At 26.1% G+C, this 43,869-nt stretch carries 40 protein-coding genes and 1 pseudogene; 38 read left to right on the top strand and 3 right to left on the bottom strand.

Annotated elements, in window-relative coordinates; genetic code table 11:
* Positions 1–321: 321 nt before the first annotated feature.
* The 4 genes from I2E98_RS11295 to phnE (I2E98_RS11280) all read left to right on the top strand — a co-directional run bounded on the left by I2E98_RS11295 (position 322) and on the right by phnE (I2E98_RS11280) (position 3,857).
* A complete protein-coding gene (locus tag I2E98_RS11295) occupies positions 322–1,332 on the top strand; it encodes a PhnD/SsuA/transferrin family substrate-binding protein (RefSeq protein ID WP_195469018.1) in 1,011 nt (336 codons plus the stop codon).
* 134 nt (positions 1,333–1,466) lie between these two features.
* Positions 1,467–2,231 (top strand): phosphonate ABC transporter ATP-binding protein, encoded by a 765-nt coding sequence (gene phnC, locus I2E98_RS11290; RefSeq protein ID WP_195469017.1) that lies wholly within the window; start codon positions 1,467–1,469, stop codon positions 2,229–2,231.
* A gap of 2 nt (positions 2,232–2,233) precedes the next feature.
* A complete protein-coding gene (gene phnE / locus I2E98_RS11285) occupies positions 2,234–3,058 on the top strand; it encodes a phosphonate ABC transporter, permease protein PhnE (protein ID WP_195469016.1) in 825 nt (274 codons plus the stop codon).
* Between the two features lies 1 nt (position 3,059).
* The gene (gene phnE, locus I2E98_RS11280; RefSeq protein WP_195469015.1) at positions 3,060–3,857 is read left to right on the top strand and encodes a phosphonate ABC transporter, permease protein PhnE; all 798 of its coding nucleotides are present in this window, start codon (positions 3,060–3,062) and stop codon (positions 3,855–3,857) included.
* 73 nt (positions 3,858–3,930) lie between these two features.
* On the opposite strand, the gene I2E98_RS11275 is transcribed toward phnE (I2E98_RS11280), so the two are convergent.
* Positions 3,931–5,445, bottom strand: coding sequence for a bifunctional UDP-sugar hydrolase/5'-nucleotidase (locus I2E98_RS11275; RefSeq protein WP_195469014.1), 1,515 nt, complete (start codon positions 5,443–5,445; stop codon positions 3,931–3,933).
* Between the two features lie 223 nt (positions 5,446–5,668).
* Between I2E98_RS11275 and I2E98_RS11270 the strand changes: the two genes are divergently transcribed.
* The 16 genes and pseudogenes from I2E98_RS11270 to I2E98_RS11195 all read left to right on the top strand — a co-directional run bounded on the left by I2E98_RS11270 (position 5,669) and on the right by I2E98_RS11195 (position 21,413).
* Positions 5,669–6,499 (top strand): ParA family protein, encoded by an 831-nt coding sequence (locus I2E98_RS11270; protein WP_195469013.1) that lies wholly within the window; start codon positions 5,669–5,671, stop codon positions 6,497–6,499.
* Between the two features lie 78 nt (positions 6,500–6,577).
* Positions 6,578–8,473: an FAD-dependent oxidoreductase gene (locus I2E98_RS11265; RefSeq protein ID WP_279324983.1), complete on the top strand. Its 1,896-nt coding sequence runs from the start codon at positions 6,578–6,580 to the stop codon at positions 8,471–8,473.
* Between the two features lie 10 nt (positions 8,474–8,483).
* Positions 8,484–9,413, top strand: a complete 930-nt coding sequence (locus I2E98_RS11260) for an ABC transporter ATP-binding protein (RefSeq protein ID WP_195469011.1) — start codon at positions 8,484–8,486, stop codon at positions 9,411–9,413.
* A gap of 17 nt (positions 9,414–9,430) precedes the next feature.
* On the top strand, positions 9,431–10,579 hold the full coding sequence (locus tag I2E98_RS11255; RefSeq protein WP_195469010.1) for an ABC transporter permease: 1,149 nt from the start codon (positions 9,431–9,433) through the stop codon (positions 10,577–10,579).
* A complete protein-coding gene (locus I2E98_RS11250) occupies positions 10,563–11,678 on the top strand; it encodes an ABC transporter permease (RefSeq protein ID WP_195469009.1) in 1,116 nt (371 codons plus the stop codon). Before I2E98_RS11255 ends, I2E98_RS11250 begins: the two co-directional genes overlap by 17 nt.
* A gap of 78 nt (positions 11,679–11,756) precedes the next feature.
* A complete protein-coding gene (locus I2E98_RS11245) occupies positions 11,757–11,948 on the top strand; it encodes a hypothetical protein (protein WP_195469008.1) in 192 nt (63 codons plus the stop codon).
* Positions 11,949–12,061: 113 nt separating this feature from the next.
* Positions 12,062–12,775 carry a hypothetical protein gene (locus I2E98_RS11240; protein WP_195469007.1) on the top strand — a complete coding sequence of 238 codons (714 nt, stop codon included), beginning with the start codon at positions 12,062–12,064 and terminating at the stop codon, positions 12,773–12,775.
* A gap of 248 nt (positions 12,776–13,023) precedes the next feature.
* The gene (locus I2E98_RS11235; RefSeq protein ID WP_195469006.1) at positions 13,024–14,085 is read left to right on the top strand and encodes an AEC family transporter; all 1,062 of its coding nucleotides are present in this window, start codon (positions 13,024–13,026) and stop codon (positions 14,083–14,085) included.
* 125 nt (positions 14,086–14,210) lie between these two features.
* Positions 14,211–15,209, top strand: a complete 999-nt coding sequence (locus I2E98_RS11230) for a 2-hydroxyacid dehydrogenase (protein WP_195469005.1) — start codon at positions 14,211–14,213, stop codon at positions 15,207–15,209.
* Between the two features lie 87 nt (positions 15,210–15,296).
* Positions 15,297–16,850 (top strand): ATP-binding protein, encoded by a 1,554-nt coding sequence (locus I2E98_RS11225; RefSeq protein ID WP_195469004.1) that lies wholly within the window; start codon positions 15,297–15,299, stop codon positions 16,848–16,850.
* Complete coding sequence (locus I2E98_RS11220; RefSeq protein ID WP_195469003.1) at positions 16,850–17,521, top strand: response regulator; 672 nt, start codon at positions 16,850–16,852, stop codon at positions 17,519–17,521. The genes I2E98_RS11225 and I2E98_RS11220 overlap by 1 nt, the downstream gene beginning before the upstream one ends.
* A 69-nt stretch (positions 17,522–17,590) precedes the next feature.
* The gene (locus tag I2E98_RS11215; protein ID WP_195469002.1) at positions 17,591–17,764 is read left to right on the top strand and encodes a DUF3796 domain-containing protein; all 174 of its coding nucleotides are present in this window, start codon (positions 17,591–17,593) and stop codon (positions 17,762–17,764) included.
* Positions 17,765–18,003: 239 nt separating this feature from the next.
* Positions 18,004–18,163, top strand: a pseudogene (locus I2E98_RS11210) (manganese catalase family protein); the annotation flags it as partial.
* 209 nt (positions 18,164–18,372) lie between these two features.
* Positions 18,373–19,557, top strand: a complete 1,185-nt coding sequence (locus I2E98_RS11205; protein WP_195469001.1) for a biotin/lipoyl-binding protein — start codon at positions 18,373–18,375, stop codon at positions 19,555–19,557.
* Positions 19,550–20,245 (top strand): ABC transporter ATP-binding protein, encoded by a 696-nt coding sequence (locus tag I2E98_RS11200; RefSeq protein ID WP_195469000.1) that lies wholly within the window; start codon positions 19,550–19,552, stop codon positions 20,243–20,245. The genes I2E98_RS11205 and I2E98_RS11200 overlap by 8 nt, the downstream gene beginning before the upstream one ends.
* Positions 20,232–21,413 (top strand): ABC transporter permease, encoded by a 1,182-nt coding sequence (locus I2E98_RS11195; RefSeq protein ID WP_195468999.1) that lies wholly within the window; start codon positions 20,232–20,234, stop codon positions 21,411–21,413. Before I2E98_RS11200 ends, I2E98_RS11195 begins: the two co-directional genes overlap by 14 nt.
* A gap of 50 nt (positions 21,414–21,463) precedes the next feature.
* On the opposite strand, the gene I2E98_RS11190 is transcribed toward I2E98_RS11195, so the two are convergent.
* Positions 21,464–21,886 carry a hypothetical protein gene (locus tag I2E98_RS11190; protein ID WP_195468998.1) on the bottom strand — a complete coding sequence of 141 codons (423 nt, stop codon included), beginning with the start codon at positions 21,884–21,886 and terminating at the stop codon, positions 21,464–21,466.
* A 258-nt stretch (positions 21,887–22,144) separates the two neighbouring features.
* Here I2E98_RS11190 and I2E98_RS11185 point away from each other — a divergent pair, with 258 nt between their 5' ends.
* The 7 genes from I2E98_RS11185 to I2E98_RS11155 all read left to right on the top strand — a co-directional run bounded on the left by I2E98_RS11185 (position 22,145) and on the right by I2E98_RS11155 (position 29,507).
* Complete coding sequence (locus I2E98_RS11185) at positions 22,145–22,441, top strand: HNH endonuclease (RefSeq protein ID WP_291655780.1); 297 nt, start codon at positions 22,145–22,147, stop codon at positions 22,439–22,441.
* A gap of 139 nt (positions 22,442–22,580) precedes the next feature.
* Entirely contained in the window at positions 22,581–22,886 is a 306-nt protein-coding gene (gene trxA, locus I2E98_RS11180; RefSeq protein ID WP_195468997.1) for a thioredoxin, read from the top strand.
* 249 nt (positions 22,887–23,135) lie between these two features.
* Entirely contained in the window at positions 23,136–25,691 is a 2,556-nt protein-coding gene (locus tag I2E98_RS11175; protein ID WP_195468996.1) for a Helicase associated domain protein, read from the top strand.
* Between the two features lie 82 nt (positions 25,692–25,773).
* A complete protein-coding gene (locus I2E98_RS11170) occupies positions 25,774–26,604 on the top strand; it encodes an aldo/keto reductase (RefSeq protein WP_243251092.1) in 831 nt (276 codons plus the stop codon).
* A gap of 128 nt (positions 26,605–26,732) precedes the next feature.
* Positions 26,733–27,191, top strand: a complete 459-nt coding sequence (locus tag I2E98_RS11165) for a hypothetical protein (protein ID WP_195468994.1) — start codon at positions 26,733–26,735, stop codon at positions 27,189–27,191.
* 146 nt (positions 27,192–27,337) lie between these two features.
* Positions 27,338–28,006, top strand: coding sequence for a response regulator transcription factor (locus I2E98_RS11160; RefSeq protein ID WP_195468993.1), 669 nt, complete (start codon positions 27,338–27,340; stop codon positions 28,004–28,006).
* Positions 27,990–29,507, top strand: a complete 1,518-nt coding sequence (locus I2E98_RS11155) for a HAMP domain-containing sensor histidine kinase (protein ID WP_195468992.1) — start codon at positions 27,990–27,992, stop codon at positions 29,505–29,507. The genes I2E98_RS11160 and I2E98_RS11155 overlap by 17 nt, the downstream gene beginning before the upstream one ends.
* 34 nt (positions 29,508–29,541) lie before the next feature.
* Here I2E98_RS11155 and I2E98_RS11150 read toward each other — a convergent pair whose 3' ends face one another.
* Entirely contained in the window at positions 29,542–30,690 is a 1,149-nt protein-coding gene (locus tag I2E98_RS11150; RefSeq protein WP_195468991.1) for a DEAD/DEAH box helicase, read from the bottom strand.
* Between the two features lie 367 nt (positions 30,691–31,057).
* Between I2E98_RS11150 and I2E98_RS11145 the strand changes: the two genes are divergently transcribed.
* From I2E98_RS11145 to I2E98_RS11095, 11 genes are all read left to right on the top strand, one after another.
* Positions 31,058–33,205 (top strand): YhgE/Pip domain-containing protein, encoded by a 2,148-nt coding sequence (locus I2E98_RS11145; RefSeq protein ID WP_195468990.1) that lies wholly within the window; start codon positions 31,058–31,060, stop codon positions 33,203–33,205.
* Positions 33,206–33,432: 227 nt separating this feature from the next.
* On the top strand, positions 33,433–34,335 hold the full coding sequence (locus I2E98_RS11140) for a 3'-5' exoribonuclease YhaM family protein (protein WP_195469019.1): 903 nt from the start codon (positions 33,433–33,435) through the stop codon (positions 34,333–34,335).
* Positions 34,336–34,347: 12 nt separating this feature from the next.
* Positions 34,348–35,268, top strand: a complete 921-nt coding sequence (locus I2E98_RS11135; protein ID WP_195468989.1) for a M15 family metallopeptidase — start codon at positions 34,348–34,350, stop codon at positions 35,266–35,268.
* Positions 35,269–35,278: 10 nt separating this feature from the next.
* Positions 35,279–35,455, top strand: a complete 177-nt coding sequence (locus tag I2E98_RS11130; protein ID WP_195468988.1) for a hypothetical protein — start codon at positions 35,279–35,281, stop codon at positions 35,453–35,455.
* Positions 35,456–35,611: 156 nt separating this feature from the next.
* Positions 35,612–35,875: a hypothetical protein gene (locus I2E98_RS11125; protein WP_195468987.1), complete on the top strand. Its 264-nt coding sequence runs from the start codon at positions 35,612–35,614 to the stop codon at positions 35,873–35,875.
* Positions 35,876–36,076: 201 nt separating this feature from the next.
* On the top strand, positions 36,077–36,214 hold the full coding sequence (scfA, locus tag I2E98_RS11120; protein ID WP_003371542.1) for a six-cysteine ranthipeptide SCIFF: 138 nt from the start codon (positions 36,077–36,079) through the stop codon (positions 36,212–36,214).
* 139 nt (positions 36,215–36,353) lie between these two features.
* A complete protein-coding gene (gene scfB, locus I2E98_RS11115; RefSeq protein WP_195468986.1) occupies positions 36,354–37,706 on the top strand; it encodes a thioether cross-link-forming SCIFF peptide maturase in 1,353 nt (450 codons plus the stop codon).
* Positions 37,707–37,899: 193 nt separating this feature from the next.
* Entirely contained in the window at positions 37,900–38,829 is a 930-nt protein-coding gene (locus I2E98_RS11110) for an IS1 family transposase (RefSeq protein WP_195468985.1), read from the top strand.
* Between the two features lie 356 nt (positions 38,830–39,185).
* Positions 39,186–40,403: a pitrilysin family protein gene (locus I2E98_RS11105; RefSeq protein ID WP_195468984.1), complete on the top strand. Its 1,218-nt coding sequence runs from the start codon at positions 39,186–39,188 to the stop codon at positions 40,401–40,403.
* A gap of 62 nt (positions 40,404–40,465) precedes the next feature.
* Positions 40,466–41,875 (top strand): aminotransferase class I/II-fold pyridoxal phosphate-dependent enzyme, encoded by a 1,410-nt coding sequence (locus tag I2E98_RS11100; RefSeq protein ID WP_195468983.1) that lies wholly within the window; start codon positions 40,466–40,468, stop codon positions 41,873–41,875.
* A 345-nt stretch (positions 41,876–42,220) separates the two neighbouring features.
* Positions 42,221–43,869 (top strand): N-acetylmuramoyl-L-alanine amidase (locus I2E98_RS11095; RefSeq protein WP_195468982.1); only part of this gene is annotated, 1,649 nt, incomplete at its 3' end.

Genomic DNA, 43,869 nt, shown 5'->3' with positions numbered 1-43,869 from the left:
CTACTATTAGCTCTATGCTTTTTGGCATACTATAAATTAAATTCCCGAAGGGAGCGTGGCGAAAGCCACTTTTTTTATATATAATTTATAAAGTTTTAATTTTCCTATAATTTATAATAGTTGTACAAAAATTAAAATTTATGGTAAAAAATAAAAAAAGCTTCAAGCAGATGTATGGGAAAAAAATATAATATATACAATTAAATAAAAAGTATACACAAATATGAAAAAAATCAAAAAAATATATACAAAAATGTCGAATATTATGTTATAATACATAAGTGAAAAATAGGATAAAACATTTAAGGATGGAGAGGACAAATGAAAAAATTTTTAGCATTACTTTCAGTTTTAGTACTAAGTATGTCAATGTTAGTTGGATGCGGTTCAAAGTCAGCATCTAATGATGAGTTAGTTGTATACTTCGTACCATCAAGAGATCCAGCAGAGATCTTAGAAGCAACAGAGCCATTATCAGAAATGTTAAAGGCTGAATTATCAAAATTAGGATATGATTTTGAGAAGGTAAAAATTGAAGTTGGTACAAGCTTCGAAGCAGTTGGTGAAGCATTATCTTCAGGAACAGCTCAAGTTGGATTTATTCCAGGAGGAACTTACGTATTATATGATGATGGTGTAGATGTTGCATTAACAGCAACTAGATTTGGATTAAGCCATGATTCAGAAAATCCTGCAGATTGGAATACAGCACCAACAGAAAATACAGATAATCAAGTTAAATACTACAGATCATTAGTAATTGCTGGTCCAAGTGAAAAGGGACAAGAGTTAGCAGCAAAGATTAACAATGGAGAAAAGTTAACTTTAGATGATGTTCAAAGCGCTACATGGGGAGTTTCATCAAACACAACTTCACCAGCAGGATATATTTATCCAAGCCTTTGGTTAAAAGAAAACTTTGGAATATCAATAACAGATCTTAAAAATAAAGTAGCTTTAGATAACTATGCAACATCGTTATCTCAATTAGCAAGTGGTCAAATCGATGTAATGGTAACTTATGCTGATGCACGTTTAGACTATGCTGATCAATGGACTTCTAGTTTTGGAAGAACAGCTTCTATATGGGATGAAACAAATGTTATTGGTGTAACAGAAGGTATTTATAATGACACAATATCTGTTACTAAGGATTCATCAATGACTCCAGAATTAAAGGAAGCTATACAACAAGCTTTCATTAACATAGGTAATACAGAAGAAGGTCAAGAAATTATTTCAATATACAGCCACAAAGGTTATGAAATTGGAAATAACTCTGACTACGATGCAGAAAGAGAAGCACAAGAATTAATTAAGTCTATGCAATAATTTTAAAATAAAATATATTTTAATTTAGTAACTATAAAAATGAGTTCATGTTTGACATGAACTCCTTTTGTATATAAAGGCGGATTATACAAAATATTCATAAAAAAGATAATGTTAGAATGTGAGGGAAACTCGTGATTAAATTTGATAAGGTAAATAAGGTTTATCCAAATGGATTACATGCATTAAAAAATATATCACTTGAAATAAATCAAGGTGAGTTTGTAGCGATAATAGGTTTATCAGGAGCTGGTAAATCTACATTATTAAGAACTATTAATAGAATGCACGATATTAGCGAAGGATCATTAACTGTAAATGGACAAGAAGTAAATAATTTAGCAGGAAAAGATTTAAGAAAGTTTAGACGTAAAGTAGGAATGGTATTCCAATCTTTTAATTTAGTAACTAGAACTACAGTAATAAACAATGTATTAACTTCAAGAGTGCCGGATATGCCATTATGGAAATCTATAATAGGGTTATATTCTAAAGAAGATAAAGTTATAGCATTAGAAGCATTAGATAAAGTAGGGATATTAGATAAGGCTTATGTTAGAGCTGATCAACTTTCTGGAGGACAACAACAAAGAGTTGCTTTAGCAAGAACATTAGCACAAAAGCCAGAAATAATTCTTGCCGATGAGCCAGTTGCAGCACTTGACCCAATAACTGCAAAGCAAGTTATGGATGACTTTAAAAAGATTAATAAAGAATTAAATATGTCAGTATTAATTAATATTCACCATGTAGATTTAGCATTAAAATATGCTGATAGAGTTATTGGAATAAAGGCAGGAGAAATAGTATATGATGGACCATCTGCAAAAGTAGATAGTGAAGTATTAAAGCAAATATATGGCCGTGAATTAGCTGCTGATGAAGTAATGGGGGCTTAATTATGTTAGGAAAAATAAAAAATATATTTAAGCCTGAAAAGATAGTTTTAAGTAATGGTAAAGAAATTCAGCCTAAAGCTTCAGTTGCACCTTTTGTAATAATTGGATTACTTTTAGCTTTAATAGTTGCAGGAAATGTAACAGGATTTAATTTTGAAACAATAATGAAAAGAGGAAATCAGTTCTTTGTAATATTAAAAGATATGTTTCCACCTGATTTTAGTTATATAAAGACAGTTATTCCACCACTTGTAGAAACTATAAAAATATCTGTTTTAGGTTCTTTAATTGGAAGTTTTATAGCAATTCCTTTTGCTATGTTATGTTCTGTTAATATTAATAAATCTAAGATTGTTTTAAATTTAGTTAGAGTTGTAATGAGTATTACAAGAACATTACCAACATTAATTATTGCTTTAATATCAACTTATATATTTGGATTAGGTACTTTTGCAGGTACTGTTGCAATATCAATATTTACTTTTGGTATAGTAACTAAAATGTTATATGAAAAGATTGAAACTGTTGATATGGGACCTTTTGAGGCTATGGAAGCTGTTGGAGCTACAAGAGTAAAAGCCTTTGTTGGATCAATAATGCCACAAATAATGCCTTCATATTTATCAATTTGTCTTTATAGCTTAGAGATAAATGTAAGAGCAGCAGCAATACTTGGATATGTAGGAGCTGGTGGTATAGGTCTTATATTAAATGAAAAGATTGGTTGGAGAGAATATGATAGGGTTGGTATGATTCTTGTTATGTTATTCATCACAGTCTTAATTATAGAAAATGGAAGTAAATATATAAGAGAAAGGTTAGGGTAGTATGGAATTATCAGTAAAAAAACAATTAGAAAAACAACCAAATACATGGATAAGTAAAGCCCTAACTGCATTATTTGTAGTACTTTTAATAGTATGGGCTTCAAAAGGAATTAACTTTAGTGGAATTAAATCAAATGGAGTTGATATTGCTAAAAATGTATTATCAGGAATTATACATCCTGATGTAGAAATGCTATTAACTGAAGTTCCAGCATTATTATTAGAAACTATTTGTATAGCTTTAATTGGTACTTTAATTGGAGCAATATTAGCAGTACCATTAGCTTTTATATCTTCTACTAATATAATGCCTAAATGGGTAAGTGCTATAGGATTATTTATTATAGCAGCACTTAGAACATTCCCAGCATTCGTTTATGGATTAATGTTTATTCGTGTAACTGGACCAGGTGCTTTTGCAGGGGTTCTTACAGTATCAGTAATATCTATAGGTATGATAGCTAAATTATTTATTGAATCAATAGAAGATTTAGATACTAGAATATTAGAGTCTTTAGATGCTGCAGGATGTAATACTTTTGAAAAAATAAGATATGGAATATTACCACAATTATTTACAGATTTCGTTTCTACAGTTATATATAGATTTGAAATAAATATAAAGGATGCATCTGTATTAGGATTAGTTGGTGCAGGGGGAATAGGAGCACCATTAATATTTGCAATGAATGCATTTAATTGGGATGAAGTTGGTGCTATTCTTTGTGGATTAATAGTTCTAGTATTAGTAGTAGAAATAGTTTCAACTAAGATAAGAACTAAGCTTGCTAGAGGGTAAATAATACTTTAATATAATAAAAACTAAAAGAGCTCATCTTATAGATGAACTCTTTTAGTTTTTTTGTTTTTTATTATAGTAAAATACTATAATATCTAGATGTATCTACAACTACTTTTGGATTGTTTTTAAAATAGTTTATAATTAGTTCCGGCATCTCAATTAAAATTTCATTAACAACAGTACAGTTTTCATAACATTCATAACCACCAGCACCACTAGCTCTATAGTTATTCATGACTAAAGTTAAAGTTTGATTATCGCATAATTCCTCACCTTTATATTTAATAGAAGTAACTCTATTTCCAACTTCTTTATTTAAATCAAAAGTATAATTAATATTTGTAAAATAATCATAATTATAGTGCTCAACTTTAGGTTTTAAGAATCTTTCAGATATAGTCACATTACCATTATTATTTTCAAAATAACTAGCAGCTCTTTCTAAAGCTAACTTTAATATTTCTCTATTAACTTCAAGAACAACTAAAGTATTTGGGTATGGATAAGTAGATAAAATATCTCTTACAGTAACATTTTTACCAAAACCTTTTATTACATTTGCAAAAGCAGTACATGATATATCAGCATTAGTACTTTCAAGTTGGATTTGATTTATAAAGTTAGCTAAATTTGATCCATTTAAAGCCATATCTAAATGAGTTGTAGGTTGAAGTTCAGTATCTAAAACACCAACTGGAGTATCTAACCATTCTTGAACCTTATCTTCTAATGGTAAGAATTTATCGTACATTTCTTTATTAGGATTTAATTCTATATTTTGTAATGATGAATTAATTTTCATTAAGCCATTATCATCTATAGTAAGTTTTAATTCTAAGAATTTACTACCATTATGCGGAGTTTGAGCTATATGAGTTCCATGAAGCTCTTTATCAGCAATAGGTAAATGTTGATGTCCAGTAAGAAGTATATCAAAATCAAATTCCTTACATATCTTATAAGCTATATTTTCTTTTGTAGTACTTAATTGTTTATGAGACTCTAAATCATATTCAAATCCACCATGATAAACACCTATAATTACATCACATTGTTCTTTTACAGTGTGGTAATGTTTTTTTATTGAATCAAAAGTATCAATAATATCGATATTTTCTATATTTTCAGGACGTTCCCATCTGTTAATAAAATCAGTAGTAAATCCAATTACTCCTACTTTTAATCCATTTTCCATTGTTTTTATTTTATATGGAAGGATTGGTAATTCATTAGTTTTATCTATAACATTAGTGCAAAGACAAGTAGCATTTAAGTTATCTAAATATTTCTTTAAATATTTTTTTCCATAATTAAAGTCATGATTACCAAGAGTAATAAAGTCATATCCACCAGCATTCATAACAGTTGATATTGGATGTATATCAAACTCTGAATTGCTTAAGTAGTTTGTAAAAGGTGAACCTTGAATAGTATCTCCACCATCAATTATTAATGTGTTTCCGTCTTTATTGAAATGATTAATTATATTAAGTAAACCAATATTTTTTTCATTTCTTTCTACGTAATCTGTTGGATAAACATATCCATGAAGGTCTGATGTAAAATAAATTTTTAGTTCTTTCATTAAATAATACCTCTTCGTTAGTTAAATTTATATAAATAATATTGATTATATCATATTTGCTTTTAAATAAGGTAAAATTTATTACAGAAACAAATATGTAAAAATATTACAATTATTGTTAAAATGTATTATAATATAATTAATATATAGTTAATTCACTAAAAGATTGCAGATTAGGGAACTATAATAAGAAAAATGGTATGAGAGTTAGGGGAGAAAGAGGATGAAGGTTATTAGTGTATGTAATCATAAAGGGGGATGTGCTAAAACTACAACAGTAGTAAATATAGCAGCAGAATTAGTTAATTCAGGTTACAGAGTTTTGATAATAGACAATGATTATCAAGCTAACTTAACAACTAGCATAGGGTTTAAGCCAGATAAAGAGTCACTAGTTAATTGTCTTAGAGGAAAAAAATCTTTAAGAAAAACAATAAAGAAATGTGCAACCTTAGATGGATTAGATATTATCCCAAATAATTCAGAAGTTAGTAATGCTGATTTAGCTTTAATAAAGATGAGAAATTGTAAAAGAATATTAAAGAAATTAATAGAAGAAGAAAACTTAAAAGATGATTATGATTTTATATTAATAGATTGTCCACCAAGTCAATCTATTACTACTATTAATGCATTAGTAGCAAGTGACAGTATAATAATACCAATGGAACCGTCTTTATTTAATATGCAAGGTCTTAAAAATTTATCAAAAACAATAAAATTAATTCAAAAAACTTTCAATAAGAAATTAAAGGTTGAGGGAATATTATTAACAAGAGTAGACTCTAGAACAAAGCTTAGTGAAAATTTTAGAAAAGAGATAAAAGAATCTTATTCATATAGAGTGTTTGAAACAGAAATACATCAAAGTAGTATAATAGTAAAAAGTCAAACAAATGGGCTACCAGTATCTATGTATGATCCAAGATGTAAAAGTGCACAGGAATATAGAGGTGTAACAGATGAAATTTTAAATACATCCTTTACTAAGAAAATTAGTACTGTATCAACTATAAAAAGTAAAAAGAATAGTGAAGTAGCTAAGATTTGCTAAAATAAGTTCTAGTATAGAGAGTAACAGAAATGTTGCTCTCTTACTTTTTATAAATTAAGTTTAATATTTATTTACACTTTGAATAGAATTAGTAATATAAATAAAATTTGGAGGGATTACATGGATTATGATGTTATTGTAATAGGTGCGGGAATATCAGGACTTACAGCAGTAGCGTTACTAGCAAAGAGAAATTTAAATGTATGCGTAATAGAAGCACAATATAAACCAGGTGGATCTTGTGGAATATTTAAGAGAAAAGATATAGTCTTTGAGCAAGGAGCTGCAATGATTTATGGTTTTAATGATAGAGGATTTAGTCCTCATAGATTTGTTTTTAATGCATTAGAAGAACCTATAGATATAATAAAGCACGATGAACTTTATGCCATTAACTTTGGAAAACATAGAATAATTTTTCATGAAGATATAGATATGTTTATAGAAGAGTTAGCTAAGGTATTTCCTAATGAAAAAGAAAATTTTAAAAAGTTTTACAGAGACTTATCAAAAAGGTATATGAAAATAATAGCGGAAAATCCAGCCTTTATATCTCCAGATGCAATAAAAAAAGAAGATGGATTACAATCCTTATTAAAACATCCAATAGAATATATAAGATTTTTAGGATATATGAATAAAAATACTAAAAGTATATTAAAAAAATATTTTAAAGATAATAATGTATTTAATTTCTTTGACAAATTAACATCTACATATTGTTATACAAATGTTGAAGAAACTCCAGCAATATTATCTTCGGTAATGTTTGTAGATAATCATTTTGGTGGAAGTTATTATCCGGCAGGTTCAACATTAAATTTAGTTGGAAAGTTAGAAAAGGTTATAGAAGAAAATAATGGACAAATGATATATAACACAGAAGTAGAAAAAATAATAGTAGAAGATAATAAGGCAACAAAAGTTAGGTTAGATAACGGAAAAACTATAAGTGCTAATTATATTATTAACTCAGGTACAGTATGGAACTTATATAATAAGTTGTTAAAAGATAGCGCAAGTGAAGAAGCTAAAAATTGGGCAAATTCCTTAGAGCCATCATATCAGTCTATGGTATTATTTGCTCTTGTAAAGGAAGATGTAATTCCTAAGGGAACATTACCAATAGAAATGTTAGTTGGAGATGAAACTAAATTAGATGAAAATGAAATAACTGTTTATATCTTAAGTATAGATGATAAAACTTTATGTAAAAAGGGATACCATACAATCGTGGCAATAGGACCTACTTTTAAGGAGTGGCCAAGAGGATTTAAGAATAATTATAATACTGAAGTATATAGGCAAATGAAAGAAGTAGAGAAGAATAGAATGCTAGAAGTTTTAGAAAAGAGATTTCCAGGATTTAAGGAAAATATATGTCACCTAGAAATTAGTACTCCAACTACCTTAAATAGATATGTTTTAAAGGAAGGGGGAAGTGTAGCTGGTCCAAAGCAAAAGCTAGGGCAACATATGCTAAAAAGATTAAAAACTAAGAGTGAAATAAGCAACCTTTTTAATTGTGGGGAATCAACTGTTATGGGAACTGGAACACCAGCAGTCACTATATCAGGAATAAGTGCTGCAAATCTTATATTAAGAGAACTAGGAATAGAGGAATTTGAATATAAAGAAGAAATGAAAAATTATGTTAATATAGTTAGCAAGCCTTTTAAATATGAACAAATAAAAATAGGTAAAAGTGAAGAGGGAGATAAGTTAGCTAAGCTAGCTTTAAGATGCCAATTTTGTGAAAAACCATCATGTGAAAAAGCATGTAAAAATAATGTTTCTATTAGAGATATAAATAGAAGAATAGCTGTAGGTAATTTTTATGGAGCTAAAAAGATATTAAAAAAATGTGGTATCAACCCATGCTTAAGTTGTGAAGATAAAGAATGTGAAAATAATTGTATAAGAAAGAATTTTGCTGAAGAAGTAAGTATAAGAGAAATTAATATTAATCTTTAGGAGTTATATTATGTATATTCTTCAAATTGAAAATTTGCATAAAAAATATAATGATTTTGAAGTAATAAAGGGTATAAATCTGTCTATAAATAAGGGAGAAATATATGGATTATTAGGGCCAAATGGAGCTGGTAAAAGTACTTTAATAAAAATTATATGTGGCATTGAGAAAATTACATCAGGAAAAGTAATTTTTGAAGAAAAAGAAACAAATATAAATAAGTATAAAAAGAATATTGGTTTATTACCACAAGATATTTCTGTATATCATAATTTTACAGCAAGGGAAAATGTATCATTTTTCTGTTCCTTATATGGATATAAGGGAAAGGAACTTAAGAAAAGAGTTGATAAATCATTAGAATTTGTTGGTCTTTTAGATGTAGAGAATAAAAAAGCTTGTGAATTTTCAGGCGGAATGAAGAGAAGATTAAATATGGCATGTGCAATAGCTCACAGTCCAAGGTTAATAATAATGGACGAGCCAACTGTAGGTATAGATCCACAATCAAGAAATCATATATTAGAATCAGTAAAAAAGTTAAATGAAGAGGGAGCTACTATAATATATACATCTCATTACATGGAAGAAATAGAGGAACTATGCAATAATATCTCAATTATGGACAATGGAAAGATAATAGCAAGAGGAACTAAGGAGTATTTAAAATCAAGTATAGTCACTGATAATATTTGTACTATATATCTTAAAAAAGAGATTTATAATATAAAAAAACATATAAGTAAAATTCAAGGTGTTAAAAATGTAGAAATACACCATAAAGAAATTAAATGTTTCTATTCTAAGGAGGCATATATACTTCAAAAAATTATAAACACAATTTCTAATAATAGTGGAATTATAGAAAATATAAAAAGCGAAGATCCAACATTAGAAACTGTGTTTTTAACATTAACAGGAAAACAATTAAGAGATTGATGTAACTGAGGTTAAATATGATATTAATTAAGTTAATAAATAAAGAAGTATTACAGTTTTTTAGAAATAAATCTAATGTAGCTACAATGTTTATATTTCCAATAGTTCTTATAGTTGTTATGGGATTTTCATTAAATGGTCTTATGAATGTTGATCATAATATTTTTGAAAATGAAAAGGTATATTTTAAAGTGAATACTTTAAATAAAGATAGTATATATTTAAAGGTTTTTAATAGTTTTAAGGAAAGCTGTAAAGAAAATATGAAAATAGAATTTCAAGAGGTATTTAATGAAAGTGAAGGAAAAGATAATGTTAATAATTATGAAGGGCTAGCTTTTATAGATATATATGAAGATAAATATGACTTTTATAGGAACGAGAATAAAGAAAGTACAGCTCAAAAGGTATTTAGAAGTGTGTTTAATCAATATTTAGAAAAATATGCAGTAATAAATAGTATAGTAGATGAATCTCCTGATTTTATTAATGAAATTAGGCACAATGAAAGTGCTATCGAAGTAAGAGAAGAGGGAATAAATAGCAATGGAATAAGTTCCTTTACTTATTATACTTTTGCAGAACTTGTATTAATTATACTATATATATCACAAATAACTAATGTATCAGCTTATAATGAAAGAGTTGAAAATACATTAGAAAGATTAAAGTTATCTAAGGCAAGTAATTCTAACATCATATTATCAAAAATTATTTTAGGAGTAATAGTAGGAGCAATTCAAGTAATTATAGTTTATTTTGTTAGTACTATATTTTTAAATATTAATTGGGGTAAAGATTTAAAATTAATGATAATAGTTTTAATTTCTTTAATAATTTTTAGCTCTATTTTAGGAGTTACCATTAGTTTTGTTTTTAAAGATAATAAGGTGGCATCAAGTATAATAAACACATTATTGATAGTTTTGGGATTTTTAGGTGGAGCATATGTTCCCATATCGTTAGTAAAATCAACTGCAATAACTAATATTTTGTGCCAAATTACTCCTACATATTGGGCAAATATAGCATTGTTAAGTTTAAGCTCTGGAATTAGAACCAATTATTCAATAATATCAATAATTATATCTTTAGAATTATCTTTAATATTGTTAGTTATATGTATTATTAGTATTAACTTGAGAGCAGGTGATAAGATTGTTTAGGGTAATGGTTAACACTGCAAAATTATTATTTAAGAAAAAGAGCTTTATTATTATGGGAATAGTATCGCCTGCAATTGTTATAGTTTTTTTTAGTTTTGCCTTTGGAAGTAATATGAATTATAAAGTAGGAATAATTGATAAAGATAACAGCTATATTTCAAAAGATATAATAGATGTTATAAGTAATATAGAAGATATAGATATAGTTGATATAGAAAAAGATAATTATGAAATGTTACTTGCATCTCACCAAATACAAATAGCTATCATAATTGAAAAAAATTTTAGTAATAATTTATTAAATTTAGAAGATGGGAAAATTACTATAAAATCAATTTCTAATAGTGATATTAAGGAAACTTTAGTATCGATGATAAAATCAAAAGTAAATAATTTAAGTTTAATAGCTAAAATAAGTGATAAAAATATTGAGAAATTTAAAGAAATAAATGAAGGTTATAAGGAAAATTTATTTAAAGTTAACCTAAATGAGGCCAAGGAGAGCAGACCTGCTATAGAAAACTCTATAGGTATAGTTATAATGATGATTTTGATAAGTGGTGCTACTATAGCAAATTTCTTAATTGAAGATGAAGAAAACAACACTAAATCAAGAGTTTTAGTAAGTGGAATAAAGCCATATAAATACTATATAGCTTTGTTTGTAGTATTTTATTTAGTATCATCTATAACTAGTGTTATATACTATCTTCTTTGTAAATTGTTAAAACTAGACTTTGGAATGAATAATACTAATAACTTTTTATTGGTTATGTTATTACTTAATTTAGTAGCTATAGCTTTAAACTTGTGTATTGTTAGTTTCACTAGAAATAGATATATTGCTAGTACAGTTAATATATTAATAGTTATACCAACTTGTATGTTATCAGGTGTATTTTGGGATTTTGAAATTATGCCAAATTATTTACAAGATTTAGGAAGACTAATGCCGCAGAGATGGGTATATAGATGTATAGAACTTTTGCAAGTATATAATGATTTAAGTTATATATATCCATATATTTTTTGTATGATAGTAATATCTTTATTGTTATTTATACTAAGTTTATTTATGTTTAAAATAAGAAAGGCATAGAATTTAAGAATAAAAATATTAAATATAGCTGAAATTAAAGGTATATAAAATTTATACGGTAAAAAGGAACCTTTAATTATGGATAGATTTACATGGAAAGAAATATTAAATAAAAATCGTATTAGAGATTATAAAAGTGCTAAAAAAAATCTAGATTGTAGAGATGAATTTGAAAATGACTATGATAGAATTTTATTTAGTGCATCATTTAGAAGGCTTCAGGATAAAGCACAGGTATTTCTATGCAGCTTATCTTTATCAAGAAATTAAAGGTATGAAGGTGTAAAGGAGTAATTAGTAAAAAATAGTTATTGTAAAAAATTCATTAATATTACATTTTATTGTGATATAATTAACATATCGTTAAAAATGGGGTAATGTTAATGAAGATAAAAATAATTTGTTTAGAAGAAGAAAATAAAATTAAGTTTGATAATAATTTATCTAAATTTGAAATGTTAGATAATAAGAATTTTAAAATAAGGGCTAAATATTATAACGTTGAAAAAAGTATAGTTGAGGTTTACTATTTAATAGAAGAGTCAGAAATTGATAAATGTAATTTAAATAAGAATTCAGATAAGATTTTAGTGCTAGTAAAATCTTTAAATGAAAATAATATGAAATTAATAGCTAAGTTAAGAAGTAGCTATAATATAACAGTTGCAATTGGTGAAGTTAATATAACAAATAAAAATATAAAAGAAGAATTTGATAAATTAAATAATGTAATAATAATAAATAAATTAAAGAAAGAAAATACAATAGATTTAAAATTATTATCACTAATGCTAAATGATAAGGAAATCATTTGTAACTTAAATTTAAATAAGAAAAATAATATTATTTTAATTAATAGTGATGAGAGTATAGGTAAAATAGTCTTATCTGTATTAGAACAATTTAAATATATACAAAATAGTAAAGAATATAATTTATATTTATATTCTAAAGAAGAAGTTGGAATTCAAGAGTTAACATATTTAGAGGATCCTATAAGAGAGTATATTTACAATGATGCTATATTAAAAGTTAATACAGCAGTTAATGATAATATTAATGATAAAAAATATTTTCTTATAGTTACAACTAAATAATATTAAATTATGTTAGAAACCTAGTTAAAATAAACTAACCCGCATAAATAAAGGGAAAGAGTATATTTTAACTAGGTTTTTCTTGTTAATAAAAAAACTATATTGTTAAATTAATAACTTAAATAACTTAAATAATTATTTAAAAATTTAAATAAATTGTAGAAAAAAGTCGAGGCTTGTACAATTATTTTTGTCAGAGAGATTAAATATTCAGATGAATGTTAAAAAATACACAAGGAGAAGATTACATGTTAGAAATTATTAAAAAGACATTAACAGACGAGGCTATTTTAGGTGCCATATTTTCATCAGTAGCAATAATTCTTTTAGGATTTTATTTAAGAAAGAAAGAAATTTTAAATTCAAATGCATCTAAAATGTTAACAAAACTTGTTCTTACAATTTCATTACCAGCATTAGCATTTACATCATTTATGAAAGATATAAATGGAGAACAATTAAAGCAAGGTATGAGCATATTAGTTTGGGGATTTGCAATTTATATTGTATTAATACCAATAACTAAAATAATGTATGCAAAAGTAAAAGGCGATAAACAAGATGTTTATAGGGTTCTTACTATATTTGGTTCAACTACATTCTTTGGGACACCAATAGTTACTGCAGTATATGGGGCAGTAGGTACTATGTACTCAAATATATTTAACATAGCTTATAGAGTATTCTTATATTCTTATGCATTTGTAAAAATGTCAGGAACAAAAATGGATAAAGAGAATTTAAAAAAGAATATGAAAGAAATTTTCTTAAATCCAATTATATTAGCTACATTTTTAGGATTATTTATTTGGTTATTCCAAGAAAAACTTCCTCAAATAGCTGTAGCATCAGCAGATGGAGTTACAAACTATGCATTTTTAAGAATAGATCAAACTTTACCATGGGTGTATAAACCACTTACTTATTTAAGCAATTTAGCATCACCACTTGCATGGATTTCAATTGGAGCTACATTAGCAGAGGTTCCATTTAAAAAAGCAGTATCACAAAAAGATGCTTGGGGATATAGCTTAATCAAAGTACTCTGTGTACCAGCAATAAACTTTGTTTTATTATTAGCTGTTAGTAAATTAGGAATATTACCAGTTTCTTTTGAAGGAATGGCAACAACAGTAATAATGATGGCAGCACCAACAGCTACAGTTGCAGCAGCTTATGCAATTAGTTATGACAGAGAATCATTATTTACATCAAACTGTTCTCTATTATCAACTGTTGTAGCAGTAGCAGCAATGCCAATTCTTATAGTTATATTAGAAGTTATAAGAAATATAGGATTATTTGCATAAAATAAATTAGTTAAGTTTCACAGCTTAGAATATACAACATAGAAAATAGGACAAGCCATTCCATAAAGGAGTGGTTATTGTCTTAAACAGTATTATTTATATTTAGATAAAAGGAGATAAAAATTATGATAAAGTTAGTTTGTTATGGTGTTAGAGAAACAGAAGTTAAATACTTTGAAGAAATAAATAAAAAATTTGGTTATGATATTAAATTAGTAACTTTAGGTCTTAATCATGAAAATGTAAAAGAAGCAATTGGCGCAGAAGCTGTAATGGTTAGAGGTAACTGTAAAGCTGATAGACAAAATTTAGAATTATTAAAAGCTAATGGTTTAAAATATCTTTTAACTAGAACTGTAGGTTTTGACCATGTTGATTTAGAAGCAGTTAAAGATTTAGATTTAAAATGTGCTAGAGTTCCAGGATACTCTCCAAATGCAATATCTGAATTAGCAGTTTCTTTAGCAATGATGTTATTAAGACATACAGCTTATACTGTAAATAGAACAAGAGAGAAGAATTTTGTTGTTGACTCATTTATGTTTAGTAAAGAAGTTAGAAATTGTACAGTTGCTGTTTTAGGTGCTGGTAAGATTGGATTAACTACAGCTAAGTTATTTAAAGGATTAGGAGCTAGAGTAATAGCTTATGATGTATTCCAAAGTGATGCAGCTAAAGAAGTAGTTGAATTTATGGAATTAGATGAAGTATTAGCACAAGCAGATATAATATCAGTACATATGCCATATATTAAAGACGTAAATTACCACATGATAAATGATGAATTTATTTCAAAAATGAAAGATGGAGCTATATTAGTTAATACTGCTAGAGGTGAGGTTCAAGATATTGAAGCTATAATAAGAGGTATCGAAAGCGGAAAGTTAGGCGGTTTTGGAACTGACGTTTTAGAAGGTGAATCTGTAACATTTTTTAAGGATTTAAGAGAAAAAGAATTAGAAAATGATTTACATCAAAAATTAGTAGATCTTTACCCAAGAGTATTAGTAACTCCTCATATTGGTTCTTATACAGATGAAGCATTAACAAATATGATAGAGTTTTCTTATGAAAATTTAAGAGATTTCTTAAATGAAGGTACTTGTAAAAATAGTATAGCTTAATTATTATTATATTGGGGTGTTTTTAACACCCTTTTTTTTATGTATTTAAATAAAATATAAAGAGAAAATGATATTGGTGATATATATATGAAAATGAAGTTCAAAAGGGCCATAACTTTATGGGCTGTAATAATTACATTTATTCCATTAGTTTTATCTTATATTATTTTTATAAATTCAAAGATAGCTGATACAGATGAAAATATTAAAAATACTTTAAGAGAAGTAGGAAATGTTGTAAGCCAAAATAAATTAGTTGAGGAGAAACTTTATAATAGGGATAATGATAAAAGTATTCAAGAATATACAAAAATATTTATAGAGAATTTCAGTGATATTGATATTATTGTTGTTGGAGATATGACTGGAGAAAAATACTCTCATCTAGATGAATTACAGATAGGTAAAATATATGTAAATGAGGATAATAGGGAGGTTATAGATAAGGGAATAAGTTATTACTCTATAATGGAAGGTTCTATGGGAACTACATTAAGATGGTTTGAACCTATATTTTATAATAATAAGCAAGTTGGATTTGTTATGGTAGGTAAATATGAAGACGAGATTATTAGAATTACATCTCAAACTAAATTTACCTATAGTTTGTTGTTTATTTTTTCTATTTTACTATCAATAATAGGAGCTACAATATTAGCAAATAAAACTAAAAAATCAATATTAAATATGGAGCCAGTAGAAATTGCTGCTTTATATAGAGAGAAAAATATAATTCTAGATAGTGTAAATGATGGAATTATATCTTTAAATAAAAATAAGGAAATTGTAGAGATAAATAAGAGTTGTTATAAGTTATTTGATGATTTTAAAGTAGATGATATTTTAGAAAAGATTAATTTTTATATAGATAATAGAGAAGAAATTGAAATGAAGGAATTTGTTATAAAGGGTAAAAAAATATTTATCACAATTAAAAATATTAGTTTAGGTGATAATTGCCTTAGAACAATAATTACCTTAGTTGATAAAAATCCTATTAATAAAATAGCAAAAGAAATAACTGGAGTAGATGAAATAATTAAAAACTTAAGGGCAAGTGTTCATGAGTTTAAGAATAGCCTTTATGTAATTTTAGGACTACTTGAAATAAAGGCTTATGATGATGCTAAAAAATATATTTTAAAAATACAAAAGATTCAAGAGAATACTATAAGTAAATTTGCTAGTATTGAAGATAAATATGTGAGGGGATTATTAATTAGTAGAGAATCTGTTGCTAAAGAAAGAAAAATAGATTTTGTATTAACAGAGGAATCTTTTTTAGAAGAGAATCATGGAATTATAGATTCAAATGATATAGTAACCATACTTGGAAATCTTATTGAAAATGCATTTGAAGCATGTTCTTTATGTGGAGATATTAAAAAGATAGTAGAAGTATCATTATATGAAGATGAATCTGCTATAGAAATTCAAGTGCGTGATAATGGAAAAAATATTGATAAAAAAATAAGAGATACATTATTTATTGAAGGTATATCATCAAAGGGAGAAGGAAGAGGAACAGGTCTATATTTAGTTAAGAATAGAGTTGAAATTTATAATGGAAGTATAGATATTGAAGAATTTGGGGATGAAAAAATATTTGTTATAACTATTTTAAAGGGGGTAGAAAAATAATGAACGTATTAATAGTAGAAGATGATCCAATGGTGGCTTTAATTAATAAGAGATATTTAGAGAAAATTACAGGAGTAAAAACTTTTGGGCCTGTAATGTATGAGAAGGAAATAATTTCGAGTTTAAAAAAGAATAATATAGATTTAATATTAATGGATGTATTTTTACCCGAAAAAAGTGGAATAGATATATTAAAATCACTTAGAGAAAAAAATATTTTTATTGATGCAATTATGATAACTGCAGCAAATAGTACTGATGAAATTAAAAAAGCATTTGCATATGGAGTAGTAGATTATTTAGTAAAACCTTTTGAATTTGAAAGATTTAAAGAAGCTATTAATAAATATAGGGTAAAAAATAAGTTGCTACTTAATGATGAAGTGTTAACTCAAAAAGATATAGATACTTTACTTATGAATAGTTCGTTAGAAAGTCAAGTTAAGCTTCCAAAGGGTTTAAATGAGAAAACATTAGATAGGGTAATTAAATTTTTAAATGAGAACTCTAATGAGGTTTGGACATTAAGAGAAATTGCATATGAAATAAAAATCAGTAATGTAACTATTAAAAAATATATGGATTATTTAGAGAGTATAGGGAAAGTTAATTCAGAAATGACTTTTGGAAATGTTGGAAGACCTGAATATAAGTACTTCGTAAAAAAATAATATTGAAAATATGGGTAATAAAGGTTAAATATGGTATAATATAAGTATATTTTGTGAGGGGGCTACATTATGAAGTATGAAAAATATAAATATTTAGGATTTCTAGGATTATTATCATTAATAGGACTTAAAGGGTTTGTAACACATAATTATTTATGGTTTATTTTATTTATAAATTACTTATGGTTTACTTTCTTTTATGACAATAGTATAGTATATAAATTACAATTTAATAAGAAGTAAAATTTTATGTTTATTATTAAAATAGTTATGTATAAAAGCAACAATTATTGATTAGGGTCAACAATTGTTGTTTTTTATTTTTAGAAGTATTTTAAATTTATAAGTTAGCAATAATAAGTATATTGATTTATTAAGGTTAATAAAAATAGCATGAAATTAGCATAACATTAACAAAGTGAGAAAAACTAATAAGGAACTTTTATAGTTAAGTTAAGTATTAGAAAGAAAGAGGTTAAATTATGTTCAAACATGAGAAACATTTAATTCGTCAAGTTAAAGTTGAGAAAACCTAATTCAACATATGCTAATATAATGCAAGAGCAATTAGGCGGAGCTAATGGTGAATTAACAGCAGCTCTAACTTATTTTATTCAAAGCTTTAGAGTAGAGAATAAGAAATAAAAGATTTATTTTTTATTTATTACAACGTGAAGAAGCCCATAACACAATGTTTAGAGAAGCTTTTAATAAAATACTTGGAACAGGATCATTTATAAAACACTTTAATATTAAAGCTTATTATAGTATTACTTAGAATGTTCAAATATTTTGGAAAAAGATAAAATCTATGTTAAAATATGATAAAAAGGAAAAGATTGGAGGACAATATGAAGAAGAAATATATTACAATAACAATAATTTCAACGATTATTATTGCTAGTACCATAGGATTTTGTTTTTTAAAGAAGAATATAAACGATAAAACAGTTAATAAATCAGAGTATTATAAAATAGCTTCTGTAGAAAAAGTGTTTATTAATGGTGTTCTTACACCAAGAGAAAGTGAAAGTATTTATATAGATTCTACAAAGGGAGAAATAAGTGAAGTACATGTTACAGATGGACAAGCTGTAAATGCTGGAGATAGTTTATTTACTTATAATAATCCTACAATAGAAGCCCAAATAGAAGAAATTAGTGAGCAAATAACATCTAATGAAAATAGTAAGGTTTCTATAAATAATAAGCTTACTAATGCAAAAAATAATTTAGCAGAAAAAGAGAATCAATTAAACAAATTAAAAAAACAATTAGAAGAATTTAATTTTCAAGATCAAGTAGAGGCTGATAATATTAGTATGAATATTCAACAAACTACTGCTGAAATTCAGGCATATAAAGAGCAAGTTTCTGCATATGAAGATCAAATAGATAGTGTTAAAACAACATTAAATTCTTTATATAACAAAAAAGAAAAATTAGCAGCAGATAAAAATTTTGTTGTAACTGCATCTATAGGTGGAACAATTGTATTATCATCAAATGAAAAAGATTATACACAACCATATATAATTATTGAAAGTCAAGAATTAATAGTAAAAGGTGTTGTTAGTGAGAAGGACTACACTAAGATTAAGGTTAATGATAATATAAGCATTAATATTATTTCTACTAATGAAACAATAGATGGAAAAATATTAGAAATAGATGATAGACCTGTAAGTAATACAGAATTAAACTTATCTCAGGTTACTCAAACAACTAATACTAATGTTTCTTATTATAATGTTTTAATTACTTTAAATTCTCAAGAGAATTTAATTAATGGTTTCCACTCTCAAGGAAAAGTTACTTTAGGTGATGACACTATAAAAGTATTTAAAACATCAGTAATAAATGAAGAAGGGAAAAATTATGTCTTTATTAATAGGGATGGTATTTTAGATAAGGTAGAGATTTTAATTCAACAAGAAGATGGTGAATATGTAATAGTTGAATCAGGACTTAATGCTAATGATGTAGTTATGAAAAATCCTACTTCAGAAACGAAGGCGGGGGTTAAGGTTGAGTAGTTTAATTGAATTAAATAATGTAAATAAGTATTACAAGTTAAAAACTGATTCTCTACATGTATTAAAGTCCATAAATTTTAAAATTGAAGAAGGTGATTTTCTTATTATTATGGGAAAGTCAGGTAGTGGAAAAACAACTTTATTAAACTTATTAGGCTTACTTGATAGCTTTGATGATGGTGAATATTTATTAAAAGGACAAAATGTTATTGGTTTAAATGAATCAGAAAGATCAACTCTTAGAAATCTTAATATGGGATTTATTTTTCAGCAATTTCATTTAATTGACTCTTTAACAATAGGACAAAATGTTGAGCTACCATTGCTTTATAAAGGTGGTGTTGCTAAAAAAGAAAGAGAAAGGTTAGTTAATAAATATTTAGATTTAGTAGGTTTAAAAAGTAAGAAAAATAGAATGCCATCAGAATTATCAGGTGGACAGCAACAACGTATTGCAATAGCTAGAGCAATGATTAATAATCCTTCAGTTATTTTTGCAGATGAACCTACAGGTGCATTAGATAGTGAAACTGGAATTGAAATAATGGGAATTTTAAAGAGATTAAATGAAGAAAAGAAGACAATAATAATGGTAACTCATGATAGAGATTTAGCTAAATATGCTAATAAAATTATTATGATAAAAGATGGAGTAGCTAGTGAGGTGAATAGTAATGTCCCTAATTAACTTATTAAAAACATCTATATCTAGTATAAAATCTCATAAATTAAGAGTATTTCTTACATCTATAGGTATTATTATAGGAATAAGTTCAGTTGTAACTATTTTATCTATAGGAAATGGATTAAAGGCTGAAGTTTTAAGTTCTTTTGAAGAAGCAGAGTCTAATAAATACACTTTATATTATGATTCAGGAAATACAGGAATGATGATTGTGGAAGAGTACTTTTATGAAAGTGATATAGAGGACTTATCTAAAATAGAAGGTGTTAGTAAAGTTGAAATTCCACAAGGAATTGGAGCAGGATTTACATTTTCAGCAGCAGCAATAACATATTTTGATAAAGAAACTTATGGATTCATAGATAGTTTTAATAATAAGCAGTTAAATGTACTAGAAGGTAGAAGTTATGAGGCTAAAGAAGAGGACAATAAGGTTATAATTCTATCTTATACAGAAGCAGAGTATTTATTTGATAATGTTGAAGATGCTATAGGAAAAGGTGTAACTATAGCTAATGAAATATATGAAGTAATAGGTGTAATGCCGGAAGTAACAGGATTTTCAATAATGCCAGCATCAAGTTATATTTCTAAAAATTTTATGACTTCTATTCAAGATAATTCATATATAACGCAATTAGATGTATATTTAGAATCAAATGTAGATAAAGAAAAGATAATAGATGAAATGAATACAGTATTAAAAAATATACATTCAGATTTAGAAGGAGAGTATAAATTTGAAGATTCACAAGCTATAACAAAAGCTTATGAACAAATTATAGGTAGTGTAACAGGATTTATTACATTAGTAACAGGAATATCTTTATTTGTAGGGGGTATAGGTGTTATGAATATAATGTATGTATCTGTATCAGAAAGAAAAAGAGAGATTGGAATTAGAAGAGCTATAGGAGCTAAACCCATAAGTATTTTATTACAATTTTTGTTTGAGGCTATTATAGTTACTGGAATGGGTGGTCTTATTGGAATACTATGTGGATATTTATTTAGTAAATTAGTAAGTAATTTCTTACCTTTTCCGGCAATAATGTCAGTAGGAAACTTTATAGGTGCAACATTAACATCTGTTATAGTTGGAATTATATTTGGTATTATTCCAGCATATAAGGCTTCTAAATTAGATCCAATAAAGGCTATATATAATTAGATATGAAAATAAGGAAGCTATTATTTTAGCTTCCTTATTTTAAATATTCATTAAGCATCTAAAGTATTTTCTTTACTTTCAAATCCAAATACTTCTTTCTTTTTATATATAAAGTATGCAAGTAAACCAGGTAATATTAAGCTTATTAATGTTGAAATTAAAACAAGTATGCTTAAACCATTCATTATTAAAGAATAGATAACATTTATTACTATTACTGTAAAGAAAGTATAAACTCCTATTTTCTTTTTTAACAAAATTAAAATTACTCCAATTAATAAAATTAAGCTTAAAATAATACTAATAATTAATTCCGCAGATGTAAGTTGAGGCATTCCCATTTGAGATGATAAAGCATTAATTTGATCTAAAGTTGAAAAGCTGATAATGTTATCGATAAGTCCAAAGCCTAAAAATACTAGATAAAGTATTGATATGGTTAGTATACCCCCACCAAGTTTTTTATTTTCCATATAAATCTCTCCCTCTTATTTTATATATGTTATTATAAAACAATAATAACATAAAAATTAATATATTACAATTAACGGTAAATATGGTATGTTTATTTCTAAATAAGTTAATGTATAATATAAGTAATATAGTAAATTGTATAAATATATATTGAATGATTTGTAAAAAAAGTAGGTATAAAATATATTTATAAATAGTAGTTATAAATATAAGTATTTATTCAATATAATTATTATTGATATGTAGGTGAGATTATAGTGCAAGGATATATTTGTGAGTTATGTAAGCGCGAAGGAATTATTAAAATTACTGAGCATCATTTAATACCAAAAGAAGTTGGAGGAGCAAAATTGCCTGTGGCACTACTATGTCAGGATTGTCATAAACAAATTCATGCTTTATATACTAATAAGGAGCTTGCAATGAGATTAAATACACTACAAGCTTTAGAGAAAGATGAAAGAATCGCAAGGTATTTGAGATATATCAGAAAACAACCTCCAACTAAAAGTATATCTATAAAAAAATCACGAGCCACAAGAAAAAAAGGCTAAAATAAAGATTATATGTGATAAAATCACATTTTGTTAATTTAAGGGGAAACAATAAATAGTTAAATGAATATAATTTTAGTAAAGGCAAAAAATTAAGTGTTGAGAACTGTCTTTTTATAAATTATAGGAGAGAACTAATATGAAAGTTATTAAGGAATCAGAATTCATTAATGAAATAAATGAAGGATTAGTTTTGGTAGATTTTTATGCAGAATGGTGTGGACCATGTAAAATGCTCTCACCAATATTAGAACAAATAAATAATGAAAATGAAAATGTAAAAATTATTAAAGTTAATATTGATGATTCAATATTTTTAGCAAATTATTATCAAATACAATCAATACCTACATTAATATTATTAAAGGATGGTCAATTTTTAAATAGAATGACTGGATTTAGGCCTAAGAAGATGATAGAAGAATTAATAGAAAAAGGAAAATAAGAAAAATAGTCAATATGTTTTTTATTATATGAAAAGGCGTCTTAAATTAAAGTTTAGGACGTCTTTTTAGTTTAATATAAATAATAAATTTAATTGCTAATGATACTAAAATGTTATTCAATAAGTATAGTTATATATTTATTAAAATAAAAAATTTCTTTTGTTTTTACTGTATAATTAAGTAAAGTTAATTATACAGCATATATAATTTTTGTGGAATTAGTGACAATTAGGAGTAAGACGTAGAAAATGAGAAATATTAAAAATATATTAAATGAGTTAAAAGAATTAACATATGAGAAAAATATATATTTAATAAAAGAAAAGCTTAATTCTATAGATAAGCTTATAAAAGGAAAAATATTTGAAGAGTACTTAGGATTCTTATTTGAGGGAAATGGATATATAGCAACTATAAATGGTGGTTCCCATGATGGTGGAGCAGATATAATACTGTCCAGACAAGATAATCCTAATAAGACAGTTTGGATAATACAAGCTAAAAATACTATGAGACCTTTAGGTAATCACGATATTATTGAAGAATTATTAAAGTTTGAAAAAGAAAGTGGCAAAAAGTATAACTGTAAATACTTTATGATAATTTCTTTAAACGGATACGTAGAAAATGCAAATATGTTTAATAAGACAAGCATGTCTTTAGAAGATTTTGATTTTGTAGAAGATCTGATAAATAACTATACTGAAAAAAGTAATGTTGGAATATTATTGCCTGACTTAAAACCACATAACAGATATACCTATAAAGAGGTTAAAGCAATTTTAGAAAATAATAATAGAGTAGCAGTTCCTAATGCAACAGGAACAGGAAAAAGTTTTATTATACTTCAACTTTTATTTGATTATAGATATAAGAAATCTATGGTTTTAGCACCTACTAATGAAATATTAGATAGATTAAAAATAATAGCACCTTGGAGTATTACTAAGTGTAAATTTTATACTTATAGTAAATTTTTCTCTTTGTATTCAAAGGGAAAGTTAGACAATATAGATGTTGATTTAGTTATTTTAGATGAAATGCATAGAGCTGGAGCCTTGAGTTGGGGAAAAGCTGTTAAATATGTATTACATGAAAATAATACTGCTAAAGTTGTAGGACTTTCAGCAACTCCAATTAGATTTTTAGATAATAATAGAGATATGATTAATGAACTGCTTTATGGAAATTCAACTACTCCAATAAGTCTTTCTGAAGCAATAGTTAGAAAAATTTTACCTATGCCTATTTATGTTTCTGCAATGTATGATTTAGACAAAGAAATTGATAAAAAGCTTAAGTTAATGAAGAAATTAAATATATCATTAGAAGATAAGAAAAGGTATATAGAAGAACTTAATATATATAAGAGCAAATGGGAGAAAGAAAGTAGGGTAGAATCTATAATAAAAAAGCATTTGCCTGATAATAAAAAATTAAAGTTTATAGTTTTTTGCGAAAATAATAAACATTTAAGAGAAATGAAAGATGAAGTTGTTAAGTGGTTTAAAAGTGCATTAAATGAGAATTTTAAAGTAAGCTCTTTTGTTATAACCTCAACTAATACAAAAAGTAAGGAAAATTTAGCAGCTTTTGAAAGTGAAAATAATGAAAATGAAGTAAAGTTACTTTTTGCTATAAGCAAACTTAATGAGGGTATACACATTAGTAATATAACTGGAATAGTCATGCTTAGAAATACTAAATCACCAAGTGTATATTATCAACAGCTAGGGCGTTGTCTTACAGCTGATGCAATAGATGAAAAACCAATTGTGTTTGATTTTGTAGACAATATAGATAATTTAGAACTTATTAATTTTAGAAAAAAATTAGAAGAAGCAAAGGTAATAAATAATCTTTATAGAAGACAAATAGGATTATATGATGAAGAGATTCGTCTTTCACTTTATGAAGAACATGAAGATGTAATTTCAGAGCTAAAAAATATAGAAAGAAAAATTACTTATAATTGGGATGAATCTTTTGAAAGTTTATTGAAGTTTAAAGAGGTTAATGGACATTTAAATGTACCTAAAGATGATGAGTATTCAAGGTTATATAGTTGGGTTAGCCTTCAAAGAACTCTTTATAATAAAAATATATTAAATGAAGAGTTTATCAATAAGCTTGATTCTATAGGATTTATTTGGAACATTAATATGTATAAGTATAAAGAAAATTATAGAAAATATGAAAAGCTAATTATTGACTCTCATGAAAAAGAAATAAATTATTACAAAATTTTAAATGAAAAATACTATATTCCTATATATAAACAAGAATCATTAATATCAGAGTATGAAGATGGATGTATTTTACCGGAAAAAGAGTTTATTATGAGATGGTGGGACAAGCAAATAAAAGATTTTCAGAACAATAATTTAGATGAGGAAAGAAAAGCAATAATAATTAATGAATTTAGAGAAATATCTAGATTTCAGGAAAATAAATGGATTGTTAGTGTATATAAAATAGTTAAATTTTATAATAAGGTTAAGGAGAGTTATGGGATAGATTGTTACTTAAATAAAATTGCACCAGATAAAAAAAGATTTATAAGTTTTGTAACCTCACTATATCATAGTAAAAGAATAATAGAAAATACTATAGAAAGAAATTTGCCTGATTCTAGAAAAGATAGAGAGATTAAATTTGATAATGAAGAGGGTAGAGCTAGAGATTTTATAAGTTCATTATTATTAGAAAATAGATTTGGGTTTGATATAAAAGAATATGTAGATGATATAAATTATGTTTACTTTGAAGATATGATTAATATTAATAAAAAAAGCATTAAATAATGTTTTAATTAATAAGTATTATAGTAGTGATAGATTATTAGATAATAATATCTTAAATATGAAGTAAATGGAGAGAGGGGTTATGGATAGCTACAGGGTTTTATTAAATGGTATTAGTATACCAAGTATTGGATTTGGAACTTATAAATTAGAAGATGAAAGTGAGACTATAGATACTATTAAATATGCATTAAAGTTAGGATATAGATTTATAGATACAGCATCCTTCTATGGTAATGAAGAGTGGATAGGAAAAGCAATTAAAGAAAGTGGAGTTAAAAGGGAAGAGATACTTTTATCAACAAAGGTTTGGAATGACAGTCATGGATATAATAAAGCTATAAAATCATTTGAGGAGTCCATGAGAAAATTAGATATTGATTACTTAGATTTGTTATTAATACATTGGCCTACAGAACTTAATAGCGAAACTTGGAGAGCCTTTGAAGATCTTTATGAATTAGGTAAGGTTAGAGCTATTGGAGTATGTAATTTTAAGATAGGACATTTAGAAGCATTAAGAAAAACTGTCAAAATAATGCCTATGGTTAATCAAATTGAAGTACATCCATGCTTTTCTCAAAGAGAATTAGTTAATTATTGCAATAATTATAAGATACAAGTTATAGGGTGGAGCCCAATTATGAAAGGTCAATTATTAGAAGTTCCTTTAATGATGGATTTAGCTGAAAAATATAATAAAAGTATTGCTCAAATAGCCTTAAGGTGGCATATACAAAAAGGCATTATTCCTATTCCAAAATCATCCCACTATGGAAGAATGACTGATAATATTGATATCTTTAATTTTGAGCTATCAGAGGAAGATATAATAAAAATTGATAAGATAGATAGAAATGAAACTGTATCATCTATTCCTTCAGGAACAACATACAATGATTTTAAGTGGTAAATATATAGGTTTTTGAGATGTTTAAATTAGAAAAAAGTATATGTCTTATTTAAAAATAAAAGTATCACTTCTCAACATAATTGCATTTATTCATAATAGGGAGATAGATAGTAGGAGGTGAGTGATATATGGAAATAACTAACTTTGTAACTGAAAGTTTTCTTTCATCATTTGCAGGTACATTGGTGGCTGTGGAGTTAATAGTATTTACAACTAAGAATTTTCCTATTATAAAAAAAATACCTACAAAGTTGTACACCTTTATTTTAGCGGTTATACACCTTATTATTGTACAAGTTGTGATAGGAAAAGCTGATATAACAGTAGAATTTGTTTATATATTATTTATAAATTCATTAATATTAGAAGTGATTTTATGTGGTGGATATGATACTTTAATGGATAAATTTAAAAATATAAAAGACACTTTGAATCAAGCAGAGGAAAATATTGCTCAAATTAATGGTGTAATTAGCAATGAGACTACTACTGAGAATTCAGCTGCTAACAATGCAGTTACTAACAATACATCTTCTGATAATGCAGTAGAGGTTTCAAAGGCAACTACAAGTAATATAGAGAAATAAATAGTTGAAATAAGTGTAAAAAGGTGATTATTTTTAAGTAATTACCTTTTTTAATTAAATATAAAAAACTGAAGTTTAAATGAATTCAGTATGTAAAAGTAAGTAGTATGGTAAAATTAAATATATATAACTTATTGGAGGAAAATATGAATTATAAAATTTTAGTAGTAGAAGATGATAATCAAATACAAGAATTAATAGTAGAGTTTCTATCTTCACAAGATTATATAGTAGATACAGCAAATGATGGAGTAGAAGGATATGAAAAATTTAAGTCAGGAGAATATGATTTAGTAATTTTAGATGTAATGATGCCAAGACTTGATGGTCATTCATTATGTAAAATGATAAGAAATATAGATAAAGAAGTTTCAATTATATTTTTAACAGCACTAGGTGATGAGGAAAATGAAATAAAGGGATTTGATTTAAATGCAGATGATTATATAAGCAAACCATTTTCATTTAATATATTAATTAAAAGAGTAGAGGCTGTCTTAAGAAGAAAGAATAAAGAAAAATCTGAAGATGAAGTATTAAAATTTGAAGGCTTAAAACTTGATTTACAAACTTTTAAATCTTATATTGATGAGGAAGAAATAGAGTTAACTTTAAAGGAATTTAATATATTAAAGTTAATGATAAGTAGTTATCCAACAGTAGTGTCTAGAGAGAATTTAATCGAGAAAATATGGGGATATGATTATTTTGGAGATACTAGAGTTATAGATGCACATATGAAAAATATAAGAAAGAAAATAAAGAAGGACTATATAAAAACTATTAAAGGTGTAGGATATGTTCTTGAAAAATAAGTGGAAAAATCTAAGTATAAAGAAAAAATTATTTATATGGAGTAGTTTAATAATAATAATAGCATTTACACTTCTGTACATATGTATATATTTCTTTATGCCAAGAGTCTATGAGTTTTATAAGGTTAATAGCGTTAAATCAGGAATAGAAGAATTAAAAAGCCAGCTAGGATCTGATGAAGATATAGATATAGATGAGTTATTAGATAGTTTTTCTTATAAAAATAATATAGATATTATTTTAGTAAGTAAGAATAATAATTTAATTAATAGTATAATATATTCATCATTTAGGGAAGGTGCAAATTCGCCTAATAATATACCATTTTTATATAATAATAAACAGTATGAAAGATTTCAAATGTTTGAAAAATATGATTTGCAACTTAATGTAGATGAAAGTTTAAATACAACGCAATTTGTATATAAATTAATTAATAAAACTGGAAGTTTAAATATAGATGAGGCTGTTTATATAAAAAGTTTAAATAAAGTATATCATATGATAGTACACTTCCCTATAAGCCCAGAAAATGAAGCAGCAGATAGTATTGTTTTATTTTTCCCATTTGCTATTATTGCAATTATAATTATTGCTTTTACAATTTCTATTTTTTATGCACTTTTAATAAGTAGGCCTTTAATTAAGATAAATAAGGTTGCTAAGAAGATGGCAAACTTAGATTTTGACAATATTATTGAAATAAATGGTGAAGATGAGATTGGCGAATTATCTAACAGTTTAAATTTAATGAATAAGAATTTAAAAGAATCTTTTGATAAGCTAGAAAGAATGAATTCACAGCTTGCAGAAGAAATAGAAATGGAAAGAAGATTAGAAAAGGAAAGAAGAGATTTCATTGCAACAATTTCTCATGAATTAAAATCACCTATTACTATAATTAATGGACAATTAGAAGGAATGATTTATAATATTGGAAAGTATAAAGATAGGGATAAATACTTAAAAGAATCTTATGGTGTTATACAAAAAATGAACGAATTAGTGCAGGAGATATTACATTTAAGTGAAAGAGAAAATGGTGAGTTTAAATATAATTTTGTAAATGTAAATATAAGTAGAATTACTAATATTATAATTAGTGAATTAAAATATTTTATTGATGAAAAGAATTTAACCTTAAAAGTTAATATTAAGGAAGATGTTTTTATAACTGCAGATGAAAAGCTAATAAAAAAAGTAATTACTAATATAGTTAAAAATGCTATTACTCATTCACCTTTCAATGAGAAAATTATTATAAATTTAAGTAGCTATGAATTAACTGTTGAAAATACGGGTATAACAATTCCTAGTGATCAAATTGGTAATATATTTAATGCTTTCTATAGAGTTGATAAATCTAGAAATAGAAAAACTGGAGGAACTGGATTAGGACTTTATATAGTAAAAACTATATTAGATAAACATGAAAATATTAGTTATAAGATTCTTTGTAAAGAAAATTCGGTAGTATTTAAAATGATGTTTAAAAAATAGATAATACAAAGCGTATTATCTATTTTTTTGATATTTAAAATTTAACTGGTATTAAGTTTCCGCCATATAATTTCATTTCTGTAAATTTAATTTTAAAGGCTTTTTGGTATGATTTTATAGATTCTAAATCACGTTTTGTACCTATACAAATTGAAGAACCAGAAAGGTTTCCACGTGCAGTTCTTCCAGCTCTATGTAAGTATTCATCAGGATTTGCAGGGAAATCCATGCTTATAATATGAGTTACTTCCGGAATATCTAAACCTCTAGCAGATACGTCAGAAGAAACTAACACATTAAATTTACCATTTCTAAAAGCTTCGATTGATCTTTGTCTTTGTTCTTTTGAAGCATTTCCGAATATAGCTGTAGATTTAACTTTATGATAATCTAATTTTTCATTGATATTTTGAAGTTCTGTACTATTATTAATAAATACTATAGCTCTTTCAGGATTTTCAGCTGCTAATAATTTTCTTAAAGTTTCAAATCTATCTCTAAATTCACAAGTAATAAACATATGAGAAATATTTGGATTTAGAACTGATTTAGATTCTGATTTTACTATATATACTTCTTTTACTAATGATTTAGAAATTTCTAAGGCTGCATTATTCATGCTTGCAGAGAAGAACATAAGTTGTCTATCTCTCATAGTAGCTTTAATTATGTCTTTAATTATTGTAGATTTATTTTTAGCTAAAAGTGTATCAGCTTCATCCATAACTATAGTTTTTATAGTATGGGCAGATATTTTCTTCTTTTTAATTAAATCAAGAACTCTTCCAGCTGAACCTACTATTATATGAGGTTTTACTTCTTTAAGTTTTTTAATTTGTTTCTCAATATTAGATTCACCCATTATAGTAAGTGAAGTTACATTCATATTTGAGTTCTTTGCAAGTAATTTTATTTGTACATCAATTTGCATAACTAATTCATGTGTTGGAGCAAGTATAATAGCTTGCATTTCTTTCTTTTCTGTATTTATTTTTTGAAAAATAGGACATATGTAAGCTAAAGTTTTTCCACTACCAGTATGTGATTCTGCAATGATGTCTAGGTTTTCTAATGCTTTTGGAATTGTTAAGCTTTGTACTTCAGTTGGAGAAGTAATTCCTTGAAGCTTTAAACCTTCTATTATATTTGAATTTAAATTAAGTTCATTAAATGACATGTTCATTATTTTCTCCTCAGTATTTTTTAGTATCTATATTAGTATACACTAAAAATAATTTTAGTGTAGAAATTTGTACATATAAATTTAAGTTTATTGGAAAATTAATAAATTTAAATAGTATATTAATTTAAAAAAAGCAAAAAACAAGAATGAAATATAAAAGAAAAAATGAATAAAATGTTAATATCATGTTTAAAAAGTATTAAAAATTTTTTTTATTTAATTGTAGAAAAAACGTATAAATCTATAGAAAATTAATGATTAATAGGGGGAAAAGCAAAAAAATAGCAGAAAACTAAAATTTGAATTTCAGTACCAAAGTGCTAAAATATACTCTATTAGTAAGTAAAAATCAAAGGAGTAAGAAAAAATGAAAGGTGCATTTGAAATTTTTAGAAGAGATTTAAAAAATATCTTTAAAAATTATGGGGCAATTATTGTTGTTATAGCATTATGTATTTTACCTTCTTTATATGCTTGGTTTAATATCAAGGCATCATGGGATCCATATGCAGAATCAGCAACAAGTGGTATAAAAATTGGAGTTGTTAATAAGGATGTAGGAACAACTTTAAATGGTAAAGAGATTAATTTAGGAAATGATGTTGTAGATCAGTTAAAAGATAATAAGCAAATGGGATGGCAATTTGTTAGCGAAGATGAAGCAACTCAAATGGTTGAAGAAGGAAAATATTATGCAATGATTACTATTCCTGAAGATTTCTCTAAAAATTTAACATCTATTGTTACTGAAGATGTTCAAAAGGGAAATATAATTTATACAGTAAATGAAAAAATAAATGCCATAGCACCTAAGCTTACAGACAAAGGTGCAAGTGGAATACAAGAAAATGTAACTAAAGCAGTAGTTTCTACTGTAAGTGATGCAATATTTGGATTAGGAAATGAGATTGGAATAGAACTTGAAAATCAAATTCCTAAAATTGGAACAATTTATAATTCATTAGTAGAGGTACAAAGTCATTTTGGAAATATTAATGATATAGTTAATTTAGCAGGAAGTGGTGCTGAACAACTAAAAACATTAGTAAGTGGAGTTCAACAAGATATTCCTAAAATAAAGGAAACTATTGAAAATGCACAAAGTTTAAGTGGTGAAGTTAAAGATTTCTTAGCTTCTTCAAAAGAAAGCTTAAATAATATAGCACCAATAATTAAGAATGATATTAAACTATTAAATGAAATAGCTAATGATGTTTCTAAATATACAAGTGCATTAATAGATGCAATAAATGCTGGTTCAGAAAATGCTCCAGCAATGATAGATAGTTTGATTAATAAGTTAAGTAGTATAAATAATAGTGCGGATTCATTAATAAGTATTCTTCAAACTATGAATAAATTTAATCCAGGAAAATTTGATGATATAATTAGCACTTTACAAAATGTAAATAGTAGTGTTAATTCTGCTATAACTGCTTTAAATACAGTAAAAGATAATTTAGCAAATGGACAACAACCAGATTTAAATTTATTAAATAATGTTGTAGCTTTTGCAAATGATATTAGTAGTATATCAGGAAATTTATATAATAATTTTGACTCTAATATAGCAGCAAAGATAAATAATATTTTTGATCAGGCATATACTACAGCTGATAATGCAGCATCTGTATTAAGTGCAGCAGGAGAAAAATTACCACAAGTTTCTGATCTATTAAATACTGTTTATGAAGGTGCAGATAAAGGTATTGAAGGAATTGAGTTTGTTAAAGAAAAGCTTCCAGAAGCTGAAAATATGATTAATGACTTAGTTAGTAAAGTTGGAAGTATTAATAATAGTGGGGACTTACAAAAAATAGTTGATTTATTAAAGAGTGATGTTCAAAAAAGAAGTGATTTTTTATCTAATCCAGTAAACATAGTAGAAAATAAGTTATTCCCAATGGGTAACTATGGTACAGGAATGACACCATTCTATACAGTATTATCATTATGGGTAGGATTATTATTATTATCTTCAATGTTAAGGGTTGAGGCTAAAGGTGAGTATTCAGCTACATCACAATATTTTGGAAAGATGCTATTATTTATGAGTATAGCAATAATTCAAGCTATAATAGTTGCTTTAGGAGATTTATATATATTAAAAATATATTGTGTAAATCCATTATTATTTGTATTGGCTAGTGTGTTTACAAGTATTATATTTACATTGATTTTATATTCAATGTGCTCTGTTCTTGGAAATATAGGTAAAGTTTTAGGTATTGTATTATTGGTAATACAAATTGGTGGTTCAGGAGGAACATTCCCTATTCAATTAACACCAAAGTTCTTCCAAGTTATTAATCCATTTTTACCATTTACTTATGCTATTTCATTTGCAAGAGAAGCAATTGGTGGAGTTGTTCAAAGTGTATTAATTAAGGATATAGTAGTACTTTTAATATATGGAGCAATATTTATACTTATTTCATTGTTCCTTAAGAAACCAATAAATAAATTAATACATGGTTTCACAGAAAGTTTTGAAAAAAGTGGAATTGGAGAATAGATTAATAATTATTAAATATTAATTTAATGGAGTATTTAAAGTTTAAAAGATATTTAGGCTTTAAATACTCTTTATTATTTTTATAAATAAATATGTAGAACTAAATATATAGGAATATTAATAATAATGAAATAAAAATAGGGATAGATTTAAAGTGATTAAGAAAATATTTTAACATTCTTTAGGTTAAACTAAATTATAATATTTATGGGCTTTGGAGGAAATAGATAATGAAGAAAGATGTATTTTTAGCAAATGTTAAAAATGGAAGTGAAATAAAAATATCATTAATGGTTATGAGAGTGATTTTTAGAGACACTACTAAAGTGGTATGTATTTTAGCAGATAAAACTGGAGAAATAAAAGCTACGATACAAAATAAAGCAGGAGATATTGTTGAAGGTAAAGTTATTCAAATAGAAGGAAAAAAAGATACTAATTTAGAAGTGAAAAAATATGATTTTGTAGATGAATATAATTCTATAGATTATTTACCTGCAGTTAAAAGAAATATAGAAGATATTATGGATGAAATTGAATTATATACAGATGAATATATAATATCCAGAGAAGGAAAAGCCTTAAATGATTACTTTTTTAAAGATGAAGATTTTTTAGAAAAGTTTAAAAGAGCAATTGGAGGAGTTTCTATGCATCATAATTATATAGGAGGATTAGCAGAGCATACATTAGGGGTTATGTATTTAACTATTATGCTTTGTGAAAGGTATGATTGTAGAAATAAAGAGATTGCAATTCTTGCAGCAAAGCTTCATGATATAGGAAAAATATATGAGTTATATTATGATGGACCTTTTAAATATACACTTAGAGGAGAAATGGAAGGTCATATAGTAATTGGGACAGAAATGCTTGATAAAGCATTTAATGATAATCCAGGATTTTATTCAGATGATTTTATGATTAGAATGAAGGGATGTATAGTACAACATCATGGAAAGCTTGAATATGGTTCACCAAGAGAAATGAGAATGGAGGAATCATTTATTCTTAACTCTGCAGATTCTATAGATGCAACCATGAATAAAATATCTCAAATAAAAGAAAAAACGGAGGCAGGAAATTGGTCAGAATATGATAGAAGAATCGAAACAAAATTGTATCTATAAGAGGTGAGGTAGATGAAAAATGGAATCAAAATAATATGTTTTGTAATGATACTATTAGTTATACCATATAAGGTTTATGGAATTACTATAGAAGAGAGTAAGTATATTACTCATGTAAAACAAGATTTATTAGTTCTTATGTTAGCTTATCCTGAGCAAATAATAGATATAGAAAAAGATTCTAATGATTCTATTTATATCGTAATGAAAAATGGTAAGAAAATATTATATGATGATAAAAAAGAAAAAACTTATGATCAAAAGTTTTTTAATGCTGATTTAGAAGATACATTAAGCGATATTTATCCACTAAATATGATTGATAAAGTAATGGATGATAATTATGATCCAGGTAGAATAAGAAATTATGGATTTTTAGGAGCCATGTATGGAGAAAGTAAAAGTGAAATTGAGAAAAACTTAAAGTCAATATCAACTTATTATGGAACAGTAATGTTCAGTACTGTTAATAAAGCCAGTGAAGAGCTGAAAGCTGCATTAAATGATATTGCAAATACACTTCAAAGAGGGTCACGCGATGAATCTTATGTAGCTCTATTAAGTGGTGGATATAATTATAGACATATACAAGATACTGGACTTTTAAGTGCACATGCATATGGAATTTCAATTGATTTAAATAGAAATGACTCAGATTATTGGAAGTGGGTATCTAAGAAGGAAGGAAGCAAAAGAATAGCTTCTTATCCACAGGAAATTGTTAATGCTTTTGAGAATCATGGATTTGTTTGGGGAGGAAAGTGGGCTCATTTTGACATCCTACATTTTGAATATAGGCCAGAAATAATACTTAAGGCAAAATATTTTGGAGATAATAAACAGGAAGATTTAGAAAATTGGTATGGTGATATAGATGTAAATGAAAATATTGAGGAAATTATTAATTTAATAAATAAGAAGTTAGGAGAGTAAGGAGAAAATTATGAACAAATTTAAAGATAGTATAATAGATGATGATATTTTTATAGAAAGTGAAAGTAGTAATACTTCTATTGTAAATGTTGAAGATATAGTTAAATCTCATAATAAAAATAATTTTAATAATGTAAAGGATAGTATAGATATAGAAAGGGAAACATTTGATCAAAATAATGATTAGTATTATTAGTGAGAAGAATGTTAATAATAAGAGATAACTTTAATTAAAAAATTTATAAGTTTAAAATTTGGAGTATATAATAAGAATTTGGTTGTTTTGTAAATTGACTAAAGTAATTAATCTGTATATAATTTTTATAATAGTGAGGTGAAGAGTATGAATCTAAAAAATAATAAAAAATTAATTTTCGGCGCATTATCAGCAGTTGTAGCATCAGTGGCAGCAGGTGTTTTAGTGAAAAATAATATAGATAAAAAAACTAAGAATGTTAGTGAAGAAGATAAAAATAATAAAAAGGAAAAGAAGAGTAAGAATGTATACTATACAGTACATTTAAATGATATTTATAGTTCATATGATGATAAAACCTTATCAGAAGAGGATATGATAGAAGAAATAAAAAAAGAAACTTCTTTATAGAAAAAACAGCATTTGCTATTAATGTAAATGCTGTTTTATTTGTTGGAAATAAAATTTTAATCAAGGTAATAATATAAATATTTTTTTTATATATTTTACTGTAAAGGTTAGACAGTACAGTGTTAGAAAATAAATTCTTTATTACCATAACAAACTGTGCTATAATTACCAACATTATATTTGAAATAGGGAGGATTCGACATGAAACACATAAAAACAATCAACAAAACAAACATCAAAAATAGCTTATGCAAACCAGGATGTAAGGAATGTGCAAACTCATGCCAATCAGCTTGCAAAACTTCTTGCACAGTTGCTAACTTAGAGTGTGAAAACTAATTAAAGACAAGCAGTAACTTGAAAAAAGTTGCTGCTTAACTTTATATATTAGTAGAAGTTAACTTATCAAATTAACATTAGGAATAAATAAGATATGTTTCAAGATATATGGAAAAAATAGTACTAGGAGGAAAGTTAAATGGCTTTAATACACAAATTTAAACAGGGAGATAATTTCTTTGTTTTAGACGTTAATACAGGAGCTGTACATATTGTAGATGAATTAGTTTATGATTTAGTAGATGATAATAAACTAAGAGATAAAGAAGAGCTTATAAAAGAGTTCGGAGCTAAATATGGTGAAGAAACTATATCAGAAGCTTATGAAGAATTATTAGAACTTATTGATGAAGATATATTATATTCAAGAGATCAATACGAGGACATAGCACATTCATCAATGGATGATAGAGATTATATTAAAGCAGTATGTTTAAATATAATTCATGGATGTAATTTAAGATGTAAATATTGTTTTGCAGATGAAGGTGAATACAATGGACATAAGGGTGTAATGTCTGTTGAAACTGCTAAAAAGGCAATAGATTATGTAGTTAAGAGAAGTGGTCCAAGAAGAAATATTGAAATTGATCTATTTGGTGGAGAGCCAACAATGATTATGGACAAGGTTAAAGAAATAATAGCTTATGCTAGAGAAAATGAAAAAGCTTGGAAGAAAAATATTAGATTTACTATGACTACTAATGCTACTCTTTTAACTGAAGAGATGATGGATTTTATGGATAAAGAGATGGGCAATATAATCCTTTCATTAGATGGTAGAAAAGAAGTTAATGATAATGTAAGAATTAAAGTGGATGGAAGTGGTTCTTATGATGATATACTTCCAAACATTAAGAGAATGATTGAAAAGAGAGATAAATCTAAGCATTACTATGTAAGAGGAACATTCACAGGAGCTAATACTGACTTCTATGAAGATGTTAAGGCTATGGTAAATGAAGGATTTAGAGAAATTTCAATTGAACCAGTAGTTTTAGAAAAAGGACATTTCTTAGAGCTTAAGGAAGAACACTTACCAGAAATATTTGAAAACTATGATAAACTATATAGTGAAATGGCTAGAAGAAAGAAAGAAGGAGATGAATTCAACTTCTATCACTTTAACATTGATTTAAATGGTGGACCATGTGTTTATAAGAGAATTTCAGGATGTGGTGCAGGATTTGAATATGTTGCAATAACTCCACAAGGAGAAATTTATCCATGTCACCAATTTGTAGGTAAGGAAGAATTTAAGTTAGGAAGCATTTATGATGATACTTATGATGCTGAATTAGGTAAGAAATTTAAGAAGGCTCATATCTATAACAAGCCAAAATGTAGAGAATGTTGGGCAAGATTCTACTGTAGTGGTGGATGTCAAGCAAATAACTTTGCATTTAATGGAGATATGAATATTCCTTATGAAATAGGATGCAAAATGCAAAAGAAGAGAATTGAATGTGCAATAGCACTTAAAGCTGAATAAATATAGATAAATAGCAAGAACAAGAGAGTATCTCTGTTCTAGCTATTTTTTTATAATTTTAAGTAAAATTTATATAAAATAAAACTTTAAATATAAATATTGTAAGTTAAGATTTTAGAAGAAGTTACAAAACGTAAATAAAATGGTTTATTACTATAGATGTAAGTTAAAAATTACAAATGGTGATGTAATTATGATTAATGTCTATAAAATTTTAATGAATAATAAATCTAATAATAGAGATATAAAAAAATCAAATAGTAGTTGTCAAAAGCATAATAAGAACAACAAAAATCTATGTCCATATTGTAATGAAGATAAAGTTATTAAGTATGGTTTTTATAATGGAATTCAAAGATATAAATGTAAGAATGAGGATTGTGGAAGAACATTTAATAATGATATAAATAATCCCTTTAGATATTCTAAAAAATTTAACCATATGTGGAAAAAATATTTTGAAGTTTTTCTTGAGGGGGTATCTTTAAGGGAATGTGCCATTAGGATGAATATTACATTAGTAACGGCATTTTTCTGGAGGCATAGATTTTTACATGATTTGTGTGAAAAAAGTTATATTGAAAAAATAGGTTCATACGTTGAATTAACAAAATTAGTTCTGAATGAGAATTTTAAGGGTGATAGAAAATATCATAAAGAAAAAAGAGATAAGATTATCATAGTGAATGCAATAAATGATTATATAGATATTCTTCCAATCTTTGCTGCTAGAAATTTTATTGGACTTTTTGATATAAGAGATAATATTATTCCTAGGTTAGATAGAAAGGCTTATGTTGTAGGACTTTTAGATGGTAGATTAAAAGTTTTTGCAAAAGGGTTTAATGAAATTAATAAAGTTAAGTTAAAAGATAATAAAATTTCAAATATAGATATAGCATATTCTAATAAAGTAAAGATATGGCTTAGAAAATTCAATGGAGTGGCTAGCAAATATTTAGAACATTATTTAAGTTGGAGGGCTTTTGAATATAAAAACAGTATAGAATATAAAAAAGATAAACCTGTTTTGGAAAAAATAAATTTTAAAGTTAATGTCAAAGCAGAAATAAATACATATATATCCTGGGATAAAATAAAGGCAAAGGTAATACCTATATAATGATTTAAGAGAGTTTAATGTTTTATAGAGTGATAATAACATGAGGCGATTATCAGTTTTGGTAATGGCTTGTTTTTGTTTCAAAAATTTTAAATAAGTAACTACAAGAGTAAGAATTTTAAATTGTATGGTTGTTAGACTAGCTATTTAAATAGTATAAGATAATAATAAATATTTAATTGTATTGATCAATGTTATATAAAAGTGTTGTTAACAACATTTTTATATAACAGGATACTATATAAAAATAGAGGATATCATAACTTTAGATTAGATAGAAAATCATAATATTAAAAAACAACCAAGAATAATAAAAAGCAAAAAAATGATATAATGAAAAAAGAGGTGATACATAAATGAAGGATTTTATTTTTGATAATGGATTAAAATTTATTTATAAAAAGAGTAATAGTGAATTAAGTTCAATATGCATATCATTAGATGCAGGTGCAGCTCGTGATGGTGAAATGTTAGGAGTTGCACATGTAACTGAACACATGATATATAAAGGAACAGAGACAAGAAGTGAAAAGGAAATAAATACAGAATTAAGTAGTATATTTGGTTTCCAAAATGCTATGACTAATTATCCTTATGTTGTGTTTTATGGAACTTTATTAAGTGAAGATTTAAAAAATGGATTAGAGTTGTTTTCAGATATTCTTTTAGCTCCAGTATTTACTGAAGAAGGGTTTAAGGAAGAAATGGAAGTAATAAAGCAAGAACTTAAAGAGTGGGATGAAGACTTAGAGCAATATACAGAAGATAAGCTTTATTATAATTGTATGGAAAATAGAAGAATTAAGTATCCTATTATAGGTACCGAAGAATCATTAAATAATATAACAATAGATGATACAATAGACTTTTTTAATAACTATTACTGTGCTAATAATGCAACTATTACTATTATTTCAGATTTGGAGTTTGAAGAAGTAAGAGAGATGGTAGAAGAGCACTTTATAGATTGGAGAAGTGAAAAACTACCTGAAACTAAAGATGTGATTACTATTCCTAAAAGTGGGGTATTTATAGATAATAAGGAAGATATTAATAGTGCTAAAGTTCAAATTATATTCCCTATTGATAAGTTAAATCAATGGGAAATAAAAGCATTAAGAATTTTTAATCAATACTTTGGGGAAGGGGTAAATTCTATTCTGTTTGATACATTAAGAACAAAAAATGCTTTAGTTTATGATGTATTAACAAGAGTGGCTAATGAAGAACATATAAAAGTTTATAAAATTACCTATAGTACTGCACATGAAAATGTAGAAAAGTCCATAGAGATAGTTAAGGAATTGATAAAAAATATTGATGGATATAGGTCTATATTACAAAAGAATGATATTGAAGCTTTAATAAAGAGTTTTAGACTAAAGAGATTATTTGCAAATGAGCAAAGTGTAAGATTAGCAATGGGAATATCAACATATGATACTATGTTCGGAGATGGTATGTTATACATTGATGAAACTGAAAATTTAGATAAGCTACATATAGATTATATTATTGATACAGCTAATAAGGTATTGAAAAATATGACAGTACAAGTGATAAGAAATAAATAATTAACTTGATTGTAAAGTAGAGTTTATAATATGATAAATTCGTTTTTTAAGAAGAGGAAGATATGAGTAAAAGAATACCGTTACTAGATGAAGTTTTAAAATATAAAAAAGAGAATAACCTTATTCTTTCAATGCCAGGAAATAAAAGTGGTATTGGATTTTTAAGAGATGATATAGGAAAAGAATTTGTAAATAATATGGGGTTCTTAGATATTACAGAAGTTGATCCATTAGATAATCTTCACTGTCCAGAAGGAGTTATAAAAGAAGCTCAAGAATTATTAGCAAAAACTTATGATGTTAAAAAAGCATATTTTGTTGTTAATGGTAGCACTGCTAGTAATTTAGCATCTATTTTTGATGCTTTTAATGAAGGAGATGAAATTTTAGTAGAGAGAAATTGCCACAAATCAATTTATAATGGACTTATTTTAAGAAAGTTAAAAGTTAAATATATTGAGCCTGTAATTCATGAAGATAAAGGTATATTCCTACCACCTACAGAAAAGGAAATATATAAGGCGCTAGATGAATGTAAAAGTGCAAAGGGAATAATATTGACTTATCCAAATTATTTTGGAATTGGATATGATATATTTGATACATTAATAGAACTAAAGAAAAAGGGATTGAAAATAATTATAGATGGGGCCCATGGAGCTCATTATGGAATAACTGAAAAATTACCTAAATCTATAGTAAAATATGCAGATTATATAGTACTAAGTGCACATAAGACATTACCAAGTTTAACTCAGGGTTCATACCTTTTAGTTAACAATGATAATAATGTTGATTTTTATTTGAAAGCATTTATGACTACATCACCATCATACTTAATAATGTCATCATTAGATTATTCAAGATATTATTTAGATAACTATGGAAAAGAAGATTATGATAAATTAATTGATTTAGCCAATAAATGGAGTGATAAAATCAATAAGCTAAATAAAGTAAGTGTTTTAAATGAGAGAGACTTACCTAAAGGATATAATTTAGATTCAAGCAGATATATATTGATATTACCAAAAGGTTATAGTGGACATAAGTTATTAGATTATTTAAGAAATATGAATATACAATGTGAAATGAGTTTTGCAGGTGGAGTAGTTTTAATTTTATCACCATTTAATTTAGAAAAGAATTTTGAAAAAATATATGATTCACTTGAAAAATTAGATTTATTATCAATAGTAGATATACAATATCAAAATTATTATAGTGTAATTCCTAAGAAAGAATTAGAGCCATATGAAGTATTTAATATGGAATTTGAGTATGTAGATATTTATGAAAGTGTAGGTAGAATTTCAAAGGAAGCATTAATTCCATATCCACCTGGAATTCCATTAATTTGTGCAGGTGAAGTAATATCAAAAGATGCTATTGATATTATAAATGGATATATTAGAAATAATAAGACAGTAATAGGTTTAGATGGAGAATTAGTTAAAGTAATAAAGCTTTAGAAAATATAGTAAAGAATTTATAATAATCGCTTGGGAAAAAGTTAAATAGTATAGAAGTAAAATCACAATATATTAATTTATATTGTGATTTTACTTACTCCAATTCCTATATTTGTATTAAAAGTGGGAAAAATACTGTTTTTAATTTAAATTGTATCAAAATTTTCATTAAAATTTCATTCATTTTGACATAAAATCATGTATAATGTAATATAGGAAGCCTATTTTGAAATAGATAATAAGTATAGTATGTGTAACTTAAACTGATTAAATTTGGAGTTTAAGTCAAGTTCTATTGAGAAAATTAAAATTTGAAATCTCACTTATACGTAAATAGAAAGCAAGGTGGTTAATATTAATAAGTTAAAAATATTAAGTCTATTGATACTTTCAGGAATGTTAATAACTCCTTCTAGCATAGCACAAGCAGAGGAAATTTATAATGTATCAGAAAGTGACTTGATTAAATTATTAGAAAAATATAAGGATGAAGAAATTGTATTAGAAGATGGATTAGTTTTAACTATTGGTGAAGCTATAAACTTACCTATAAATGAAGGTTGGACTATTTATAATGAAAATGTAGCAGAAATAGTTGATGGAGAATTAGTAGGGAAATCTGTCGGTAGTACATTTGTTTCTCAACAAACAGATGATACAGTATATATTTTAGAAGTATGTATAACAGAACAGGGAGTATCAACAGCTAGTTCAAGAAGTATAATCAAAAATGTTGATAGAGACTATTATAAGGTATTCATTGATCCAGGTCATGGGGGATATGATGATGGTGCAGTTCAAAATGGAGTTTTTGAAGATGAACTAAATCTACAAATATCACAAAAAATAGAAGCTAAATTAAAAGCAAAAGGTGTACAAGTACAAATGAGTAGATATGATGATACATATTTATCATTGACTGAGCGAACTAGAATGGCAAATAATTGGGGAGCAGATATATTTGTTTCTATACATCAAAATTCTGCAACAAATTCTAGTGCTGAAGGAATAGAAACTTACTATCACTCATCAAGACAAGATAGCAAAGAATTAGCAGTTGAAATACAAAATGATTTAATACAATCTACTAATGTTACTAATAGAGGGGTTAAGACTGCTAATTATTCAGTAATTCAAACTGCAAGTATGCCTTCTAACTTAGTTGAATGTGGATTTATATCAAATCCTACTGAAGCTAAGAATTTAAGTTCTAGCAGCTATCAAGATAAAGTTGCAGATGGTATTGTTAATGGAATAATGGATTACTTAGCGACAAATGTTATATTAAATAATAGTGGAAGTAATAATAGTAATAATAGTAATAATAGTAATGCTACAACAATACAAACTGGAACAATAAAAGTAAATGGTGCACTAAATGTAAGAAGTGGAGCAGGGACAAGCTATTCTGTAATAGGTTCATTAAGCAATGGAGCAAAAGTAGAAATAGTAGAAACAAGCGGAAGTTGGTACAAGATAAAATACGGAAGTGGATATGGTTACGTAAGTAAGGATTATGTAACAGTATCATCAACTAGCAATAGTGATAGCAGTAGCAGTAGTAACAACAATACTAGTACTACAACAACGCAAAGTGGAACAGTAAAAGTAAATGGTGCACTAAATGTAAGAAGTGGAGCAGGGACAAGTTATTCTGTAATAGGTTCGTTAAGTAATGGAGCAAAAGTAGAAATAGTAGAAACAAGCGGAAGTTGGTACAAGATAAAATACGGAAGTGGATATGGTTACGTAAGTAAGGATTATGTAACAGTATCATCAACTAGAAATAGTGATAGCAGTAGCAGTAGTAACAACAATACTAGTACTACAACAACGCAAAGTGGAACAGTAAAAGTAAATGGTGCACTAAATGTAAGAAGTGGAGCAGGGACAAGTTATTCTGTAATAGGTTCGTTAAATAATGGAGCAAAAGTAGAAATAGTAGAAACAAGCGGAAGTTGGTACAAGATAAAATACGGAAGTGGATATGGTTA

Origin of the sequence: Clostridium sp. D43t1_170807_H7, assembly GCF_015555905.1 — a bacterium.
Classification (GTDB): Bacteria; Bacillota; Clostridia; order Clostridiales; family Clostridiaceae; genus Clostridium.
The sequence above is the reverse complement of the archived record's forward strand: the minus strand, read 5'-3'. Positions and strand labels throughout refer to the sequence as shown.

What these genes read in the sequence shown, in the direction of transcription:
- I2E98_RS11295 (WP_195469018.1), top strand. Translation starts at nt 322, where the DNA reads ATGAAAAAATTTTTAGCATTACTTTCAGTTTTAGTACTAAGTATGTCA.
- phnE (WP_195469016.1), top strand. Translation starts at nt 2,234, where the DNA reads ATGTTAGGAAAAATAAAAAATATATTTAAGCCTGAAAAGATAGTTTTA.
- phnE (WP_195469015.1), top strand. Translation starts at nt 3,060, where the DNA reads ATGGAATTATCAGTAAAAAAACAATTAGAAAAACAACCAAATACATGG.
- I2E98_RS11275 (WP_195469014.1), bottom strand. Translation starts at nt 5,445, where the DNA reads ATGAAAGAACTAAAAATTTATTTTACATCAGACCTTCATGGATATGTT.
- I2E98_RS11270 (WP_195469013.1), top strand. Translation starts at nt 5,669, where the DNA reads ATGAAGGTTATTAGTGTATGTAATCATAAAGGGGGATGTGCTAAAACT.
- I2E98_RS11260 (WP_195469011.1), top strand. Translation starts at nt 8,484, where the DNA reads ATGTATATTCTTCAAATTGAAAATTTGCATAAAAAATATAATGATTTT.
- I2E98_RS11255 (WP_195469010.1), top strand. Translation starts at nt 9,431, where the DNA reads ATGATATTAATTAAGTTAATAAATAAAGAAGTATTACAGTTTTTTAGA.
- I2E98_RS11245 (WP_195469008.1), top strand. Translation starts at nt 11,757, where the DNA reads ATGGATAGATTTACATGGAAAGAAATATTAAATAAAAATCGTATTAGA.
- I2E98_RS11240 (WP_195469007.1), top strand. Translation starts at nt 12,062, where the DNA reads ATGAAGATAAAAATAATTTGTTTAGAAGAAGAAAATAAAATTAAGTTT.
- I2E98_RS11235 (WP_195469006.1), top strand. Translation starts at nt 13,024, where the DNA reads ATGTTAGAAATTATTAAAAAGACATTAACAGACGAGGCTATTTTAGGT.
- I2E98_RS11230 (WP_195469005.1), top strand. Translation starts at nt 14,211, where the DNA reads ATGATAAAGTTAGTTTGTTATGGTGTTAGAGAAACAGAAGTTAAATAC.
- I2E98_RS11225 (WP_195469004.1), top strand. Translation starts at nt 15,297, where the DNA reads ATGAAAATGAAGTTCAAAAGGGCCATAACTTTATGGGCTGTAATAATT.
- I2E98_RS11220 (WP_195469003.1), top strand. Translation starts at nt 16,850, where the DNA reads ATGAACGTATTAATAGTAGAAGATGATCCAATGGTGGCTTTAATTAAT.
- I2E98_RS11215 (WP_195469002.1), top strand. Translation starts at nt 17,591, where the DNA reads ATGAAGTATGAAAAATATAAATATTTAGGATTTCTAGGATTATTATCA.
- I2E98_RS11205 (WP_195469001.1), top strand. Translation starts at nt 18,373, where the DNA reads ATGAAGAAGAAATATATTACAATAACAATAATTTCAACGATTATTATT.
- I2E98_RS11195 (WP_195468999.1), top strand. Translation starts at nt 20,232, where the DNA reads ATGTCCCTAATTAACTTATTAAAAACATCTATATCTAGTATAAAATCT.
- I2E98_RS11190 (WP_195468998.1), bottom strand. Translation starts at nt 21,886, where the DNA reads ATGGAAAATAAAAAACTTGGTGGGGGTATACTAACCATATCAATACTT.
- trxA (WP_195468997.1), top strand. Translation starts at nt 22,581, where the DNA reads ATGAAAGTTATTAAGGAATCAGAATTCATTAATGAAATAAATGAAGGA.
- I2E98_RS11175 (WP_195468996.1), top strand. Translation starts at nt 23,136, where the DNA reads ATGAGAAATATTAAAAATATATTAAATGAGTTAAAAGAATTAACATAT.
- I2E98_RS11170 (WP_243251092.1), top strand. Translation starts at nt 25,774, where the DNA reads ATGGATAGCTACAGGGTTTTATTAAATGGTATTAGTATACCAAGTATT.
- I2E98_RS11165 (WP_195468994.1), top strand. Translation starts at nt 26,733, where the DNA reads ATGGAAATAACTAACTTTGTAACTGAAAGTTTTCTTTCATCATTTGCA.
- I2E98_RS11160 (WP_195468993.1), top strand. Translation starts at nt 27,338, where the DNA reads ATGAATTATAAAATTTTAGTAGTAGAAGATGATAATCAAATACAAGAA.
- I2E98_RS11155 (WP_195468992.1), top strand. Translation starts at nt 27,990, where the DNA reads ATGTTCTTGAAAAATAAGTGGAAAAATCTAAGTATAAAGAAAAAATTA.
- I2E98_RS11150 (WP_195468991.1), bottom strand. Translation starts at nt 30,690, where the DNA reads ATGAACATGTCATTTAATGAACTTAATTTAAATTCAAATATAATAGAA.
- I2E98_RS11145 (WP_195468990.1), top strand. Translation starts at nt 31,058, where the DNA reads ATGAAAGGTGCATTTGAAATTTTTAGAAGAGATTTAAAAAATATCTTT.
- I2E98_RS11135 (WP_195468989.1), top strand. Translation starts at nt 34,348, where the DNA reads ATGAAAAATGGAATCAAAATAATATGTTTTGTAATGATACTATTAGTT.
- I2E98_RS11130 (WP_195468988.1), top strand. Translation starts at nt 35,279, where the DNA reads ATGAACAAATTTAAAGATAGTATAATAGATGATGATATTTTTATAGAA.
- I2E98_RS11125 (WP_195468987.1), top strand. Translation starts at nt 35,612, where the DNA reads ATGAATCTAAAAAATAATAAAAAATTAATTTTCGGCGCATTATCAGCA.
- scfA (WP_003371542.1), top strand. Translation starts at nt 36,077, where the DNA reads ATGAAACACATAAAAACAATCAACAAAACAAACATCAAAAATAGCTTA.
- scfB (WP_195468986.1), top strand. Translation starts at nt 36,354, where the DNA reads ATGGCTTTAATACACAAATTTAAACAGGGAGATAATTTCTTTGTTTTA.
- I2E98_RS11110 (WP_195468985.1), top strand. Translation starts at nt 37,900, where the DNA reads ATGATTAATGTCTATAAAATTTTAATGAATAATAAATCTAATAATAGA.
- I2E98_RS11105 (WP_195468984.1), top strand. Translation starts at nt 39,186, where the DNA reads ATGAAGGATTTTATTTTTGATAATGGATTAAAATTTATTTATAAAAAG.
- I2E98_RS11100 (WP_195468983.1), top strand. Translation starts at nt 40,466, where the DNA reads ATGAGTAAAAGAATACCGTTACTAGATGAAGTTTTAAAATATAAAAAA.